This is a genomic window from Candidatus Dadabacteria bacterium, assembly GCA_009837205.1.
Classification (GTDB): Bacteria; Desulfobacterota_D; UBA1144; order Nemesobacterales; family Nemesobacteraceae; genus Nemesobacter.
Map to the genome: position 1 here is coordinate 57,672 of VXTZ01000014.1, position 51,804 is coordinate 109,475.

49 protein-coding genes and 5 tRNA genes (1 of these 54 cut by a window edge) are annotated in these 51,804 nt (G+C 49.3%); 9 read left to right on the plus strand and 45 right to left on the minus strand.

Features of this window, described 5'->3' with window-relative positions:
- From F4Z13_02730 to F4Z13_02865, 28 genes are all read right to left on the minus strand, one after another.
- On the minus strand, window positions 1-188 hold the start of the coding sequence (locus F4Z13_02730; protein ID MXZ48161.1) for a 50S ribosomal protein L10. Its footprint begins 334 nt before the window's first position; only the first 188 of its 522 coding nucleotides appear in the window; it begins with the start codon at window positions 186-188; the stop codon falls past the left edge of the window.
- A gap of 36 nt (window positions 189-224) precedes the next feature.
- The gene (locus F4Z13_02735) at window positions 225-950 is read right to left on the minus strand and encodes a 50S ribosomal protein L1 (protein MXZ48162.1); all 726 of its coding nucleotides are present in this window, start codon (window positions 948-950) and stop codon (window positions 225-227) included.
- 16 nt (window positions 951-966) lie between these two features.
- Window positions 967-1,386: a 50S ribosomal protein L11 gene (gene rplK / locus F4Z13_02740; GenBank protein ID MXZ48163.1), complete on the minus strand. Its 420-nt coding sequence runs from the start codon at window positions 1,384-1,386 to the stop codon at window positions 967-969.
- Window positions 1,387-1,947, minus strand: coding sequence for a transcription termination/antitermination factor NusG (gene nusG, locus F4Z13_02745; protein MXZ48164.1), 561 nt, complete (start codon window positions 1,945-1,947; stop codon window positions 1,387-1,389).
- A gap of 25 nt (window positions 1,948-1,972) precedes the next feature.
- Window positions 1,973-2,176 (minus strand): preprotein translocase subunit SecE, encoded by a 204-nt coding sequence (secE, locus tag F4Z13_02750; GenBank protein MXZ48165.1) that lies wholly within the window; start codon window positions 2,174-2,176, stop codon window positions 1,973-1,975.
- A gap of 15 nt (window positions 2,177-2,191) precedes the next feature.
- A tRNA-Trp gene (locus F4Z13_02755) sits at window positions 2,192-2,264 on the minus strand.
- A gap of 17 nt (window positions 2,265-2,281) precedes the next feature.
- Window positions 2,282-3,466 (minus strand): elongation factor Tu, encoded by a 1,185-nt coding sequence (tuf, locus tag F4Z13_02760; protein MXZ48166.1) that lies wholly within the window; start codon window positions 3,464-3,466, stop codon window positions 2,282-2,284.
- A gap of 51 nt (window positions 3,467-3,517) precedes the next feature.
- A tRNA-Thr gene (locus tag F4Z13_02765) sits at window positions 3,518-3,590 on the minus strand.
- Between the two features lie 13 nt (window positions 3,591-3,603).
- Window positions 3,604-3,677, minus strand: a tRNA-Gly gene (locus F4Z13_02770).
- 10 nt (window positions 3,678-3,687) lie between these two features.
- Window positions 3,688-3,770 (minus strand) — tRNA-Tyr (locus F4Z13_02775).
- Between the two features lie 20 nt (window positions 3,771-3,790).
- Window positions 3,791-3,862 (minus strand) — tRNA-Thr (locus F4Z13_02780).
- A 177-nt stretch (window positions 3,863-4,039) separates the two neighbouring features.
- Window positions 4,040-4,480, minus strand: coding sequence for a 3-hydroxyacyl-ACP dehydratase FabZ (gene fabZ, locus F4Z13_02785; GenBank protein ID MXZ48167.1), 441 nt, complete (start codon window positions 4,478-4,480; stop codon window positions 4,040-4,042).
- Entirely contained in the window at window positions 4,480-4,989 is a 510-nt protein-coding gene (locus F4Z13_02790) for an OmpH family outer membrane protein (GenBank protein ID MXZ48168.1), read from the minus strand. The genes fabZ and F4Z13_02790 overlap by 1 nt, the downstream gene beginning before the upstream one ends.
- A gap of 36 nt (window positions 4,990-5,025) precedes the next feature.
- Entirely contained in the window at window positions 5,026-7,350 is a 2,325-nt protein-coding gene (bamA, locus tag F4Z13_02795) for an outer membrane protein assembly factor BamA (protein ID MXZ48169.1), read from the minus strand.
- A complete protein-coding gene (locus F4Z13_02800) occupies window positions 7,340-8,023 on the minus strand; it encodes an ABC transporter ATP-binding protein (GenBank protein MXZ48170.1) in 684 nt (227 codons plus the stop codon). The genes bamA and F4Z13_02800 overlap by 11 nt, the downstream gene beginning before the upstream one ends.
- Window positions 8,016-9,311 (minus strand): FtsX-like permease family protein, encoded by a 1,296-nt coding sequence (locus F4Z13_02805; GenBank protein ID MXZ48171.1) that lies wholly within the window; start codon window positions 9,309-9,311, stop codon window positions 8,016-8,018. Before F4Z13_02805 ends, F4Z13_02800 begins: the two co-directional genes overlap by 8 nt.
- 1 nt (window position 9,312) lies before the next feature.
- On the minus strand, window positions 9,313-10,773 hold the full coding sequence (gene lysS, locus F4Z13_02810) for a lysine--tRNA ligase (protein ID MXZ48172.1): 1,461 nt from the start codon (window positions 10,771-10,773) through the stop codon (window positions 9,313-9,315).
- Window positions 10,774-10,816: 43 nt separating this feature from the next.
- A complete protein-coding gene (locus F4Z13_02815) occupies window positions 10,817-12,097 on the minus strand; it encodes a dihydroorotase (GenBank protein MXZ48173.1) in 1,281 nt (426 codons plus the stop codon).
- Complete coding sequence (locus F4Z13_02820; protein MXZ48174.1) at window positions 12,098-13,024, minus strand: aspartate carbamoyltransferase catalytic subunit; 927 nt, start codon at window positions 13,022-13,024, stop codon at window positions 12,098-12,100.
- Window positions 13,014-13,556 (minus strand): bifunctional pyr operon transcriptional regulator/uracil phosphoribosyltransferase PyrR, encoded by a 543-nt coding sequence (gene pyrR / locus F4Z13_02825; GenBank protein MXZ48175.1) that lies wholly within the window; start codon window positions 13,554-13,556, stop codon window positions 13,014-13,016. The genes F4Z13_02820 and pyrR overlap by 11 nt, the downstream gene beginning before the upstream one ends.
- A gap of 143 nt (window positions 13,557-13,699) precedes the next feature.
- Complete coding sequence (locus F4Z13_02830) at window positions 13,700-16,864, minus strand: helicase (protein ID MXZ48176.1); 3,165 nt, start codon at window positions 16,862-16,864, stop codon at window positions 13,700-13,702.
- Entirely contained in the window at window positions 16,861-18,657 is a 1,797-nt protein-coding gene (locus F4Z13_02835) for a hypothetical protein (protein MXZ48177.1), read from the minus strand. The genes F4Z13_02830 and F4Z13_02835 overlap by 4 nt, the downstream gene beginning before the upstream one ends.
- Entirely contained in the window at window positions 18,644-19,852 is a 1,209-nt protein-coding gene (locus F4Z13_02840; protein MXZ48178.1) for a hypothetical protein, read from the minus strand. Before F4Z13_02840 ends, F4Z13_02835 begins: the two co-directional genes overlap by 14 nt.
- Before the next feature lie 95 nt (window positions 19,853-19,947).
- Window positions 19,948-20,802 (minus strand): signal peptidase I, encoded by an 855-nt coding sequence (gene lepB / locus F4Z13_02845; GenBank protein MXZ48179.1) that lies wholly within the window; start codon window positions 20,800-20,802, stop codon window positions 19,948-19,950.
- A gap of 129 nt (window positions 20,803-20,931) precedes the next feature.
- The gene (locus tag F4Z13_02850; GenBank protein MXZ48180.1) at window positions 20,932-23,112 is read right to left on the minus strand and encodes a bifunctional (p)ppGpp synthetase/guanosine-3',5'-bis(diphosphate) 3'-pyrophosphohydrolase; all 2,181 of its coding nucleotides are present in this window, start codon (window positions 23,110-23,112) and stop codon (window positions 20,932-20,934) included.
- Between the two features lie 15 nt (window positions 23,113-23,127).
- Window positions 23,128-23,787: a guanylate kinase gene (locus tag F4Z13_02855; protein MXZ48181.1), complete on the minus strand. Its 660-nt coding sequence runs from the start codon at window positions 23,785-23,787 to the stop codon at window positions 23,128-23,130.
- A gap of 83 nt (window positions 23,788-23,870) precedes the next feature.
- A complete protein-coding gene (gene katG / locus F4Z13_02860; protein MXZ48182.1) occupies window positions 23,871-26,075 on the minus strand; it encodes a catalase/peroxidase HPI in 2,205 nt (734 codons plus the stop codon).
- A 155-nt stretch (window positions 26,076-26,230) separates the two neighbouring features.
- Window positions 26,231-26,902: an HAD family phosphatase gene (locus tag F4Z13_02865; GenBank protein ID MXZ48183.1), complete on the minus strand. Its 672-nt coding sequence runs from the start codon at window positions 26,900-26,902 to the stop codon at window positions 26,231-26,233.
- 95 nt (window positions 26,903-26,997) lie between these two features.
- On the opposite strand from F4Z13_02865, the gene F4Z13_02870 reads away from it, so the two are divergent.
- The 4 genes from F4Z13_02870 (at window position 26,998) to F4Z13_02885 (ending at window position 29,881) form a co-directional block, all read left to right on the plus strand.
- Window positions 26,998-27,333 (plus strand): 4-carboxymuconolactone decarboxylase, encoded by a 336-nt coding sequence (locus F4Z13_02870; protein MXZ48184.1) that lies wholly within the window; start codon window positions 26,998-27,000, stop codon window positions 27,331-27,333.
- Between the two features lie 63 nt (window positions 27,334-27,396).
- Window positions 27,397-28,398: a radical SAM/Cys-rich domain protein gene (locus F4Z13_02875; GenBank protein MXZ48185.1), complete on the plus strand. Its 1,002-nt coding sequence runs from the start codon at window positions 27,397-27,399 to the stop codon at window positions 28,396-28,398.
- Window positions 28,350-29,129 carry a glycosyltransferase gene (locus F4Z13_02880; protein MXZ48186.1) on the plus strand — a complete coding sequence of 260 codons (780 nt, stop codon included), beginning with the start codon at window positions 28,350-28,352 and terminating at the stop codon, window positions 29,127-29,129. Before F4Z13_02875 ends, F4Z13_02880 begins: the two co-directional genes overlap by 49 nt.
- Window positions 29,126-29,881, plus strand: coding sequence for a cytochrome c biogenesis protein CcdA (locus F4Z13_02885; GenBank protein MXZ48187.1), 756 nt, complete (start codon window positions 29,126-29,128; stop codon window positions 29,879-29,881). The genes F4Z13_02880 and F4Z13_02885 overlap by 4 nt, the downstream gene beginning before the upstream one ends.
- 124 nt (window positions 29,882-30,005) lie before the next feature.
- Here F4Z13_02885 and F4Z13_02890 read toward each other — a convergent pair whose 3' ends face one another.
- On the minus strand, window positions 30,006-30,836 hold the full coding sequence (locus F4Z13_02890; GenBank protein MXZ48188.1) for a class I SAM-dependent methyltransferase: 831 nt from the start codon (window positions 30,834-30,836) through the stop codon (window positions 30,006-30,008).
- A 387-nt stretch (window positions 30,837-31,223) separates the two neighbouring features.
- Here F4Z13_02890 and F4Z13_02895 point away from each other — a divergent pair, with 387 nt between their 5' ends.
- The 3 genes from F4Z13_02895 (at window position 31,224) to F4Z13_02905 (ending at window position 33,571) form a co-directional block, all read left to right on the plus strand.
- On the plus strand, window positions 31,224-31,439 hold the full coding sequence (locus F4Z13_02895; protein ID MXZ48189.1) for a zinc ribbon domain-containing protein: 216 nt from the start codon (window positions 31,224-31,226) through the stop codon (window positions 31,437-31,439).
- Window positions 31,440-31,544: 105 nt separating this feature from the next.
- Complete coding sequence (locus tag F4Z13_02900; GenBank protein ID MXZ48190.1) at window positions 31,545-32,813, plus strand: malate dehydrogenase; 1,269 nt, start codon at window positions 31,545-31,547, stop codon at window positions 32,811-32,813.
- 116 nt (window positions 32,814-32,929) lie between these two features.
- Entirely contained in the window at window positions 32,930-33,571 is a 642-nt protein-coding gene (locus F4Z13_02905; GenBank protein MXZ48191.1) for an HAD family phosphatase, read from the plus strand.
- On the opposite strand, the gene F4Z13_02910 is transcribed toward F4Z13_02905, so the two are convergent.
- Window positions 33,568-34,560, minus strand: coding sequence for an aldo/keto reductase (locus F4Z13_02910; protein ID MXZ48192.1), 993 nt, complete (start codon window positions 34,558-34,560; stop codon window positions 33,568-33,570). The genes F4Z13_02905 and F4Z13_02910 overlap by 4 nt on opposite strands.
- Window positions 34,560-36,794 (minus strand): bifunctional alpha,alpha-trehalose-phosphate synthase (UDP-forming)/trehalose-phosphatase, encoded by a 2,235-nt coding sequence (locus tag F4Z13_02915; protein MXZ48193.1) that lies wholly within the window; start codon window positions 36,792-36,794, stop codon window positions 34,560-34,562. Before F4Z13_02915 ends, F4Z13_02910 begins: the two co-directional genes overlap by 1 nt.
- Window positions 36,795-36,876: 82 nt before the next feature.
- Between F4Z13_02915 and F4Z13_02920 the strand changes: the two genes are divergently transcribed.
- Both F4Z13_02920 and F4Z13_02925 read left to right on the plus strand, forming a co-directional pair.
- A complete protein-coding gene (locus tag F4Z13_02920) occupies window positions 36,877-37,440 on the plus strand; it encodes a TlpA family protein disulfide reductase (protein MXZ48194.1) in 564 nt (187 codons plus the stop codon).
- A complete protein-coding gene (locus F4Z13_02925) occupies window positions 37,437-37,835 on the plus strand; it encodes a cytochrome c-type biogenesis protein CcmH (GenBank protein ID MXZ48195.1) in 399 nt (132 codons plus the stop codon). The genes F4Z13_02920 and F4Z13_02925 overlap by 4 nt, the downstream gene beginning before the upstream one ends.
- 12 nt (window positions 37,836-37,847) lie before the next feature.
- Here the strand turns inward: F4Z13_02925 and miaA are convergent, their stop codons facing one another.
- The 14 genes from miaA to F4Z13_02995 all read right to left on the minus strand — a co-directional run bounded on the left by miaA (window position 37,848) and on the right by F4Z13_02995 (window position 51,499).
- The gene (miaA, locus tag F4Z13_02930) at window positions 37,848-38,780 is read right to left on the minus strand and encodes a tRNA (adenosine(37)-N6)-dimethylallyltransferase MiaA (GenBank protein ID MXZ48196.1); all 933 of its coding nucleotides are present in this window, start codon (window positions 38,778-38,780) and stop codon (window positions 37,848-37,850) included.
- A gap of 9 nt (window positions 38,781-38,789) precedes the next feature.
- Window positions 38,790-40,877, minus strand: a complete 2,088-nt coding sequence (gene pnp / locus F4Z13_02935; GenBank protein ID MXZ48197.1) for a polyribonucleotide nucleotidyltransferase — start codon at window positions 40,875-40,877, stop codon at window positions 38,790-38,792.
- A gap of 46 nt (window positions 40,878-40,923) precedes the next feature.
- Window positions 40,924-41,193, minus strand: a complete 270-nt coding sequence (rpsO, locus tag F4Z13_02940) for a 30S ribosomal protein S15 (GenBank protein ID MXZ48198.1) — start codon at window positions 41,191-41,193, stop codon at window positions 40,924-40,926.
- A gap of 29 nt (window positions 41,194-41,222) precedes the next feature.
- Window positions 41,223-42,203 (minus strand): tRNA pseudouridine(55) synthase TruB, encoded by a 981-nt coding sequence (gene truB, locus F4Z13_02945; protein ID MXZ48199.1) that lies wholly within the window; start codon window positions 42,201-42,203, stop codon window positions 41,223-41,225.
- Window positions 42,134-43,096, minus strand: a complete 963-nt coding sequence (locus tag F4Z13_02950) for a bifunctional oligoribonuclease/PAP phosphatase NrnA (protein ID MXZ48200.1) — start codon at window positions 43,094-43,096, stop codon at window positions 42,134-42,136. The genes truB and F4Z13_02950 overlap by 70 nt, the downstream gene beginning before the upstream one ends.
- Window positions 43,083-43,442 (minus strand): 30S ribosome-binding factor RbfA, encoded by a 360-nt coding sequence (rbfA, locus tag F4Z13_02955; protein ID MXZ48201.1) that lies wholly within the window; start codon window positions 43,440-43,442, stop codon window positions 43,083-43,085. Before rbfA ends, F4Z13_02950 begins: the two co-directional genes overlap by 14 nt.
- A 10-nt stretch (window positions 43,443-43,452) precedes the next feature.
- Window positions 43,453-43,743, minus strand: a complete 291-nt coding sequence (locus F4Z13_02960; protein MXZ48202.1) for a DUF503 domain-containing protein — start codon at window positions 43,741-43,743, stop codon at window positions 43,453-43,455.
- Window positions 43,744-43,781: 38 nt separating this feature from the next.
- Window positions 43,782-44,060 (minus strand): hypothetical protein, encoded by a 279-nt coding sequence (locus F4Z13_02965; GenBank protein MXZ48203.1) that lies wholly within the window; start codon window positions 44,058-44,060, stop codon window positions 43,782-43,784.
- 37 nt (window positions 44,061-44,097) lie between these two features.
- On the minus strand, window positions 44,098-46,656 hold the full coding sequence (gene infB, locus F4Z13_02970) for a translation initiation factor IF-2 (GenBank protein ID MXZ48204.1): 2,559 nt from the start codon (window positions 46,654-46,656) through the stop codon (window positions 44,098-44,100).
- 48 nt (window positions 46,657-46,704) lie between these two features.
- The gene (gene nusA, locus F4Z13_02975; GenBank protein ID MXZ48205.1) at window positions 46,705-48,060 is read right to left on the minus strand and encodes a transcription termination/antitermination protein NusA; all 1,356 of its coding nucleotides are present in this window, start codon (window positions 48,058-48,060) and stop codon (window positions 46,705-46,707) included.
- Window positions 48,057-48,545: a ribosome maturation factor RimP gene (locus tag F4Z13_02980; GenBank protein ID MXZ48206.1), complete on the minus strand. Its 489-nt coding sequence runs from the start codon at window positions 48,543-48,545 to the stop codon at window positions 48,057-48,059. Before F4Z13_02980 ends, nusA begins: the two co-directional genes overlap by 4 nt.
- A 118-nt stretch (window positions 48,546-48,663) precedes the next feature.
- Window positions 48,664-50,682: an excinuclease ABC subunit UvrB gene (gene uvrB / locus F4Z13_02985; protein ID MXZ48207.1), complete on the minus strand. Its 2,019-nt coding sequence runs from the start codon at window positions 50,680-50,682 to the stop codon at window positions 48,664-48,666.
- 59 nt (window positions 50,683-50,741) lie between these two features.
- Window positions 50,742-51,218: a hypothetical protein gene (locus F4Z13_02990; GenBank protein MXZ48208.1), complete on the minus strand. Its 477-nt coding sequence runs from the start codon at window positions 51,216-51,218 to the stop codon at window positions 50,742-50,744.
- A complete protein-coding gene (locus tag F4Z13_02995) occupies window positions 51,218-51,499 on the minus strand; it encodes a hypothetical protein (GenBank protein MXZ48209.1) in 282 nt (93 codons plus the stop codon). The genes F4Z13_02990 and F4Z13_02995 overlap by 1 nt, the downstream gene beginning before the upstream one ends.
- Between the last annotated feature and the right edge of the window lie 305 nt (window positions 51,500-51,804).

Consider the following 51,804-nt stretch of genomic DNA (forward strand, 5'->3'; position numbering starts at 1 on the left):
GAAGCTTTCTCCAGAAGGGTGTTCTTTACAACCCTGAACTCCGTATTGGTCTGCCTGAGTTTTTTCCTCAGGACATCCATCTCCTTCACCTTAAGTCCTTGGTATTCAACAACAAACACCGAGGAAACGGAATGGAATCTGGATGCCAAGTCGTCAATTACTTTCTGCTTTTCGGCTTTACTGAGCATAGTCTCTCTCTTCTCGTATCTAGTTTCGCGTTACGCTTACGCCGCAATTCCCATACTTTTAAGTTCATTCCTAATATCCGGCACACTAACTCCGATACCGGGACCCATGGTCGCCGACACCGAAACTCTCTTCAGAAAAATACCCTTAGAAGCAACAGGTTTCTCTTTGATCAGAAAACCCATAAAGGCGAGGAAGTTTTCTTTCAGGTTCTCTTTTCCGAAAGAGACTTTTCCAACAGGAGCGTGTATAACCCCGCTTTTGTCATTTCTGATTTCAACACGACCGGCCTTTGATTCCTTGACCATGTTAGCGACGTCCGAAGTTACAGTACCTACCTTAGGACTCGGCATCAGTCCTCTTGGCCCCAGCACTTTTCCCAGTCTTCCAACCTTTGACATCACGTCAGGAGTGGCTATAGCCACGTCAAAATCAAGCCAGTTCTCCTTAGAAATTTTTTCCACGATATCGTCAAGACCCACATAATCGGCCCCGGCATCTTTTGCCTCGACTGCCTTATCATCCGTTGCAAACACGAGGACCGTCATTTTTTTCCCAAGACCGTGAGGCAACACGAGTGCGGAACGAATCTGCTGGTTCGCATGTCTGGGGTCTATGCCAAGATTTACGGCTATATCCACCGTTTCGTCAAATTTCGCATAGTGGGCCTGAGCCACAAGCTCCATGGCCTCATCAACCGTATACTCTTTGCGGGAATCTACTTTGGTGCTTACGTCAATATATTTTTTTCCTCTGGTGGTCATGAAGTCTCTCCAAACTCTATCCTTCTATATCAATTCCCATGCTTCTCGCGGTACCACGCACAACCATCAAAGCCGCATCAATTTCATCAGTATTGAGATCCTCGAGCTTTCTTTGCGCTATCTCCCTTGCCTGTTCCTCCGTAATCTTGCCGGCTTTGGTCCTCGGAGTGGATCCTGAACCTTTTTCAAGGCCCGCAGCTTTTTTCAGCAGGTAAGAAGTAGGGGGAGTTTTTATCTGAAGATCAAAAGACCTGTCCGCGTAAACGGTCACCGTAACTGGAAGAAGCCCTTCGGAAGAAGACGTCTGGGCATTAAAGGCTTTGCAGAATTCCATTATGTTCACGCCTCTTTGTCCGAGCGCGGGACCTACCGGAGGCGAAGGGGATGCCTTTCCCGCCTCAATCAGCAACTTTATGTAACCGCTTATTTTCTTCATCTAGATTTTCTCCACCTGATTAAAATCGAGCTCTATGGGTGTGGTCCTGCCAAAAATGCTGACCAGTACCTGCACCCTGGCTTTTTCGGGTTTTACATCTTCTATAATTCCGGAAAAATTAGCAAAAGGACCTTCTATAACTCTTATGGGTTCTCCTTTTTCAAAAGCGACGCTCGGCTTGGGCTTGAGCGTGCCCTCTTTTGCCCTTGTTTTTATCTCGTTAACTTTTTCTTCGTCAACTTCGGGGATGGAATCAATATTTATCTTTCCATCAACCGGGCGACCTCCCACGAAACTTATCACTTTCGGTATCTCCCGTACGAAATCCAGGGTTTCCTTGTTAAGTTCCATTTTAAGCATTATATATCCGGGAAAGAATTTCCTAATAGATGTTCTCTTCCTCCCGCCTTTCTGTGTTTCAACTACTGTCTCAGTAGGAATAAAAACCTCGTCAATGGCAAGGTTTTCATTGTTCATGCTCTCCATCCCGTTTTCTATCTGGGTTTTAACCCGTTCCTCAAAACCGGTATTTACATGCACTATATACCACTTGCTCGGCATTCGAAAACTGCTCCCGATTCGCTCTTTAACTCAGTATAAGACCAAACAGAAAAGAGAACACGTAATCGGCCAGCATAAAAAAGAGTGCAAAAAACGCGGTAATAATAACAACCACTAAGGTTGATTTAACCGTATCTTTACGCTCGGGCCAGGTTATTCTTTTCAGTTCTGTAGCAACACCGCTGAGATACCTGGTCGTATCAACTTTGATCCTGTCAAATTTTTCCATGACTTGGTTTTCCTGCAGGGCAGGAGGGTCTCGAACCCCCAACCTGCGGTTTTGGAGACCGCTGCTCTACCAATTGAGCTACTGCCCTGTAGAGTCTATTACTCATCACTCAATGATTTCTGTTACTACGCCTGCCCCAACTGTTCTTCCACCCTCTCTTATCGCAAAACGCAACTGCTCCTCCATCGCCACCGGTGCTATCAACTCCACTTCCATGCCCACATTGTCCCCAGGCATCACCATCTCCACCCCCTCTGGCAATATCACTGCCCCCGTCACGTCCGTTGTCCTTAAATAAAACTGCGGCCTGTACCCAGGGAAAAACGGCGTGTGCCTTCCTCCCTCCTCTTTCTTTAACACATACACCTCCGCCTTGAACTTCCTGTGAGGCTTTATGCTCCCCGGAGCACTCAACACCTGCCCCCTCTCCACTTCTTCCTTCCCCGTCCCCCTGAGCAGCACTCCCACGTTGTCCCCTGCCTGCGCATCGTCAAGTATCTTGCGGAACATCTCCAAACTCGTAGCCACTGTCTTCGTCGTCTCTTTAAACCCTACTATCTCTATCTCGTTCCCCGCTACTATCCTCCCCCTCTCCACTCTCCCAGTTACCACCGTGCCCCTTCCAGATATCGTGAACACATCCTCTATCGCCATCAAAAACGGCTTGTCCATGTCCCTCTCGGGCTCCGGTACATAACTGTCTATCTGGTTCATTAACTCCACTACCTGCTCTGCCGCACCCTCATCCCCCTCTATCGCCTTAAGAGCGCTTACCTTAACCACCGGTATGTCATCCCCAGGAAACCCGTACTCGCTCAGAAGCTCCCTTATCTCTAACTCCACAAGCTCAAGCAGCTCCTCGTCATCAAGCATGTCCACCTTGTTAAGCGCCACCACTATGTACGGCACTCCCACCTGCCTTGCAAGCAGTATGTGCTCCCTTGTCTGTGGCATCGGCCCGTCAGGTGCACTCACCACCAACACAGCGCCGTCCATCTGCGCAGCCCCCGTTATCATGTTCTTCACGTAGTCAGCGTGCCCGGGACAGTCAACGTGCGCGTAGTGCCTGATGTCTGTTTCATACTCAACGTGCGCTATGTTTATCGTTATCCCCCTCTCCCTCTCTTCCGGCGCCTTGTCTATGTTGTCAAACTCCACGTACTCCGCCTGCCCTCGCTTTGACAGTATGCTCGTTATCGCCGCCGTTAAAGTAGTCTTGCCATGATCCACATGGCCTATCGTACCTATGTTTAAATGCGGCTTCCCCCTCTCAAACTTCGCCTTAGACATCTCTCGTTGACCTCCGACTTTTTCTAATATTTTTCAAACCGCTAAGCATCAAGCCCACGAGCGGACTTGAACCGCCGACCTCGTCCTTACCAAGGACGTGCTCTACCGACTGAGCTACGTGGGCGTCCCTAAAAACGAGCGGGAGACGGGGCTCGAACCCGCGACCCTCAGCTTGGAAGGCTGATGCTCTAGCCAACTGAGCTACTCCCGCACGAAATTTCTGGGGAGGGCAGGATTCGAACCTACGTAGGCTTTCGCCGGCAGATTTACAGTCTGCTGCTTTTGTCCACTCAGCCACCTCCCCGGTATATTCATCGAACAGAGAGCTGGCGAAGGGATTCGAACCCCCGACCGGCTGATTACAAATCAGCTGCTCTACCCCTGAGCTACGCCAGCTTTTTATTTTTATGAATTCTGGATTCACTTGCCTGACCAACTTGGAATTGGGTAAAACAACCCCTTTTACAGTAAACAATGTATAATATTGCTATAAACGGAAATGTCAATAATCAACAAGTGAAAAGATAATTAAAAAGTAACGGGAATCCCCGGGCTGAAAAACCCGACCGGAAATCATACCAGGTAAGCGGAAATTTCCGCCTCCGCCACTTTTTTCCCGTCCACGGAAGCTTTTGCGGAAAAGAATATTATTCTAGATCTTCTTCTAACGAGTTCCACCTCGAGAACCACCTTGTCACCCGGAACCACCGGCGCTCTGAACCGGCAACGATCAAGGCTCATAAGATAGGCGTTTTCGAAACCTTCTTTTTTCAGTTCATCCCTAAAAGAATAGTTGAAGAGCACTCCTCCGGCCTGGGCCAGCGCTTCGGTAACTATCACTCCTGGAACTATAGGGTTGCCGGGGAAGTGTCCTCTGAAGAAGAATTCTTCGGGAGAAAAGAGCTTCTCGGCGGCAATCTTTCTGCCCTTTTCAATTTCCAGCACAGAGTCAACGAACAGAAAAGGCTCTCTGTGAGGAATAAGCTCCTTTATTTCATCTACACCCAACTTCATTATCTGGAAGCGTCGTAAACCGATATGACTTTGTTGGTTATATCTGTAGCTGAGCTGCCGTAGAGAATGCCCGCCTCGGTTTTTTCGACGATAAGGCCGAATTTTTCCTGCTGGCCTATTTTGTTAACTATGGCTTCTATATCCTTAAGGACATTCTGGGTCAACTCGAGATCCTTCCTCTGAAGTTCAATCCTTATGTCCTCTCTTGTCCTATCCAGATCCTTCTGCTTTTTCTCTATGGTCTCGGCAAGGTTTCTTCTTTTACTTTCGCTCATCACCGCTCCGTTTTGTATGACGTCCTGTCTCATGTCTTCAAGAGCTTTCCTTTTCTGCTCTATTACGGCCCTCTTGGCTTCAACCTCTTTCTGGAAAGAAGTATTGGCGGCCTTTCCGGCCTTTGAATCCCTGATAACCTGCTTGATGTCTATGTAAGCTATTTTCTGCTGAGCATAAGCAGAAAACGTGAATAACATGAAAAACCCAGCGGCAAGCAACAAACATTTTCTCATTTAACCTAATGCCTCCTTAAGAAATAAATTGCCTGATCAGAACAAATTTCCAATGGTAAACTGTACTTCATACTTTTCTTCATCTCGAAGCCTTTCGCCTATCGGGAACCCGATATCAAGCTTCATTGGTCCCAGGGGAGATATCCACCTGATACCAAAACCGGCATCCTTTCTAAGATTCGAAGGATTAAGGCTGAACTCATCTTGGTCAAAAGCATTACCTATATCAAAGAAAGCTACGGCCTTAAGCCCGACAGTTTTGCTTAACGGAACAACAAAGTCAAGTGATGCCAGAACCTGCTGAACGCCACCAATTATTACATAGCCCCCCGTGTCCGTAGGCCTCCTGGGACCCACCCTTCTGTAACGGAAGCCTCTGAGTGTGTTCGGACCGCCTAGAAAGAACCTCTCCTCCACGACGAGATCATCGCCGGCATCTATGAGATGCAGGAGCCCATAATTCGCCTTTGCGGCGAAATATGTACCTTTCCAGAACGGAATCCAAGATTTGGCCGTGGCATTGTACTTTATAAAATCGGTGTTGCCCGCAAAAAGTCCGGCATACTCAACCGCCGTACTCAGAAGAAAACCCTTCGTGGGATCGAGATAATTGTTTCTTGTATCCCAAGATAGCCCTACCCCGGTCGAAACTATAGTTCTCTCCGTTTCGGACAGGACGAACAGTGCATCTCCCCGGACATTGTGCACGTCCTGTTGCGAGAATTCCTGGAAGACCCGGACTTGGAAATTTCTCTTTATCCTTCTTCCCACCCCCAGAGAAATACCCTTGGCCGCCCTCTCAAAATCCCTGTAATCCCTGTCATGAGCATACAAGCTGATATCCAGGAGCCAGTTGGTACCAAAGAAATACGGATCCCGGTAGTTAAGACTCAATGCCTTGGTTACGCCTCCGACCTGGGCATCCAGAGAAAGTGTCTTGCCGTATCCGAAAAGGTTGGATTCCTGTATCTGTCCGGAGAAAAGAAAATTCTCAACGGAACTCACCCCGCCGCCGAAGCTGAAAAATCCGGTAGGACGTTCTTCAACCTTCACGTCGACATCCATAAGATCATCCGTTCCCTCAACCCTGTGAGTCAGCACCTCAACGTTATCCTCAAAGTAACCTAGACGAGCGGTCTCGTAGCGGGCGGCCCTCAGCTTGGAAACGCTGTAGAGGCTTTGTTCTTGAAGTGAAAGTTCCCTTCTTATAACATTGTCTCTAGTCCTGGTGTTGTCCAGAATATTTATGTTTCTTATGTACACTTCCTCGCCTTTCTCAATCGAGTAATCGATGCTGACAAGGTTGTTGCCCTTATCAAGCCGCACATCAGGGGTTGCGTTAGCAAAAGCATATCCCTTGTCCCCGTAGAAATCGGTTATTTTCCCGATGTCGGACTGAAGAACGAAACTGCTGAAAACAGAGTCTGGCAAGAGTTCGAGCTTCGGGCGGATCTCATCCTGATCTCCGGCCAGTTCCCCGGAGAAAGTTATCGTGGACACCTTGTACTGAAGCCCTTCTTCTATTGAGAAACTCACCACATAGCCGTCTTTTTCCTCATCGTAGCGAATTCCAGGTTCAGAAACCCTTACGTCAAGATATCCGTTATCAATGTAAGTAGCTTTTATCCTGTCGGAATCCCTCTCTATCTCTTCAATTTTGAAAAGCCCCCTCTTCGTTATAAAAGAGAGAATATATTTGGGCTTTGAATACATGTTTTTTCTGATCTTCTTAGTCTCGATTTCGCTGTTTCCGGCAAGCTCGACTTCTTTTATGTACTTTCTTTCTCCCTCGTCAATCCGGTAAACGACATCAACGACTCCATCTCCCCTCGGTTCGATCTCATATTCGACCTCAGTTCCAACCAAACCCTTCTCGGAAGCAAGGGCAAGTATTATCTCCCTGCCTTCCGTTATCTTCCTCAGGCTTACGATGCGTCCTTCTCTAAATGCCACAGCTTCCTTTATGTCATCTTCCTTTAGCTTGTCGTTTCCGGAAAGCTTAAGGTCCGCGAGTACCGGGTTCTCCTCAACGACAAACTCAACCCTGAGACCATCTTCAACTGGCTTAACGTCAACAAGGACCTGCTGGAAGAAATCAAGCTTGAATATTCTCTTCAGATCCTCTTTTACGATCTGCGGGGAATATTCATCGCCCTGCTTGGTCTCTATATTGAGATCTATAAGGGAGGTTTCGGTTCTGCGGTTGCCTGAAATTACCACCTCGGCAACTGTGCCCTTGAAGGACTGATACTTTTCAAGTTCTTCTTCGGCAGGGAGGTTCTGCGCCATGGAACCCGCAGTTGGAAACGTCGCCATGAAAAGAAAGACAGCCAAGAAAAATACAAGACTTTTAGTTCGCATCGGCAACCATCCCGTCCGATATTTTAACAGTTTTTTTCATTCTCTTCGCAAATTCGTCGTTATGCGTAACCATTACAACCGTAACCCCGTAATCCTCGTTAAGCCTGCAGAACAGATCAAGAACCGAGAATCCCGTTTTTTTGTCAAGATTCCCCGTGGGCTCGTCGGCAAGTATCACCTTCGGCCCTCTGACAATCGATCTGGCGATCGCCACTCTCTGCTGCTCTCCCCCGGAAAGCTCTCCCGGAAGATGGTTGAGACGCTCGGAAAGTCCCACCTTCTCAAGCACATCGCAAGCCTTTTGTCTCGCCACAGCAAGGCTCTGTCTTGCTATAAGACACGGCATCATGACGTTTTCAAGCGCCGTGAATTCCATAAGAAGGTAATGAAATTGAAAAATAAATCCAATTTCCGAGTTTCTGAAAACCGAGAGCTCTTCTTCATCTTGGCTGAAAAGATCCTTCCCCCTGTAGAAAACCGAACCTTCTGTCGGGGGCTCAAGAGTGCCAAGTATGTGAAGAAGGGTGCTTTTCCCCGAACCCGACACTCCCACGACTCCGAGGGTTTCTCCGGCAGAAATATCTATATTCACTCCGCCGAGAGCGCACACGCTGCTGCCCAATTTATTGAAAACCTTTCCAAGCCCCCTGACCTTGTACAGCATTTCACTCATATCTCAATGACTCCACGGGGTTTTCTCTCGAAGCCCTGTAAGACGGGTACAGAGTCGCAAGAAAACATATAAGCAGGCTTGATGCCGCTACAACGAGAAAATAAACCGGCTCTATCCTAACAGGGAATTCGGAAATAGGGTAGACGTTGTCATCAAACGGAATCGCTTCCTTTATAAAATTGCTGGTCTCAAGGAAGCGGCAGATCAGGTATCCAAAGAGCGTGCCGAGAAGTGTTCCGACGGTTCCTATTATCATTCCGTCGTAGACAAATATCCTTCTGATGCCGCTTTTGCGAGCTCCCATGGATATGAGCACGGCTATGTCCCTTTTTTTCTCCATAACGAGCATCGTAAGCGTGCTGACTATATTCAAGGCGGCAACAAGAACTATAAACCCAAGGAATATTCCTATCGCCATTCTCTCAAGCCGAAGCGCCCTGAAAAGGCTTCTGTTCGAGTCCTCCCAGTTCTTCGCGTAGAAAGGAAAGCCGAGAGTTTCAGCTATCTTATTCCCCGTTTCGCGCGCCTGGTATATGTCATCCACCCTGACTTCTATGCCTGTTATCTTGCTTCGGGTTTCAAAGAAATTCATGGCATCCCCAAGCGACACGTAGGCGGTAGACGAATCGTATTCAATCATGCCGTAATCAAAAACTCCTATTACACCGAATTTTCTTATCTTGGCAGTCGGGCCGAAAGGACCGATCTTTCCGTAAGGAGAGACAAGATTGACGGTATCCCCGGTTGTCGCGCCAATCAGGTTGGAAAGCTCCCTGCCTATGATGATCGGAGGGTGCCCGGAAGCAGTCTTATGTAAAAGCCCCGAAACAATCCGGGCGCCTTCTTCAAAGAGGAGCTCACGGTCCTTGCCCGTCTCCGGCAAGCTGCCCTTCCCCACCGCTTCAGCCACGGCAGCGACCGAGGCTGAATTGTTCGGGTCTATCCCCCTTATCACGGAACCTGAGACAGCGTATTCAGTGACAAGCATGCCGTGATTGTAAATAAAGGGGCTTGTCGAGGTTACACCGGGAAAGTCCTCAAGCTTCTTCTCCACCTCCGCAAAATCCTCGAATTCTCCTTCGTAGCTCATTACGACTACGTGGGAACTCGCGCCTATTATCTTGTCCCTGAGTTCATCCTCAAACCCCTTCATGACCGAAAGCACCACGTCAAGCGAGGCTACTCCCAGAAAAACACCCAGAATGGAGATAAGACCGATCAGAGAGAGGAAACCACGCCCAGTTCCCGATTTCAGGTACCTAAGGGAGATTAACGATTCGTAACTCATGCTAAGGTCTGAGGTGAGGGAAGAAAATAACTTCTCTTATGGAAGAGGAATTGGTAAGCAGCATCACAAGACGGTCGATCCCTATACCGGCTCCGGCCGTCGGGGGCATTCCGTACTCAAGGGCCGACACGTAATCATTATCCATTTCGTGATATTCATCCTCGCCCTTTTTCTTCATCTCGACCTGGTCCGTGAACCGTTTTTTCTGATCAATCGGGTCGTTAAGTTCAGAAAAAGCGTTGGCTATCTCCCTTCCGTAGATGTAAAGCTCGAATCTGTCAACCACTTCAGGATCATCATCGTTTTTTCTGGCAAGCGGCGAGACATCAAGCGGGAAACCGTAAACAAAAGTCGGATTAAGGAGAGTATCCTCGAAAAGCGCCTCGAAAATCTCCGTGAGAGCCTTCCCCTTAATCCCGTTATGGTTTATTCCCATGGAATCCGCTTTTGCAAAAAGAAACTGGTCATCTTCAGTTATTTCGGAACCGAATTTCTCCCGCAGGGCCTCATAAATGTTAATTCTTTTCCAAGGTCTCTTGCAGTCTATCTTCTTATCTTCGTACTCAACCAGCATGTCTCCTACCGTATTTTCCACCACGTAGCAGACAAGCTCCTCTATGAGATTCATAAGGTCCTCGTAAGTCGCGTAAGCCTGATAGAACTCAATCATGGTGAATTCCGGGTTGTGCTTGGTGGACACTCCCTCATTTCTGAACGTTCTTCCAAGTTCATAAACTCTCTCAAGTCCCCCAACGACAAGTCGTTTCAGGTAAAGCTCAGGCGCTATTCTCAGATAAAGGTCCATATCAAGGGCGTTATGATGAGTAATAAAGGGTTTTGCGGTTGCGCCTCCGGCAATCGGGTGAAGCACCGGGGTCTCCACTTCAAGGAAATCTTTTTCGTCAAGAAATCTTCTTATCAGGTTTATCACCTTTGACCTTGTCTTGAAAATCTCCTTGGTTCTCTGGTTAGCAATCAGATCCAGGTAGCGCTGGCGGTATCTTATCTCCACATCCTGAAGACCGTGCCATTTTTCAGGAAGCGGCCTCAGGGCCTTTGTGAGGAAAAAAAGCTCCCGGACCCTCACCGTAAGCTCTCCGGTCCTGGTTTTAAAAAGCTCTCCGCGGACACCGGCAAAATCTCCCACGTCAAGTAGCTTGCGAAACAGCGTAAAGGTTTTCTCGTCAATGGAGTTTTTCTGTATAAATCCCTGAATCCGCCCCGTGCGGTCCGACAGATGAAAAAAAGCACTTTTTCCGAAGTCCCTCTTTGAAACGATTCTTCCGGCCAAGCTGAAGAGCCCTTCCATCTGTTCAAGTTCTTCAGGAGACTTCGAAGCATGCAGGGAGAGCAGTTCTCCGGCGGTATGCTCCGGCGTAAAACTGTTTGCATAAGGGTCAATGCCCATTGCCCTTAGCTCTTCTAGTTTTGATTTTCTTAGTTCAAACTGCTTGTCTTCCATTGCGTTGGAATCTCTTTTCCGTTGGCTATCGCAAGAATAAAACCTAGCCGCGACTGAAAACGACCTTTCCCGAAACTATAGTATTGCTCACCACTCCTTTGAGTTCCCACCCGGAAAACGGAGTGTTTCTACTCTTTGAGAAAAACTCCTCAGGGTTTACCGTGCAGCTCATACCGGGATCGAACACCACAAGATCGGCGATTGAGCCAAGAACAAGCGTCCCTCTTTCTATGCCTACTATTTCTGAAGGAGCAACAGTAAGCTTTTTTATCATCTCCTCAAGAGTAATGATTCCTTTTTCCACCAGTTCAAGCGAAAGTGAGAGAGCAGTCTCAAGACCAACTATGCCGAAAGGTGCTAAGTCAAATTCAACGTTTTTCTCATCCTGACTGTGAGGGGCATGATCCGTGGCTATCACATCAATTGTTCCATCGGCAATGCCTTCCAGTATAGCATCCACGTCTTCCTGGGTCCTAAGCGGCGGATTCATCTTGGCATCGGTGTTGTAACCATATACCAACTTGTCCGTAAGAGTGAAATGGTGAGGAGTCGCCTCCGCCGTAACCTTCGCGCCTCTTTTTTTCGCTTCCCGCACAAGCCTTACCGAACCCCTGGTAGAAACATGGCAGATGTGAAGAGGAGTGCCAGTGAGTTCGCAGAGAATTATGTCCCTGACTACCCCAACCTCCTCAGAAGCGGCGGGAATTCCCCGAAGGCCAAGTTCGGTTGAAACGAAACCCTCGTTCATAACGCCACCCGCGGAAAGCCCGGTGTCTTCGGCATGCGTGATAACCGGAATCCCAAAGGGCTTTACATACTCCATGGCTTTTCGCATAAGTCCCGAGTCCGTGACCGGCATCCCGTCATCGGAAATGCCCACGCACCCGGCTTCGCACATCTCGCCTATGTCGGCAAGTTCCTTTCCTTTCTCCCCCTTGGTTATCGCTCCTATGGGAAACACATTGACTATGCCTTCAGTTCTGGCTTTCAAGAGTATGTACTCTGTCACCGAGGCATTGTCGTTTATGGGATTTGTGTTGGGCATACACACTATGGAGGTAAAGCCACCCGCGGCGGCGGCAAGACAACCCGTCTTTATCGTCTCCTTGTGTTCGTAGCCCGGTTCTCTTAGATGTACGTGAATATCCACGAACCCGGGGGCCACGATCTGCCCGCTGGCGTCTATTACTGTGTCTGACTTGCGCGGGGTGTCTATACGCTCTGATATTTCCCTCACCCTGTCTCCCTGGACATATATGTCCGAGACCATGTCGAGAGACTGTGAAGGGTCAATAACGCGACCGTTCTTAATGAGCACTCCCATCTATAAGCTCTCTCCCAAGGCAACAAGATATATCATGGCCATTCTCACGGCAATTCCGTTTGCCACCTGCTCAAGTATAACGGCCCCCGGGTCATCAGCTATCTCCGAAGTAAGCTCAACCCCCCGATTAATCGGACCCGGATGCATCACTATCACGTCTCGTTTCGCAAGCCTGAGTTTCTCTCTGGTAAGTCCGTAAAGCCCCGAGTATTCCCTCAACGAAGGGAAGTATTCAAGGGTCTTCCGCTCGCTCTGAACCCTCAGCATTATCACCACATCCACATTCTCAAGAGCATGTTCAAGCGAATAAAAGATCTCCGCCCCCATATCTCTGAAATATTCGGGAACTATAGTTGCCGGCCCGACTATCCTCACTCTCGCTCCGAGTTTGCGGAGACCGAATATATTGGATCTGGCCACCCTGCTGTTGAGAATATCCCCAACGATAAGCACATCAAGGTCTTCGATTCTTCCTTTTTTCTCCCTTATGGTGAAAATATCAATAAGAGCCTGACTTGGATGCTCGTGGGAGCCGTCTCCGGCGTTTATTACCGAGGCGTTTATCTCGCGGGCCAGGACAAAGGGCGCACCGGACATTCCATGCCTTATAACCATTATGCTCGCGCCCATGGCCTCGAAATTTCTGGCAGTGTCCAAAAGGCTCTCCCCTTTTACAACGCTGCTTTGCGAAGCGGAAAAATTGAGAACATCAGCACTGAGTCTTTTCTCAGCGATTTCAAATGACGATCGGGTCCTAGTACTGGGTTCGAAAAAGAGATTCACTACGGTTCTTCCCTTAAGAGTCGGAACCTTCTTTACGTCCCTGGTGGAAATCTCCTTCATCGACTCCGCGGTGTCGAGAATAATCTTAATTTCCTCGGCCGAGAGTTCTCCAAGACCCAGTATGTGCTTTTTCTCAAACGCCATTTTTTCTGATTATCTCGATTTCCTCCCTGCCGTCCACTTCTTCCAGGTAAACGTTGACCATCTCGTCGTCCAGCGTTTCGATGCTGATTCCCGCATAGTCGGGCTGCACGGGGAGTTCCCTTCCTCCCCTGTCCACGAGCACCGCCAGCTTGACCGAGGCCGGCCTTCCATAATCCATGATTGAATTTATTGCGGCCCGCACAGTACGGCCAGTGTAGAGGACATCGTCAACAAGTATTATGTTTTTCCCCTGTACGTCGTTGGGGATACTGGTTTTGCGCAGTCGCGGCCAGTTTTTTCTATTCTCGAAATCATCCCTGTAGAGAGTAATATCAATCGTTCCAAAGGTAATATCCTTTCCAGTCCGCTCGCTTATACGCTCAACGAGCCTCTTGCCCAGATATTCCCCTCTTGTCTTTATCCCTATGACAATAAGGCTGCTTAGTCTCTCGGGCGGTATGTCGTCTATGATCCCGGAGAAAAAACTTTCGGCCCTGTCCTCAATCGGTTGTATTTTTTTCTTAGTCTCCATAATCCGCAAAGAGGATACACCTTAGAGCAGTTATTGAAAGTAATCGCCCTTTGTCAGGCAAATCGGCAGTTTGTCTAGCATTGTATATTATTTTTGACAGTATAAGCAATCTTCGCAACAGTCTGGCCTCATGACGAAATTCGTTACGGTTCCAATGATATCCGCCATGTATTCAACTTCCGGTGCTTGTTACTACCACCGGCTCGGTCAGTCAAGTATTCAAGCAGGTCCTCTTGGCGCGGCTGACCGAAAACAAGTCTGTAAACGGCAAGCATCCGCTTCAACTGACGAAAATGAAATTCTTCCTTGCTGTACGGAAGAATCGGTACGTGCCGTTCAACGCTCGCGCCGCCTTCGAGTTCGTAAATCCAGTACGGAACCAGATCGCTCGCACCGGGCTGGCGATCACTCCTTGCCAGCTCAAACATGAAACCCCAAGGATCGCCACACTGCTTCCAACCGTTTCTCAAAGCCTCTAATCCATATTCCTTGGCTATATTCTTTCTGACCGCATGCCCCTTGTAACGCTGGATTCTTCCTTCTCTCTGCTCAAGATCAACGGGATTTCTCGGCAGATTCCAGTGAACCACCGAATGACACCACGTGTGAAAATCAAGGCCTTCCTGCCCGATGGACGTCGAAGCGAGAATAAACGGTCTGAAAGGCGAGTTAAAAGCGTCCCGCACGGTGTCTGCCCTGACGGCGGCACCTTGGTCGTCTTTGAGCTCGCCGAACCGCAGAGCGAACCGGCAGCGCGTGTTATGGCTTTTAAGATCAATTTTCCCCGCCCGCGGGCGGACAAGCACTTCGTCAAGCTGCAACTGTGAAGTGCGGAGGGAGAGAGAGGAACCGAGCGAATCGCCTATTTTCCTACCCCGGTCGGCTTCCGACTCGTCAATAACGCCGAGCGACTCGACGAGGCAGTGGCACTGTTCATCGAGTAACGACTGGATATTTCCTTCTAGGCAGTGGCGTAGAGCGAGTATCCAGTAGGACTCATCCCGGTTGCTTCCTCTGAGAAGCGCAATGCTTTCTGGAAGATTAAATAGGGTTCTGAAACCCTCAGAAATCCGAACCGCTCCGTGAAGAAGGTCTCGTGAATCCCAGTCAAGTCCAGAAGACTGCCTTTTAAGCGCACGCAAAGCGCAAACTCCAGGTGCCCCCAAGGCCATACGACTTACGACCTGAAGAAGGTCTTTCGGCGGCCGTCCAAGCGGCGGGTGGATGTCTCGGTCCATGGCCTGTCGAAAAAGTCTCAGGTGTTCTTCAAACAGCTCTCCCCTCTCCCTCGGGCCATCGGTGGCTATTGATACCCAGCTGTCGTATCCTTCGTCAAGCCAGCGTTTCATGCCGGGGAACATCTGGCCGTCAAGAAGTGCAGGAAGAGCCCAATACCATCGTCTGTCCTCCGGCCCGCTATCGGCAACGCCATCGAGCAATGAATTAAGGAAGGGCTTGAGAAATTCGGCGGCGACATCAACCAGAACCCCAACTGGAATAAGGACATTATTTCGGTAAGACATGGCGATCTTCAAGGGGTCTACCAGCTTTGCGAGAGCCGGACTCGGATAGAGTAGAACCAGAACAGTCATTCCGCTAAGACGGCCCTGTGTGCGGGAATATCGAAGGAGGGGTCGCAACTCGTCATAAAGTGCACTGTAACTGAACTGTCCGGAAAAACGGGAAAGCATTATCCGCTCAGCCTCATATGAACACAAAGAGGCAATAGCGTCGGGAACCACATTCCAAGCTGAGAAAACCAGACATTTCGTCGCCTCGCAGATACCGGCGAAAGGACCATCCGGGGAGCTGTATGGCATGGAGGGCGGAAGCCAGAGAATTTTCCATAGTCCCCGGTTTATTGTGAGATCAAACAGGTACCTCATTCTCGGGTTAGACGGAGATATCTCCCGGTACGACTGGATGTCGTTCCTGCGCAAAAGATGATCTTTTCCCGCCCGCAAGGCCGAGACAAGTTCTTTAGGTGCGTCTTCGCACTGGGCTTCAAGTTTACGGCGAAACTCGTACCTTCTAAGAAAATTGACAAGGTAGGGACTTGATTTCCAGTACTCGACTATATCCCGCGCCCCGATGCTCGACGCTATCTTGTCGGCCAGAACCGCCCCGTGAAGGTCCCGTGGCTCAAGTGTGGACTCTTCGTGCAATTCAGAAAACATGGCGTCCCGCGAAGCCGCCATCCCGACTCTCTCAGTTCTGCACATCACCTTCCTGAGTTGCAACTGGAGGACATCTCGGGCATCTGACGCAACCTTGTCATCTCCCCCTGATACGAGACCGTAAAGAGACTGCCTGAAGGCCTGGATATCTCTCTCCAAGCCTTCTACGTCTGGGACAGAATCGAAAAGAAACTCAAGCGTCTTAAGGAAATCTCCGTAATGATCATCCTCACGCTCATAGTCAAGAGACAACATCTTGTACGGTGTGGCCGAGAGAAGAAGCGTCTTTACCTCCGGGTACTGAAACAGCTTGTGAGCCAGTCGGGCTTCAAGATTCCGAGAATCCAGCAAGTTCCTGAACCGCTGGAACTCGTCGAGTATTATAAGATCCGGCTCAAGCATATCGATGCTCATCTCGGCAAGGCGAAGCCGCAATTCCGAAACAACCGCAAGCCTCTCGGGATCACCCCAGAGAATTCGTCTCTTTGATTTTTCACAGAAAACTTTGATCCTCTCATGGAATTCCTGATCCTCTTGTATGTTCTTTACAAATGCATCGCAGATATCCTTATCGAGGCTCTCGGGTTTCCAATAGCGGGTCCACCATCTCCATCTGTCATCACTCACCCGGCACTGAAGCAACCGCCTGAAGCCCGCAGGACTTACGCCTAGCTTATTCTTAAGCATAAAGTGTATAAGCGCTCGTTCTTCATCCTTTCCTTCACTTGATTTGAGATCGAAGCTTGTTCCCGGCGTTAGGCTCACGTAATTCAAGGGATTACGCCGAATACCCGAGATATGCATCGGAAGAAGGGAAAGACGGGTAGGCCTTGCGAATTCCTGCACGTCAGAAACGTTAAGTCGGTTAATGTTCTGAGATGCGATGCTAATGTTTGAGCATACGTAAACGATATCGATCCGTTCCACTTTGCCGAGCAGGTGCTCGATCGCAAGTGCTATGACTCCCCGCACAACTAGGGTTTTTCCGAGGCCGACCTCGTCGGCAACGAGAAAACGGTCCGTAGGTTCAGAATCTGTGTAGAGACGGCGAAACACGTACTCGGCGGTGCGTCGCTGAAAGTCCTTGAGCCTGCTGAGGACACGTTTCGCATCGTGCGACTTCGGCGTCACTTCCTGTCCTCCTCCATAGCGGTCTCAAACACACTCCATAATTTCAGAAACTCCTCGGGAACGGCGGTGTCAACTGTCTGCCCGTGCGCCAAACGGCTAACGATCGCCCCAATGTCCTTGAGCTTCTCTGGATTGCGACTGAAAGCCCTCACAAGCTCCTCCAAGACCGCAGCATCGTCCGAGAAATTCCCAGTAGTAGAATCGGTTTTCTTTTTTATCCTCAAAATATCCCTCCTGCCTACGAAACCGCCCGCATATTCATCGAGCAGGAGAAGAACATAACGAAGAAAATTTTCCTCGCTGTTCAAAATAAGCCTAAAAATGGCATCATCCCGGTTCTTGGGAAGACCTTGCACCTGAAGGTTAAGCACCATCCGAAATGATATTGTCTCGGCAAGAAGTTCAAAGGCTATAAGTCCCGTAACAGATTCAGTGACAAATTCTCCTAATTCAACTTCAAGAAGATCACCCAGCTCATAAGCATCAACCGCCCGCGCCTTGGATACGGTAATCGGCCAAGCTTTCAGGCCGGATATTCCGGAAAGCTCGACCGGCCAGGCAGGAAGAAGCGTAAGCCGCCAAACATCTTTCTCCGCCTCGCAGATGACTTTCAACCCCGCTTCCCCAAGCGATTTTCTCGCCTTCTCAAGGGCCTTTCGGGCTAAATCTTCCGCATCTTCCGTGGCTTCTGAATCCCAAGACGGAACATATTCCGAGAGGATCGGGCCAAGGCCGTTTTCACCGAGAAGCGAGTCGATGCCGCCAATGCGGCTTCTTTTTCCCGAAAGTTCAACCAGTATTTCCGCATTGGTTGATTGCACAAGGGCCGCCCCGGTAGCATTTGCCGAACCAACATAGAGAATTGTGTTCCAACCTTTTTCAAGCACGTACGCCTTCGCATGCAGACCGAAGGTATCGCCTTCCAAAGGCTCTTCGCCCTCCTCCGTTTCAGCAGCATCGTCAAACATAAACCACTTCTCGGACAGCTTCAGCGTGTCGGGCTTTAGCCGCTCTACTTCTTCGGGCCTTGAAATGACGGCCACAAGGTCTTCTGTCCGCCTCCCCAGCCAAGAAAGAGCGTCGTCGGTCACAAACGGGGAGATGACGGCCATCCGTTTTGACTGCGGCGGTTCCCACTTCCTTCTTGAGGTTCCCGTGACATGAAAAGATGCTTTATCGAATCCGTCGGGTAGTTCCCATTTCGTTTTCCATACTTCCTCGGCAATCATGGCAGCCTGATTTCTCCTCAGCTCCGATACCGGTTCCGCGGCGAATTCCGGCAGGGACCGAAGAAATTCTCCCAAGGGGCGGTTGGCTGCTATGAATCGTTTGCTAGGAAATCCCTCGAGTGTGAGGGCAATATCCCAAGAGCGGTCATGCGTGATGTTCCTAGAGAGGACGATAAGCCTGATCAAGGGAGGCCCGTCCGCTCCGGGTTTGACGAAACGAAGTACCCATATCTTAGGGTGAAACACTCCTCCCTGCGGTGCCTTTACTTGTGCAATCACGGGCTCCAAAAGACCGTAGAGTAAGTTCTCCCGTGAGGGAACCTTTATGTGGCCGCAGTCGACGTAGATGCTTAGGCGATCGGAAAATCGGCGAAGAGATTCGAGAATCCCTATCGGGTCGGCTTGGTCCGTGGATTGTCTCCGTGCCAAGGCGATGTGGACCGAGAGTAGGAGCAGAGTTTCGGGATCCAGAGAGTAGGTAGTTGCTATTGCCTGATCAAAAACGTATCCCGGCGGAGGGGTGACAGCACCGGTATAGAGGCTTCTTGCGTCAGGAGACAGCATCGTTTCCTCCGCTCAGACCCGCACGCAAGTCGGAAAGCAGGATTTTAACGTTGCCCCATCTGTAGTCCATCCTCTTTACACCCGCATAGCCACCCCAACGCTCAAGCGCCTTGGTACTAAAGAATCGGGAGCGAGCACCTTTGAGATGCCTCTCCCGGTTGCGGACAAGTACCCTGCTTTCAAGATCGTCGGTGACTTTTCCACCGGTCTTAAGAGCGCAACGGTGCCAAGCCGAGACAAAAACCTTCGCCTGCCGGGTAATCGTGTATCCCGAACCTTCAATCACTTCCCAGAGTTCCCCGAGGTGAAGATCAGTGTGTTGGCAATTTTCAAGAAGAGTCTTCCACTTGCTAAGATTCTCTCGGTGCTTGTCTTTAAGTTCCTTTTGCTTGGAAAGTTCAGCGAGCATCAGGTTGTAGAGAAAAGCGGCACCTTGCATGATGACTGAGAAAAACTCTGCGTAGTCAAGAAGTAGAACATGGTCGGAAGAGAATCTGCCTCTCTCGGGATGATTCCACGGAAACTCACAGTCGACGGGTTCGCAGTTGCGCGCCAGGAGGGCAAGCAGGCTTTCTCCGTGAGATTCCATGATCCGATCAAGCAGAAAACTTGACTCTTCTGGCCCGAGGTTGAAACTCAGGTTGTCGATTCCATTGGGGAAGCCCTCGGGAGGGTCGGGCAGCCGTGGATGCCATACAGAAAAACCGTTATTTCCTTCCCCTTCACCGGAAGAAGCGTCCAAGTGCTCGTAGAGCTTGTCTACGTGACTGTGGTATTCATCCTGGGAACAGTCGACCCGTCGGATTCCCCACATCCTGAGGCCGTTCCAGTAGACCGAACTCGGCAGCCGCTTCACCGATTTTCCTGCTACTTTCCCAAAAACACCCGAGCGATCTAAGCTTTCGAGCAGGGGAGCTATCAGGTCTGTTTCCATCCGGCGGGCTCTCTCAGCAAAAGCGGGCGGAAGCACCCTTTTTCTCTCGAGTTCTGTGTAGACCCAAGGAACAAAAAGCATGTACCGGAGACGGGTCTGGATCGTGCTCGTGCCGGGAAACAGCTTGTCAGCGAACGAATCTCTTATTGCGCCAAGGCCCAGTTCCTCACGGCTGTCCTTTTCATGGAAAAGCGATAGAATGCGAAGTGCTCTCTCCCGGGCGGCGGCATCATGGTCTATCCATGTCAGAGTGGATGGCATTTTCTTTCGGCAACTTCTCCATGCGCTTCTTTTAACTTCTTCACACTGAATAAAATGCAGTTTTGCGGCATTTACCTAATAAACCATCGACAAACTCACTCGATTCCCGAAAAAATTCTATTCCACCTTACCTTATCCGCAAAACCCGGGTTAGAGAGATTCCACGACCAGTGAATCATAAATGCCTTGCCGTAAACATTTTCCACCGGCACGAATCCCCAGAATCTGCTATCGTAACTGTTGTCCCTGTTATCGCCCATGACGAAAATCCTGCCCTTGGGAACAACAAGGGGAAAGCTCATTTTTCCGCTCGTCGTGGAGCTGTTCCCCTTTTTATATATAACGCTGAAATTTTTCCCGGAGAGCGACTGCTCGTACCTGTCGGCAACAGAAAAGAATTTCTGGTCCGGATACTCGTAGTTCCCGGTGTAGGTCTGCTCCACAGCTCTGCCGTTTATAAGGACATCCCTTCCGCTTATGTCTATTTCATCCCCGGCAATGCCCACGGCTCTTTTTACGTAGAAAGCCCCTTTACCGGGCATGGGGAAATCTGTCGTATTATCCCCGCTGAGTTTGAAGACTATGATGTCGCCGCGGTCAATTTCGGAGAAAGGAAAAAACATCTTGTTGGTAAAAGGAATTCTTGTTCCGTAGACAAACTTGTTTATCAGTATATGATCACCCACAAGAAGCGTCGGAAGCATTGAACCCGAAGGAATCTTGAAGGGCTGAAACACGAAGGCTCTTATCGCCAGAGCGAGAGCCACCGCTATCACTATAGCTTCTGCGTTCTGTCGCAGAGCGGATTTGCCGTAGGACCTGAGGTTGTCTTCAAAAAAAATCCGAAGGGCTTTCCTTGACGCCCTTATCTCGTGAAGGGAACCCCTTTCTATCGCCTCTTCACAGGCAAGTATTCTCGCTTCGGCGTGATCGGCTTCCCTGGAGGCCATGAATCTCCCCTTTTTCCGGATGATGCCTCTTACCGTGCGCACAAGCTTCCTTGAACTTCTTATGGCAAGCTTTTTTCTGATCCAGGTTATGATCATGGCAAAAATGTCCGAACGTACGCGAATGCCGTTTTAGTTCAGGTCATTCGGCTGGTGGTGTGGGGTTTCCGTTAATCTCTCAACCGAGATCACTCCCCCAAGATTCTTAAGCGATTCAATAAGTTTTTCAAGTTGCTTGATATTCTCCACCGCTACCTCGAACCTCACATCTCCCTGTCCAACCCCATCTTCGCTTGCATCGGCACTGACAATGTCGACATTGAGTCCCGAAACCGTGCTTGTCAGTTCAGAGAGGATACCTTTTCTGTTCTCGCACCTAACCGAAAGACCAATTGGTATCCGCCCCGAATACTCGTCGTTCCAGGCAACCTCTATTCTCCTTTCAGGGTCTACCTCAAGCAACTTGGGGCAATTGTAGACATGCACGGTTATCCCTCTGCCTCTGGTTATGAAGCCTATGATCTTCTCCCCGGGAACCGGGTTGCAGCACTTGCCGAACTTTATGAGTATGTTGTCATATCTCTTGACGAGCACGGCGTCTTTGTACTCGTCCTTGGATATCCTGTTCACTATGTTTTTTATTCTTTCGCTTTTCTCGGTGCCTTCAGCGAATTTCCTGGGATGCATTTCCTTAAGAAGATCGTTTACCGCGGCATTGCCGAATCCGACCGCCCTGTAAAAGTCCTTTACTCCCGAGAACTGAAGCTTCGCCAGAGATTTCTCAAACTTTTTCTTCTCTCGCAAGTGGCGCAGGTTAAATCCTTTCGTCGCAAGTTTCCTGTGAGTTATTGCCTCTCCAATCTGCTCGGCCTTGCGGTTTTCCTCCTGTCTCAGCCAGCTTCTTATTCTGTTTTTAGCCTTTGAGGTAACGACAAAATCAAGCCACTGCCTGTTAGGAGCCCTGTTCCTGGAAGTCACAACTTCCACCATGTCTCCAGTTTTAAGCTCGTAGTTAAGAGGAACAAGTTTATGGTTAACAAAAGCCTGGGAGCAGTGGTTGCCTATGTCGGTGTGAATCGAATATGCAAAGTCAACCGGAGTTGCACCCACGGGAAACTCAAGGAGGTCCGCGTTGGGAGTGTAGACATACACGACATCCAGTATGAGCTCCCCCTTTATGGCTTCTATGTACTCAGTTGAGTCTTTTATGTCCTTTAACTCGACGAGATGACGGAGGTTTGAGTAGATCTGGTCGTTTCCGTTCTCAATAGAATTTCCCTCCTTGTACCTCCAGTGAGCGGCAACGCCGTATTCCGCGATTCGGTGCATCCGCTCAGTTCGTATCTGGATCTCCATCTGTTCTCCGAACGGCCCTATTACGGCCGTGTGAATGGACTGGTAGTTGTTGGCCTTAGGAAGGGCTATATAGTCTTTTATTTTTCCCGGAATTGGTTTCCAAAGGGAATGCACCGCTCCCAAGACCTGATAGCATTCGTTTTCACTCGCAGTAACGATCCGGAAACCCAGTATGTCATAAATATTGCGCAGGCTTATATTGCCCTTTTTCATCTTGCTGTAGATGCCGTATAAATGCTTGAATCTCCATGAGACATCCCCTTGAATTCCGAATTCCTTCATCTTGCCGTTAATAAGCGAGACGATCTCAGTGGTGTACTTTTCCCAATCTTTTTTCTTTGCAGACACGGTTTGGCTGATACGCTCGTATTCACCCGGCTCGGAGAACTTAAACGCCAGGTCCTCCAGCTCAACCGATATCCAGTTCATTCCGAGGCGGTGAGCAAGCGGCGCGTAAATTTCCATGGTTTCAATAGCAATCTTTTTCCGTCTGTCCTCAGGCAGATACTGGAGCGTTCTCATGTTGTGCAGCCTGTCGGCGAGTTTTATCAGCACAACCCTTATGTCCTCAGCCGTGGCGAGTATCAGCTTGCGGAAGCTTTCGGCCTGTTTTTCCACATCGGAAACATGGGGAAGACGGCTTATTTTCGTGGTAGCGTCGACGAGAAAAGCTATCTCGCTTCCGAAATTCCGTTCGATTTCCTCGCGAGTCGCAAGAGTGTCCTCTATCGTGTCGTGAAGAAGCCCGGTAACTATGGAGGGGACGTCAAGTTTTAAGTTCGCGAGTATGGAAGAAACCTCAAGAGGATGACTCAGGTACGGTTCTCCGGAAACTCTTTTCTGACCGGAGTGAACCTTGGCCGAATACACATAGGCTTTTTTTATGCAGTCAAGATCTTCGTTCTCGATATCCGAGTAGGAAGCAACCTTGTCAATGATGTCGTTTAGCCTGATCACAGCAGTGCGAACACCTCACTTAAGACCGAATCTCCTAAGAAAAACGGGGCCGTACACATTTTCCGTCTTCGAGTCCCGAGTAGCGGCGAGCATCCGCCGGCGGGAATCTTCGCTATCCCCTCGTCTTTGCGAAAGAATGACGGCCTCAATTCTCCTAGCCGCAATATCCGCCTCATCATTAATTATAATATAATCATAGCACTTCGAGCAGGCCACCTCCTCCTTGACAATTCCGAGACGAGTGGAGATGTCCCCCTCTTCCTCTGATTTTCTGTCTCTTAGTCTTTGCTCGAGAACCTCTAGAGACGGCGGGACAACAAATATGAAGACTGTATCGTCAAACACGCCCCTCAGCCTTTTTGCCCCCTGAACATCTATATCCAGAATGACGTCAACACCCGTTTTTATCCATTTTTCTATTTCAGCCTTCGGCGTGCCGTAGAAATTTCCGTGCACCTCAGCCCACTCGGCAAAGAAGCCCTGCTTGATCATGCTCTGGAATTCTTCTCCGGAAACAAACTCGTAGTGCTCTCCGCGGACTTCTCCCGCACGCATTGATCTTGTTGTGTAGGAAATAGAGAAACGGAGGTCCTCCAAGTTTGACAGAACACGGGTGACAATCGTTGTTTTTCCGCTTCCCGACGGACCGGATATCACAAACAACTTCCCACTCATGATATCAGATTATAAATGGAAAAACCCCGATATTAAAACGGCACCTGTTGCCCCGCAATTTGTGATTCTTCGCTGATCCAGAATCAGGAGATATCAAAGCGATCAAGGTTCATAACCTTGGTCCAGGCAGCAGCAAAATCCCGCACAAAAGCTTCCTCCGAGTCATCGCACGCATGGACTTCCCCAAGCGCCCGCAACTGCGAGTTGGACCCGAATACGAGATCAACTTCGGTAGCGGTCCATCTGATCTCGCCAGTCGCTCTGTCACGGCCTTCATAGACCCCTTCAGAATCAGCGGAGTGTCCCCATTCAGTCGACATGTCAAGCAGGTTAACAAAGAAATCATTGCTGAGCGTCCCGACCCTGTCCGTAAACAGTCCATGCTGCGAACCTCCGGCGTTTGCGCCGAGTGCCCGCATGCCGCCTAGCAGCACGGTCATCTCTGGCGCGGTAAGCGTCAGCAGGTGCGCCTTGTCAATCAGAAGCTCCGCCGGCGACTGCTGCCAATCGGCCGCGATATAATTGCGGAAGCCGTCCGCCTTCGGTTCAAGCACGTCAAAGGCGGCCGCGTCCGTCTGCTCTTCAGTGGCATCCGTGCGGCCAGGCGTAAAGGGAAGATTCACCGGATACCCCGCGGCCTCCGCTGCCTTTTCAACTGCAGCACAGCCGCCGAGCACTATGAGATCCGCAAGCGAAACGCATTTTCCGTTTGTCTGCGCATTGTTAAAACGCTCCCTGACGGCCAGCAGTAAAGACAACACCTTGCCCAGCTCTTCTGGGTCGTTGGCATCCCAGTCCTTCTGGGGAGAAAGTCTGATACGCGCGCCGTTGGCGCCTCCCCTGCGGTCGGTGCCCCTGAAGGTGGAAGCTGAAGCCCATGCCACCCGAACCAGTTCCTGGATCGAAAATCCTTGGTCAAGTATCTCTTTTTTCAGAAGCGCGATGTCCTCTGCTTCAACAAGTTCATGATCAACAGCCGGCACCGGATCCTGCCAGATCTGAGGTTCGTCCGGAACCAGCGGTCCGAGGCAGCAGGGGTAAGGACCCATGTCGCGATGGGTAAGCTTGTACCACGCCTTTGCAAACGCCTCTGCCAATTCATCCGGGTTTTCGTGAAAGCGGCGTGAGATCGGTTCATACACGGGATCCATGCGCAACGAGAGATCAGTGGTCGCCATTATCGTTGGAATCCGTTTTCCGGACCCGTCTGATTCGGGGGCAAGACCCTTGTCATCCACATCCTTTGCCGTCCACTGCCAAGCGCCCGCAGGACTCTTGGTAAGCTCCCACTCGTAACCGAAAAGCATGTCGAAAAAGCCATTGTCCCACGTCGTCGGATTGGGCGTCCATGCGCCCTCAAGACCGCTTGTTATAGCGTCAGCGCCGCGTCCGCTCGCATGCTTGCTCGTCCATCCGAGACCCTGCTCCTCAATGCCAGCGGCCTCCGGCTCGGGACCAACGCAGGCCGCGTCTCCAGCACCATGACACTTGCCGAATGTGTGTCCCCCTGCAATCAGGGCGACAGTTTCTTCATCGTCCATAGCCATACGCCCGAAGGTTTCGCGGATATCGTGCGCCGCGGCAAGCGGGTCGGGTTTGGCGTTGGGTCCTTCGGGATTAACGTAGATAAGTCCCATCTGCACGGCGCCCAAAGGATTGTCAAGCTCGCGATCGCCGCTGTAACGTTCATCGCCCAGCCATTCGGTCTCAGGGCCCCAGTAGATGTCCTCTTCCGGTTCCCATACGTCCTCGCGCCCGCCGGCAAAACCGAACGTCTCAAACCCCATGGACTCAAGAGCGCAGTTGCCAGCGAGAATCATGAGGTCCGCCCAGGAGATTTTGCGGCCGTATTTCTTCTTTATCGGCCATAGAAGCCTGCGGGCCTTGTCGAGATTCCCATTGTCGGGCCAACTGTTAAGAGGCGCAAACCGTTGCGTACCGGATCGTGCTCCACCGCGTCCGTCGTGGATTCGGTAGGTTCCCGCACTGTGCCACGCCATACGAATAAAAAACGGCCCGTAATGACCGTAATCCGCGGGCCACCAATCCTGGCTGTCCGTCATAAGCGCGTAGAGATCCTGTCTCACCGCTTCAAGATCAAGGGTCTGGAACTCGGCCGCGTAATCAAACTTCTCGCCCATAGGGTCCACAAGAGAAGAGTTCTGGTGAAGGATCTTCAGATTGAGCTGATTCGGCCACCAGTTCTGGTTAGCTATGCTGCCGGTCAACTTTGAACGGGTTGTGCCGTGGGTTACCGGGCACTTTACGGTGTCTTGGTTTTTATCCATATTTTCTCTCCAAAATTAACACGTCGGGATGTATATGAACGCATGGAGACGCAGTGAACTCAATACCGGGTGTGCCCCACGCACTCGGGCAGAAAATATACCACTACCGTCATACAGGCTCAAGTTGGTGTATCGATATTAAAACAGATTCCTGTTTAGAACATCTCGGGGAAATCGTCAATGATCTCGGAAAAGCTTTCCGTAACCCGGTCGGCAAGCCCAAGCTCGTCACCGGAACACGAGTTAGAAATACCGACGCATCTCATCCCTGCCCTTTTGGCCGCCAAAACACCGTGGGGGGAATCTTCAAACACAACACACTGGGCGGCCGTTATGGTGCCGTCGTAATCTCTTCTGAACCTCTCAAGGCATTTAAGGTAGACCTCGGGGGATGGTTTCGGGTTTTCCGTATCATCAGCCCCTATTACAAAGCCGAAGAACTCGGAAAGCCCTTTGTGCCTCAGTATGAGGTTAATCTCTCCGGTTAACGCACCGGAACCTATCGCCACATGAAATCTGCCCCGAATGGTCTCAAGAAACTCAACGATCCCCGGAAAAATTCTTATGTCCTCCCCTATCATTTCTTCAAAACAGATGCCTTTTTCTTTGACAAGCCGTGCAATCTCCCGTTCCGTGTACTGTTGTCCGTTATCCTCAAGGAACCTCTTGAAAAAGCTCTTGTCGTCGCAGGCAAGGTACCGTAAGTAATAGTCGGTGGGCGAGAGCTTTAGTCCCAGAGTTTCTACAATTCTCTGAAAAGCTCTGAGGTGCAGAGGCTCGCTGTCGACTATCACGCCGTCAAAATCGAATATGACCGCTTTTATCATTCCGTTTCCCCGATTTGTGAGATATGGTATTTTACTGCCGGGAGAAGCCTATACAAAGAGTCTGCGAATAACACACAGACGGGAGAAAAAGAAAAATGGATTACTATAACCCCGAGGATCTCAAGAGATTTCCCGAGATCGGGGAGTTCAGTGAAGACCTCATGGACAAGTTTTTCGAGTACTACAACTCCGCAACCGCCGAGGAAGGGGCGCTTACGAAAAGGGAAAAAGCGCTCATAGCCCTGGCCGTGGCTCATACCGAAAAATGTCCCTACTGCATAGACGCATACACTACGCAGTGCCTTGAGACTGGAGCGGACCCGGAGCAGATGACTGAAGCCGTACATGTCGCCGCATCAATGTCGGCCGGCATAAAGCTCATCCACGCAATCCAGATGCATAACACGCTGAAAAAAAACCGTGCCCTCTAGAAACAAAAACAGGAAGAAAACCTGCCACGGAACAAGTTAACGGAAGCTCTCGAAGGATACGTCATGATCCAAGAAAAAACGAAGACAGAGAATCATAATTTTTCCCGCAAACTGATCGACCAAGGTCTCGATATCAACCCTATTACGGTTGAAACCCTGCAAGTGAACATAACAAAACTTTGCAACCAGGCCTGCACTCACTGTCACGTGGATGCCTCGCCCTGGAGAAGTGAGCAGATGAGCATTGAGGGCGTAGAAAGATGTCTTGAAATACTTAGTGAAAACGACAGCATCAAAAACCTTGACCTGACTGGAGGAGCTCCAGAGTTAAACCCCCATTTTGACTACTTCGTAAGGGAGGCCAGAAGTCTTGGCAAACACGTAATGGTAAGACACAACCTGACGGTTACTCTCGACGGGAACCCCCGAACGGGAGAGGAAAAAATGTACATACCAAGGTTTTTCGCCGAAAACCGCGTTGAAGTTATATCCTCGCTTCCATATTACAGCAGCTACTTCACGGACAAGCAGAGGGGGAAAGGGGTTTTCGAAAAAAGCATAGAATCCCTAAGAATGCTTAACAGCGAAGGTTACGGGGGCGGAGAACTAAAACTTAACCTGGTATATAACCCCGTTGGGACTTTTCTTCCACCGGACCAGGTGAGCCTTGAAGCGGACTTTAAGGCAAAACTCAAAAAGAACTACGGGATACGGTTCGATAACCTATACACACTGACCAATATGCCGATTAACAGGTTTGAGAAGGAACTGAGAAAACAGAACGCCTACGAGGAATACATCGAAAAGCTTGTAAACGCCTTCAATCCCGAAACCGTAAACGGCATAATGTGCCGGAACCTGATCAGCGTAAGCCACGACGGAAAAATCTACGACTGCGACTTTAACCAGATGCTTGAGATGCAGTGCCGAAACGGGAACGGGGGGCTGACCATATTCAACTTCGACCTTCGTCAAGTGATCGACAGAAAGATAAGATTCGGTGTTCACTGTTTCGGATGCACCGCAGGGGCCGGAAGCAGCTGCGGCGGCCAGACGGCATCCTGATTCCGAGGCTTTGCGGAATGTCGCAAAAAAACGATAACGCCCTGATCGTTTTTCTTAAGTATCCGGAAACAGAAAAAGTAAAGACGCGCCTGGGAAAAGACATAGGGAAGCAGAGGGCCATGGAACTCTATCGTGAAACGGCAAGTTTCGTCGCCGACTCCTTCTCGGGTTCAAAGAACTGGACGACTTTCTTCTTCTATACTCCAAGAGAAAGAAAAAAAGAGGTTTTTGAGTGGCTGGGAGACAAAGAAGCTTTTTTTTTCGCACAGGGGACAGGTTCTCTCGGACAGAGAATGTCCCGTGCGTTTGAAAAATGTTTTTCACTGGGATTCAGAAATGTCGTCATCATAGGCACAGACTGCGTGATGATGACCGAAGAAGACCTGCAAACAGCGTTCTCGTTGCTCTCGGGAGAGCTATTTGAAGCGGTCCTGGGTCCGGCAACCGACGGGGGATACTATCTCCTCGGGCTATGCAGGAAAACGGACGCGGTTTTTCAGGATATCCAATGGAGCACTTCCCGCGTATTTAAGGAGACCGAAAGACGCATGAGGGAAAGCGGGCTTCGCCACGCGGTCATGAGAGAACTTTCGGATATTGACGAGGAAAAAGATATAAGCATAAAGGATATAATGACAAGGGATATGAAACTCGCGCGCAGACTGGAGCAAATTCTTTTGAAAGATCAAAAAAACCGTACTGAGAAAAACGAGGAGAGAAAACCGGTATGAATCCCGAAATTCTGGATGTGGGAATAATTGCTTCTTTTTTCGCCGGGGTGATCGCGTTTCTTTCTCCTTGCATTCTTCCGCTTATGCCGGGTTACCTATCGATAGTAACGCATCTTTCATACGAAGATCTCTCAGACACTCGAAACCTGCCCAAATTCTCAAGGGTGATCGTACCAAGTCTTGTCTTCATCCTGGGATTCTCAACTGTCTTTATCTCCTTGGGCGCATTCTCCTCCCAGCTTGGGGGGATGATCTCTGGCAACAAGACTTTTTTGCTCAGAATAGCCGGAATATTCATAATCCTTTTCGGAATATTCGTAATGGAGATCGTAAAGGTCCCATTTCTTGAGAAAGAACATAAAATCTCCCTTCCGCGGGAAAGGGGGAATCTTCTCGGAACTTATATTCTCGGCTTGGCGTTCGGCTTTGGCTGGACGCCTTGCGTAGGACCTATTCTCGGATCCATACTCCTTTACGCAAGCACAGTGGAAGGAACGCTAAACGCGGTTGGGCTGCTCGCGGTTTACTCACTCGGGATCGGCATACCGTTCATGCTGGTCGGTCTTGCGTTTAACAGCGCCATGGGATCTTTTAGCAGCGTCAGAAGGTATTATCCGTATTATAAGTACGCGATAGGCTCGGGACTTGTAATCATAGGAATAATGATGTTTTCAAACGAGATTCACTACTTAAATATCTACGGTCAGAAAATATTTGACGCAATTGGAATAGATTTCTGGAAAAGGTTTTAGGGGCCTTGCGGCAACATATAGAAATAGAGCTTCTGTACGCGCATTGTCTTAGGAGCAGCATGTCTCTGACCCGTGTTGCGGAGAGAACAGAAACAACCAAAATCTAGATCGGATACATCTCGGATTACGCATCTCCGTAGCTCAGGATTCCGTAGCTGTACACGCCGGCAAAAGCGGCAACGGAATCCACGGCTTCCGGGGCGACTCGTTTCCCGACTTCAAGCAGTTCCCCCGATTCCTCTACCTTCATGCCGTGGCGCTTCTCAAAAACGCTTAGGTCATCAAACCCGGTTACCCAAGTCACGTTGAAAGTTTCTTGAAACATATCAGTTGCCCTAATAACCTCGGGGTTTTCATAGGTCCTGTTAATGACGCTCAACGGATAGTAGTCAAAAGCGATTTTGAACGAAGCAATTCTGGCACACAAACTGTCAAAGAAACTGTGGATCAGTTCAAGGGGAAGATACATGCTGTTTCCTTCCCAAAGAAAAAGTATCGGTGAGTTGATGTCAAAACCCGCCTTGATGAGTTCTTCCGGCAGGTCAACGTCAAGATAGTTGCATGGTATGCTCGGGCATGGCGTAACGCCGTGACTTTCAAGAACCTTGTGCTTGAATTCCAGAAGGGCCGGCTGATCAACGTCACAGAAACGCACTCCTTCGGTCTGAAAGACCAGGGAACGCATGTCAAACCCACAGCCGAGTATGACAATCTGTTTTATTCCAGATTGAATCTCGCGTCTTGTGATTTCATCCAGTATGCAGAAGCGGTAACGGAGAATTTCAACCGATTCCGGAAGAATTTTTGTTACCCTGTCGATCTTTTCCCTTATTTCGTCCGTAACAAACCAGTGGGCGTAAGGATCGTTGAAAACGCGGTGTTCACGGTTTTTTTCCATTTCCCTGTAACAGGCTACGGCAAACGCGGTTGTTCCAACTTCATTTATGTCCGGCATGGCAGATCCATATAAAATTACGCGGGATGCGCATTCAGCAGAAACGGCATGCGGGATGCGACTTTCCTGTTATTAAAATATGTCCTATTACGGAGTTGGCAAGAAAAGATTTTTTCTGAACTTTGCGACAAAACACCCAAAGCAACCATGAAGCGAGACCAAGCGATACAGAATTCCTGCAGTCAATTCTTAGGGTGGACATTTTTTTACTGGGCATGTTGCTTGGAGAAACCCACAAGCTGTTGCCACCTCATGATAGAAAAAACAGTATTAAGAAACTCAGAAAAAGCTTTTGAAAAATAAAATTGTCATATAGATTTATCTTTTGATGAAAGTCAGGAAGTCCAGTATTTTCTTATATTTGTTACTGCTAAGCTGGAGGTAAAAATGCCTTTATACGAATATGAATGCTCTGATTGTGGAGAAGTATTCGAAATTCTGGTACTTGACTCAGACGAAACCATAAAGTGTGTGATCTGCGATTCGGAGAACATCGGAAAACAGTTCTCGACTTTCGGACTTGGCAGTAGCAACGGGAGCCTTGAAATTTCCGAGAGCGAGGATTCAGGAAGCTGCTCGCAATCGTCCTGCGGTTGCTGCTGATTTCCCGGTGCAATTGCACAAAATTTATCTCTGTATATAATTAACGTTTCATTTTAAAACACCCGATGGAGGATCGGTCAAGAAATGTGCGAAGGCGATAAAAAAATGAAGGAAGCCGCTCTTGAATATCATAGAAGCGGTAGAAAAGGAAAACTTGAAGTCCTACCAACAAAGCCCTGTGACACGGCTTGGGAGCTCTCTCTTGCGTACTCCCCCGGAGTCGCTGAGCCCTGCAGGGAAATAGACAAGGACGAAGATCTGTCTTATGAATATACCAACAGAGGAAATCTGGTTGCGGTAGCTTCAAACGGCACCGCAATACTGGGACTCGGAAACTTGGGAGCCCTCGCGGGAAAACCCGTGATGGAAGGGAAAGGGGTGCTTTTCAAGAAGTTCGCGGACGTGGACGCTTACGACATTGAAATAGATACCGATGACCCTGACGAATTCATAAAGACCGTAAAATACCTCGAGCCCACTTTCGGCGGCATTAACCTTGAAGATATAAAAGCCCCTGAGTGCTTCTACATAGAAGATAAACTGAAAGAAGAGATGGACATACCAGTCTTTCACGACGATCAGCACGGAACCGCGATAATATCGGGCGCCGGACTTCTTAACGCCTGTGAGATTACCGGGAAAAAGATGAGCGAGCTCAAAATGGCGTTTAACGGAGCCGGAGCGTCCGCAATCGCATGCGCAGAGTTCTTCATAGCCCTCGGAGCAAAAAGGGAAAACATAATAATGTGCGACAGCAGGGGCGTAATTTACGAGGGAAGAAACGCTGGGCTTAATCCCCAGAAAGAAAGATTTCTTGTCGAGACGGACAAAAGAACCATAGGGGACGCACTGGTCGGGGCCGATGTGTTTGTCGGACTCTCAAATGGCGGAGCCATCAATCAGCAAGACGTCAAGAACATGGCGAAAAATCCTATAATATTCGCCATGGCGAATCCCGACCCCGAAATACTCCCTGTAGACGCAAAGGCAGCCAGAAGCGACGTAATAACCGCCACGGGCCGATCCGATTTCGCAAATCAGGTGAATAACGTTTTGGGATTTCCCTTTATTTTCAGAGGAGCGCTTGACGTAAGAGCGACAAAAATAAACGACGAAATGAAAGTTGCAGCGGCATACTCCCTCGCAGCGCTCGCAAAGGAACCCGTACCGGATAAAGTAGCCAGGGCCTACGGAGACCAGAAATTTGAGTTCGGTCCGGACTACATAGTCCCGAAGCCATTTGATCCCAGGGTTCTGGTATGGGAGTCAGCCGCGGTCGCACAGGCTGCAATGGAAACCGGCGTTTCCAGAATCCAGATCGATCTTGATGCTTACAAGAAGTCTCTGGAAGACAAGATAAAAGACCTGCTCTAGGAAAAAACCAGCGTTTTGCGAGATTGCCTCAATCCTCCGGTTAACCGCCTTCCGCAATGCGGAAGGCAGTTCTCTAACACCTATCCGGTCCATTGATAAAAGCGGTCATATTTGATATGGATGGAGTCATAATAGACAGCGAACCCCTCTGGGAGAAAAGCGAGTCTATTATGCTCAAGCAAAAGGGGTTTGCGGGCAACGAAAGTTACAGAAAAGAATACAGAAAGAAGATAATGGGTCTTAACCAGAAAGACTCCGTAAAACTTCTAAAAGAAACTTTTGGCCTTGATGAATCCCTGGAGGAAATTCTCCACACCCGTCTTAATATCCTTCTCGAACTTTACGAAAAGGAACTCAAACTCGTCGAGGGAATTCCCGAAATCCTTGAAACTCTACGCGCGGAGAGACATGTAAAAACGGCCCTCACTTCGGGCTCCCCGATGAAAGTAATAGAGTTTGTTCTTAAAAAATTCTCTCTTTCGGACACTTTCAGAATAAAAGTTTCGGGAGACTGCGTGGAAAGAGGAAAACCTCACCCCGACATATACCTTGAAACCGCAAGGCGTCTCGGGGTCAGCCCCGAAGAATGCGTTGCGATTGAAGATTCCATAAACGGCATAGTATCAGCAAAAGAGGCCGGCATGCGCTGTATCGCAGTACCCGACCCGAGAATAGCCCCAGAAGATTACCCTCAGGCTGACATCTTCAGAAAAAGTGTTTCGGAAATCCGCCTTGAAGACATAAAGAGCTTTGCTTAAAAAGGTCTTGGACCGGGAGCCATGAATTCTGGACCTATGGGGTTCGGGACGAAAGTATCAAGTATTGCGTCTATTTCATTCATAGAATCATCGTCTATAGTCCACCCTACGGTGCCCGCGAGATCATCGAGCTGCCCCGGGCGTCGAGCTCCCCAGAGAGTGATATCGTTTTTGCATTTATCGAGAACCCACCTTACGGAAAGTTCAAGCACGTTCTTTGCGAAACGCTCAGAGGCAAGCTCCCCCAGACTTTCAACCGCACTGAGGTAATTATCGTAGACGGGCCTTCGAAACTTGGGATCAAAATTTCTTATGTCGTCTCCTAGAAACTCGGAGTCGATTTTTAGCTTCCCACCCAGAAGTCCTCTGCACAAAGCCCCGTAGAGAAGCATGGTAACCCCGTGCTCCTCACACCAGGGAAGTACGTCTTCCTCGATCCCTCTCTCGAAAAGATTGTAAGGAGGCTGACTCGAGTTAAGCGGGCAGACGGAACGGAAAATCTCCATCTGCTCAACCGAATAGTTGCTTACTCCGACAGCTCTTACCTTCCCGCTTTCAATGAGTTCCGCCATGGCTTGCGCGGTTTCCTCAATAGGGACAAGGGGATCGGGCCAGTGAATCTGGTAAAGATCTATCCGGTCGGTGCGCAGTCTTCTAAGGGAATCGTCAATCTCCTTGTATATCCTCTCCGGGAGGGAATTTCTGAATATTCCTCCCCTCTCCCACTCAAGCCCTACTTTCGTCGCGATTATCAGTTCATCTCTCATCCCGCTCTGAGAAACCGCTTCTCCCACGATTTCTTCGGAAAGGCCGAAACCGTAAATAGGAGCGGTATCAATGAGATTTACCCCGTTATCAAACGCCTCGTATATAGTCCTCACGCATTCTTTCCTGTCGCTTCCTCCCCAGAGCCATCCTCCCATTGCCCAAGTCCCAAGACCTATTCTCGACGAATTGATTTCCGTACCGGCAATTTTTACAAATTCCATTATCTCTTCCTCCCCTTCTTCATGGTTTTGGAAGATGAATCTTCCATTTCGCGGGTTACATCCGCCAGCGAAAAAAGAAGGTCCCTTGCCTCGGTGGTCGAGCGGACCCTGTACTTGGCTTTTGACGGTCCGAAACCAACCTTTATGGAATAAGCATCTTCGGGAAGTTCTTCAAAAATGTCCTCATCCGTCCAGTCGTCTCCTATTGATATGATAAGGTCCCATTTTTTTGCTTTGAGCCACTGGGTAGCCGCCTTGCCTTTGTTTATGAAAGAACCCTTGATTTCCACAACCTTGTTTCCCTCAAGCACGCCGATCTCAAGGTTCGCCGTTATGTGCGAGAGCATATCCTTAAGTTCCCCTACTCTCACGATTGAGAGTGCCGGATCAACCTTCCTGTAGTGCCACGCCAGGGAAAAATTCTTTTCCTCGATAAGCGACCCAGGGGTCCTATCGACGAAAACTTCCAGTATAGGTCTTATTTCTTCCTTCCATCCCTCCGGAGCCATATCGGACATCTTCCACTTTCCGCGTCTTATCCAAAGACCGTGTTCGGCCGCAAGACCGTTTGTCACATTGCCAAGCCAGTCGGTAAGAGTGTTTCTGTCTCTGCCACTTATAATGACAAGCTCATTTTTCTCCCTCAAGGAAAGTTCCTTAAGCGCGGAGTAGATCTCCGGGTCAGGTTTCGCATCCTGCGGATTATTCTTGAAAGAGACAAGAGAACCGTCGTAATCAAGCAGCAAAAGACACTTCTTGCTCGCCCTGTATTTTTCAATCAGTTCGCCTGTCATTTCCGGACTGAGTCTTCGGGCAAACATCTTAAGCTGTCTCCCTTTCGTTTCATCAAGCCTCTCCATGAAGTCCGCCGTCCATGTCCTGATATCGTATCTTCTGAGACGGCTCTGCATCGTCTTCATCCGCCTTTTCTGCTCCGTCTTGGTCATGGCAAGAGCGGTTTCCAGAGCCCGTGAAGTAGATTCGAGATCATTGGGGTTTATGATTATGGCTTCGCTCAGTTCCTGTGCGGTTCCCGCCATCTCGCCGAGTATGAGTACGCCCGCCTTGTTCTGTCTTGCGGCCACATACTCCTTGGCAATCAGGTTCATGCCGTCGCGAAGGGGAGTAATGAAAAGGATGTCCGCAGCTAGGTAAAGAGAAATCAAATCCTCGAAACCGAAAGATCTGTACATGTAGTGAATCGGGTTCCAGCCGATAGTATCGTAGCGGCCGTTTATCGCGCCGACCAGATTGTCAACTTCGTTTTTCAGTATCTTGTAGTGAACAACTTCCGTTCTCGAAGGCACCGCGACAAGCAAAAGAACCACCTTGCCCCTTATCTTCGGGTTTCTCTCAAGGAAAAGATCAAACGCCCTGAGTCTCTCCGGAATTCCCTTTGAGTAATCAAGACGGTCTATAGAGAGAATGACCTTCCGGTCATTTCCCAAGAGGTCTCTGAACTCGTCCTTTCTTTTCTGAATGCTTCGTTTCTTTGGTGCGGAGGAGAATTTCTCGTAATCGATCCCCATAGGAAAAGTATCGGTTCTTATCTCTCTTTCCCCGATTATAAACCGCCCTAGGGAATGCTCGTGTCCAAGTATCCTTCTTACGCTTTCGGCAAAATGCCTTACGTAGTCAAAAGTGTGAAAACCTATGAGATCAGCGCCGGTAAGCCCCTGTATTATTTCCCTGCACCACGGAATAAGCCTGAAAATCTCAGAAGACGGAAAAGGTATGTGCAGGAAAAAACCGATGCTTGATTTGGGCAACTGCTTTTTTACAAGGTCTGGGACAAGCATCAGATGGTAATCATGAACCCAGATGTAGTCCCCTCCGCGGGCCACGTCGAGAATGGCAGCGGCGAACTTGGTGTTCACGCTGATGTATGATTCCCAGAACTCTTTTTTATAGGTTCCGTACTGGACGAAATAATGGAAGATAGGCCATATTACTTCGTTGCAAAACCCTTGGTAGTAGTCTTTTACCTCTTCGGCGCTGAGGCTCACAGGATAGAAATTTTCTTCTCCGAGCCGCCGCTCCATTTCCGAAACCTGCTCTCTGGACAGACTCCCGTAATCTATCCCCGGCCATCCTATCCAGCATTTTTCGTAATCTGTATCAAGAGAACTGAGGCCCGTAGCCACACCTCCGACGCTCGGTTCAAAAGAAAGCTTCCCGTTTTCCTCCCGCACGGTCGTTGGCAATCTGTTGGATACAATTATCAGCTTTTTCATGAAAACCTATTATAATAAACGGGTCAGTCGCAGGAATAATAACCAAAAGAAAACTTAACGCTAGAAAGAACAGGATCTCTGTATGAAGATATCAAACGCGGTACCGAAGATTCTTACCGTCCTTATTATAGCCCTGCTTGCGTACACCCTTTGGAGCGGGCTTTCGGGAAAGGGAGGTGTTCAAACCCCCTCACAGCTTGTGGGAAGACCCGCACCCGAGTTCGTGTTGAGATCGTTTAGCGGTGAGAAGGTAAGGCTTTCTGATTTTCGGGGAAAGACATTGCTTGTGAATTTCTGGGCATCCTGGTGTCATCCATGCAGAGAGGAGGCCCCAGCTCTAGAGAGAACTTACATGTCTCTTTCGGGCAATCAGGTTGAGTTCATAGGAATAAACATAATGGACGACAGAAAAAGCGCCGAGGAATACATAAAATCGTTCGGGGGAAGCTTCGTCAACATTTATGACCCGGAAAACAGGATACATCTGGATTACGGAGTGGGAGGAGTTCCGGAGACTTTCTTCGTAAACCCCGAGGGAATCATAACCGGCAAGCACAGAGGGCCACTTACCGAAAAAATGATTATGAGCTATATAGAGAACGCGACTATTTACAACGAGCAGAGCCGGAGAACTGAAAACCCGTGAACTGTTTTTTTCGCAAGATCCTAAGCGCGGGACTTTTTTTATCTCTAGCCTTTTTTATCGCCTTCCAGGTGGATGCAGACACACTTGAAGACCAGATAGCCGAAATATCGGGAGAACTTATGTGCCCAGTGTGCGAGGGGCAGAGCGTTGCGGAATCAAACGCCCAGCTTGCCAGAGACATGAGGGCTGTCATAAAAACAAAGCTGCTTGAAGGCAAGTCAAAGGAAGAAATAATAGACTATTTTGTCTCAAGCTACGGAGAAACTATTCTCGCATCCCCTCCACCCAAAGGATTCAGCGTCATATTATGGCTTCTGCCCGTGCTTTCCGTACTTATCGGCGCGGCAATAATCCTGAGAACGATTTACTCATACAAAGTCGAGGAAAAAAAATAGCCAGAGAGAGAATCAGTCGAAAAACTCTCTACATGCCTCAAGTATCGGGCCATTCCCTCTTTCGGAGTCAAACCACTTTATGTCTTCATCCGCGCGAAGCCAAGTGGACTGCCTTTTGGAAAACCTTTTCGTATCCGTCTTTATTTTTTCAACCGCCGTCTTGAAATCAAGCCGATCGTCCAGAAATTCGTTTATCCGCTTGTAACCTATAGACTTCATAGGCTTTAAGTCGGATCCGTATCCCTTGGCCCTTATAGCTTCTACTTCTTCAACCCAGCCGCAGTCGATCATTACGTCGACCCTTTTGTCTATGGTGTGGCGCAGCCGCTCCCGGTTCCCGAGGAGACCTATCTTAAGGGCGTTAAACCTTTCTTCTGGAAAGCCGTGCCGACGGTGATGATCCGACATGCGCTCACCCGTCGTGTGGTAAACCTCAAGCGCCCGCTCAATTCTCACGTAATCGTTCGGATTTATCCGTCCGGCGGATACCGGGTCTACCGTCTCAAGTTTTTTGTGAAGCGACGCTATTCCCTTCGCGTCCCTCTCGCGTGCGAGGCTCTTTCTGAACTTCCGATCAACCTCAACACCTTCGAGAAGTCCGTAAAGAAGAGCCTTGACGTAAAGAAAAGTTCCCCCAACCACGACTATTTTCCCGCCATCCTCAACGAGCCTCCCGATGCGATCAAGGGCAAGCCTCATGTACGTGCCGGCGTTAAAATCCTCATCGGGCTCCACAACATCTATTAAGAAATGGGGGATCTCCCGTCTTTGCTCTTCGGTGGGTTTGGCGCTGCCTATATCGAAATGCCTGTAGACCTGAACGGAATCGGCGCTTACTATGCAAGCGCCGGTTCTGCGGGCTATTTCCAGCGCCATTTCAGTCTTTCCCGAAGCCGTCGGCCCTAAGACAACAACCAGCTTTGGTTTTTCCCGGGAAAGACTCAACTGTAAGGGTTAGTCGGAAATCCTGTAGTCTTCTATGTTCTGGTCAAGCGCGGCTTTTCTGCTGAGCCTCACCCTGCCGTCACGCTCAACCGCAAGGCACTTTACGAGAACCTCGTCTTTTTCGTTCAGGATATCGGTTACCTTTTCGACCCTGCGGTTTTCAAGTTCGGAGATGTGCAGAAGCCCGTCTTTTCCTGGACCAAGCTCGACTATCGCTCCGAAATCCAGAATGCGCTTAACCACGCCGACGTATAACTTGCCGGCGACTATATCCTCAACGATTCTTTTTATGATTCCCTCGGCCTTCTTGCAGGCTTCGTAGTCCGGGGAGAAAATCTTGACCAGACCATCATCCTGTATATCTATCTGCGCTCCCGTGTCCTCGACTATCTGCTTTATAGTCTTGCCGCCGGAGCCTATAACAACCTTGACCTTATCCGGCTTTACCTGGATCGTAAGAATTCTCGGAGCGTATTCGGAAAGCTCTTCTTTGGGTCCGCTGATTACCTCTTCCATCTTCCCGAGAATATGCATTCTGCCATCTTTTGCCTGAGCAAGTGCAGTTGTGAGAACATCTTCGTTTATGCCGGTTATCTTAATATCCATCTGCAAGGCGGTAATACCGCCTTGGGTGCCGGCCACCTTAAAATCCATGTCCCCAAGGTGGTCCTCATCACCAAGAATATCAGAGAGAACGACGAAATTGTCCCCTTCCTTTATAAGTCCCATAGCTATGCCGGCCACGGGGGCACTTATAGGCACGCCCGCGTCCATAAGAGACATCGAGGAACCGCACACAGTCGCCATCGACGAAGAACCGTTTGATTCAAGTATTTCGGAAACGATCCTGATAGTGTAGGGAAAATCCTCTTTATCCGGCAAAACGGGTTTTATCGCCCTTGCGGCAAGTGCACCGTGCCCTATTTCTCTTCTGCCGGGACCCAGCCGGAAGCTCGTCTCTCCGACGGAGTAGGGAGGAAAGTTGTAATGCAGCATGAAACTTCTTGTCTGGTCACCTTCAAGCGCGTCTATTCTCTGCTCGTCGTATGAACTTCCCAAGGTCGTGACGACTATGGCCTGGGTTTCCCCGCGGGTAAAGAGCGCCGAACCATGGGTTCTTTCAAGAAGACCCACTTCACCCCATATGGGCCTTACCGTCGTGTAGTCCCTTCCGTCGGGTCTTTTACCCTCCACTATCTTGCTTCTCACGGAATCTTTGATCAACTCCTCAAACGACTTGTCAATCTTGGATTTGTCTTCCGGGCGTTCCTCAATCAGTTTTTTTACCGTTTCTTCATAAGCTTGGTTTATAAGTTTCTTTCTACCGTCCTTTGAATCAGCTACGATCCCCTGCTCAAGAGAAGGGAGCGCAGATGAACGAACCTCGCTTTCAAGCGCATCATCCATTTCGACAGCGGGAACCTCTCTTTTTTCCTTCCCGATTCCTCCAACGAAACGGTTCTGGAAAGAAACGATTTCCTTAATCCCGTCATGGGCAACCATAAGAGCTTCGACCACCTCGGCCTCGCTTACTTCCTTCGCGCCACCCTCTACCATTACAATAGCATCTTCTGTGCCCGCGACAGTTATCTCCATAGTGCTGGTCTCAAGCTGCTCGGGAGAGGGGTTTATAACAAGCTCGCCGTCTACTTTTCCGACGGTAAGAGCCGCTATGGGTCCGGCAAACGGTATATCTGAGACCATGAGCGCCGTTGAAGACGCTATTACCGACAGAACGTCCGTAGCGTTTTTACCGTCAGCGGAAATAACCGTAACTATAACCTGGGTGGAATAAGAAAAGCCCTTGGGTATAAGCGGCCTTACAGGCCTGTCAATAAGCCTTGACGTAAGGATTTCCTTTTCACTGGGACGCCCTTCCCTCTTAAAATAACCTCCGGGAATTTTCCCGGCTGCGAATGATTTTTCCTGATAGTTAACCGTAAGCGGCAAAAAATCATCTTCTATTTTTTCTTCCGAAGCAACAACCGTGGCAAGCACCGTAGTTCCTCCGCAGGAAGCGAGCACCGCCCCGCTTGCCTGCTTGGCAAGCCTTCCTGTTTCAAGGCGCAACTTAGCTCCGAACAGCTCCGCTTCCATCTCTCTTAATTGTTCAGTCAATTCATTTCCTCCAAATATTACTTCCTTATCTTCTTAGTCCAAGGGTCTCAATCAGCTTTCCGTACTCCTGCGGTCTCACCCTCTTCACGTAATTGAGCAGTTTTCTTCTCTTGGCAACCATTGAAACCAGTCCTTTTCTTGAATGGTTATCCTTGGGCGCTCTTTTCACGTGCTCGGACAGTTCCTGTATCTTTCCGTTCAGAATCCCTATCTGAACCTCGGCCGAACCAACGTCATTCTCATGTTTTTGAAACTCTTTTATGATTCGTGCCTTTTCTTCTTTCTGCAAAGACATAAATTACTTCCTCCTAGACCCTTGCCTGATCAGTTAAACACTCTTAAATGCCGGAACACTATATCCTTATCTCCCATATACTCAAACTCATCCGAGTCAGTCTTCGCCTCGCAGATGGAAAGAATCTTTTTCCGGCAAAATATGGTGATTATATCCCTATTTTTGAATTCGGGCAATTCCACGCCCGAAAGAACCCCACGGCAAAGAGGAATTCCGTTGCGCACGCTCTCGCACAGATCCTCTTCCAAATGAACCCTAGGATAGCTCCTGAGAACATCCTCTAGGGGAAGAACATTGTAATTCCCGGATTCCACATCCTCAATACTGCTGGCCTCGCCGAGCGTGAATGGACCGCTTCTGAGTCTTCTCAGTTCGGAAAGATGGGCTCCGCAGCCCAGTTTCCTCCCGGCATCCGAGGCAATCACCCTTACGTAGGTTCCGCGAGAACACTTCACGTAAAAAGTCGCTTTGGGGTAAGAAAAATGAAGAAGTCTTATTTCCTCTATGGTGACTCTTTTCGGTTTCCTTTCAACTTCCTTCCCGGCTCTTGCAAGGGCGTAGAGCTTCGTACCTGAAACCTTGGCGGCGGAATACATTGGGGGGACCTGCATTATCTCCCCCGCAAATCCTTCAATGACCTCTTCAATCTCATCCTTGCCCAGATGCTCCGCATCCACTCGGCCGGTAACAGTACCGGTCTCGTCCATGGTATCGGTCGATACGCCCAGGGTCATCTCGGCCTCGTATTCCTTTATATCATCTCCGAGGTAAGGAATGGCTTTTGTCGCCTGATTAAAACACAGAGTCAATACTCCCGTCGCGAACGGATCCAGAGTGCCCGTATGACCCGCCTTTTTTGCTCCCAAGGCTTTTTTCACCCTGTTAAGCACCTGAGCGGAGGTATAACCCTTGGGCTTGTCGAGAATCATAACTCCATTCATCACATTGCTTCCTGAATCGAACTGCGAAGCCTGCGTTTGACGGTAGCGAGCGGCGCGGAAATCACACATCCGGCCGCCTTGCGGTGTCCTCCCCCGCCGTACCGTCTGGCGATCTGCGCCACGTCCACATACTCCTTGGATCTGAGACTCACTTTCCAGCCGATGGCGGATTCCTGCCTCAGAAAAACCGCGACCTCAATCCCTTCAATTGCCCTCGCCATGCTTACAAGACCCTCTGTATGCTCCTTTTCGGTGCCGGTCTGCTGGAACATCTCGCTCGATACGTGAAGAAAAGCGATTTTCCCGTTTACCTCAAGGGTGTTCATTGCCAAGGTCCTAAGCATGACCTTTCTAAGAGGTTCGTTATCATAAATGAATCTTGAGATTTTTTCGGGATCGGCTCCGCAGTCGACCAGATCAGCGGCGATCGTGAACGTCTCAGAACGGGTGTTTGAATACCGGAACGAACCCGTATCCCCGACTATGGTGGAGAAAAGGCACTCAGCAACGTTCGGGCTTATGGGAATCCCGAGCCGTTTTATCATCCTGTAGAGAATAACTCCAGTAGAAGATGCGTTTTCATCAACAAGGCAGTACTCGGAACCCGTGCTGTTGGTTACGTGGTGGTCCACAAACGCAAACGTGAAACCGTTTTTCAGGATAAAGTTCTCAAACTCTTTCCCGGGTCGAGAAACATCGGCACAGTCAAGGAGCATAACCACGTCCACTGGGTTGGTGACGCTTTCAAGAGAATCGATAATGCCGGAGCACTCGGGAAGAAATCGCAGGTACTCAGGAACCCCGTCCGCGTTATACATGATCACATCTTTTCCAAGCTCGCGAAGGACCAGCGCCATGGCTATGGTTGAACCCAGAGCGTCGCAATCCGGATTCTCGTGGGAAACGACAAGAAAGCTTTGGTTCGCCCTTATGAGATCAAGGATATTATCAAGCTTGTTCATCCGACAAGTCCTTTATCAGTTCGTCAATTCTCCCCCCTTTCTCCACTAAATCGTCGTACTCGAATTCTATATTCGGAATTTTTTTTATCCTCAATCTCTTGGAAAGAGTGCTTTTTATGTAGCCTGTAGCGTTCTTTAATCCCTCAAGCATCTCCTGGGTATCGGAGCGTTCATCAAAAGAGGTAAAAAAGACCTTCGCGTAGCCCATGTCGTCTGTAACCCTCACGGCCGTTATGCTTGCCGACGACACCCTGGGGTCCTTGATCTTGCCGCGTACCAGCATTTCGGATATCTCCTTTATGAGAAGATCGGATATCCTCGCGGATCTTTTGTAGCTGTGAGACATCTTCGTTCACTTAGAAATGGATGATCTCCACCTCTTTTTCACCCATGCGGAAATTCCCAGTGCTCTCGATATAGGAAGTCACCTTGTCCAGAACTGAATTTACCAAGGAAACATCGTTGGAGACATATCCAAATCCTATTGTAGCTTTGTCCTTTAGGTCCAAAGAATCGACTTCAGCCATTGAGAGGCTCGGGAATCTTGATCTTGCTCTTTCGACAAGACTTTTGATCAGGCGTCTTTTATCCTTCAAAGACCTGTTGCCTGACATGTAGAGTTCAAGTCTGGCTATGCCCACAACCATTTAAAAGGGAATTATGTGTTATCGCTGACAAGCTGAATTCATTCTTTCTGACACCAACAGGAAGCCGTGGTTTTACTCGCTTTGCAATAGGCCCAGGTTCCTTCTCCGCAACGTTTACGACAAGAACTGCTGCCATCTCCACTTTTCGCTTTGCATCGACCACGACCTTCACCTTTTGATAATTCTTCCGACTGAACTTCCGTTTCTGGAACTTCAACGCTTGTCGTTTCTTTACTAACAGCATTTGCAGACATGCCAACCGCAAACGCTGAACCGCTGACGGTCAAGGTAAAAATGAGGAGCAAAGCCTTAAACATGATAAACTCTCTTATGTCTTGATTTAAAACCTAGATATCAAAGCTCCTGCTTTATCTCCTCAAGCTTGTAGAGTTCGAAGACATCTCCCTGCTTCACGTCGTTGAAATTCTCTATCGTTATACCGCATTCGTAGCCCGATTGGACCTCTTTCACGTCCTCTTTAAAGCGTCTAAGAGAACTTACCTTGCCGTCAAAGACAACCGTGCCGTCCCGAACCACTCTGATACTGTTGTCCCTGCTTACCCTACCGTCAGAAACCATGCATCCCGCGATAGTCCCCACTCTTGACACGTGGAAAAGCTCCTTTACATCCATGTGGGCCACCACGACTTCCTTGCGAATGGGCTCGAGAAGTCCCTCCATCGCGCTTTTTACGCGGCTTACCACGTCGTAAATTATTGAATGAAGTTCAAGAGAAACACCTTCCTTCTCAGAAATCCTAAGCGCGTTCGCATCCGGGCGGACGTTAAACCCTATCACCACCGCGTTTGAGGCGCTTGCAAGAACCACATCCGTCTCGTTTATGCCTCCGGCTCCGGAGTGAACGATCTTTACCCTGCACTTCTCGGTAGAGAGTTTTTCCAAAGACTCCCTGAGAGCCTCAACCGATCCCTGGGTATCTGCCTTTATGATGAGCGAAAGTTCTTTCGCTTCCTCGTTTTCAATAGAGCTGAAAAGGTCTTCGAGCGAAAGTTTCGGAGTGGTGATCACCTTGCGGGACCTGATCTTATCCAGACGGTGAGAAGTTACCTCCTTAGCTGTCTTTTCATCTTTGACTACATGGAATTTTTCCCCGGCTTCGGCAACTCCCGAGAGACCCATGATCTTAACGGGCATTGAAGGACCGACGCTTTTTACCGCTTTGCCCTTGTCATCAGTAAGGGCCCTTATTTTTCCGCTGTGAACCCCTGATACAACGCAATCTCCGACCCGAAGAGTCCCCTCCTTGACTATGACAGTGGAGACCGCTCCCCTTCCCTTGTCAAGCTCCGCTTCTACCACCACGCCGTTTGCTTTTTTATCGGGCGACGCCTTGAGTTCAAGTATATCGGCCTGGAGCAGCACAAGTTCAAGGAGTTCACTTAGACCCTTTTTCTTTTTCGCTGAAACCTCGGCAAAAAGAGTATCTCCTCCCCACTGTTCCGATATGAGATCTATCTCTGAGAGCTCTCTCCTGATTTTTTCGACATCGGCACCTTCCTTGTCGACTTTGTTTATGGCTACTATAATCGGAACTCCGGCCGCTTTCGCGTGGTTAACCGCTTCGACCGTCTGGGGCATTACTCCGTCATCCGCCGCCACTACCAAGATCACTATGTCCGTTATACTCGCACCGCGGGCCCTCATTGAAGTAAACGCCTCGTGCCCAGGCGTATCCACGAAAACTATGGTTGAATCCTTTATGTTCACTGCGTAGGCACCTATGTGCTGCGTTATTCCACCGGCCTCTCCCGCGACAACATTGGTTTCCCTTATAGAGTCAAGGAGTGTGGTCTTGCCGTGATCAACATGTCCCATGACCGTAACGACCGGCGGGCACGGCATTTTCTCCGCATCTTGCGACTCATCCTGGTCAAAAAGCAGGTCCTCTTCGACAAACCTCTCAACGGTCACATTAAAACCGAACTCATCGGCAAGAAGCTCGGCGGTATCGCTGTCAATTGACTGGTTGATCGTAGCGCCCGTACCCATGGTCATGAGTTTCTTAACGACTTCCGCCGCTTTTACGCTCATCATCTTCGCAAGGTCGGAAACCACTATCGTTTCACCAACCTTAATGTTTCTTTTCGATGTGTGGGTGGGGGAAATCGGAAGAATTCTCCCGTCCTGTCCATCTGCCGGGTAGACCCCCCTGTTTTTCCCGGGTCCGTCGAAATTCTGCCTTAGTTTGGGCTTTTTGTTCTGTATTACATATTCTTTTCTGCTGGGAACCTTGGTCCGGAATGCTCTTTTGAGCTGCTCCAAGGTCTCTTCATCATGTATTTCCTCTTTTAGGGGCTTGCCCTTTTTAGTTTTTTTCTTCTGCTTTCGTTCGCCTTGATCATCCGCTTCCTCAACGGCCTTTTCAGGTTCCGGGTATGGCTCGGTCTTGAGCTCAGCATCATCTGTCTGAGGAACCTCGGCTTCGGGCAACTGCTCGACTTCGCGCGCCTCCTCAGGTATCGCTTCGCTCTCGGCGCTTGGAACCTGAAGCGGTTCAGTTTCCACGGATTCAGACGGAAGAGGAATTTCTGGCTCCGGCTTGATTTCCGCAGGTTCCCCGGCAGCCGGAACGGCTTCTGCTTCCACAGGCTCTGGCTCCGGTTTTACAACCTTCTTTCTTCTTCTTACAACCCTAGAACCCTTTCTTCTTTCGACGAAGTCGCCCGTTTCAGACTTGAAAACCTTTACGGTTTCCTTCTGCTCTTCCGCCGTTTCTAAAGAATTCTCCTCCGGGACGCTAATAAGCGCCTTTTTTATTCTCTCGGCATCTGTTTCCGAGACTACGTTTTGGTGACTTGTAACTTTCATTCCAAGCTTTACGCTCTGCTCTACTACCTCTTTGCTGGTTATTCCCAACTCTTTGGCTATCTGATGTATTCTGACTTTAGGCATATTCCAAAAAAAACCCGCTCTCCCATAGATGCGGGTCGGTGGTTTTTGCTACCCGTCTTTTCGCGAATCCTGTACCTCTGTGCCGGTCGGCGATGATATCTTAACCTCTTCTGCATCTGAAACCTCTTCGGTTTCGCTCTCAACAGGCATCTCCTCAAGTTTCTCCATAAGCGCCACGCGGGCTGCTTTCTGAAGCGTGGAAACCTCGTCCTCGTTGAGACTTCCAACCTTCATGAGCACATCCGGCTCGCAAAAAGCTATGTGTTCAAGAGAGTAAAATCCGTCATTATAAAGCAGACTTGCTGTAACCTCACTTACAGACGGTAAGCTTGTAAGAAGGGAGAGCACTTCCTGCTGTTCCTGCTTGACTCTGGACTCAGTTTTTATATCTATCTTCCACTCGGTAAGCTGCGAGGCCAGCCTTACGTTCTGCCCCTTCCTCCCGATAGCAAGAGAAAGCTGGTCATCATCAACTATGACTTCCATAGAGCGGCTGTTCTCGTCAATTACAACCTTGTTGACAACAGCCGGAGAGAGAGCGTTGCAGACGTAGCGGGCGGGATCTTCTGACCAGGGAACTATATCTACCTTCTCGCCCCTGAGTTCCTGAATGATGCTCTGAACCCTCGAGCCCCTCATTCCCACGCAGGCACCAACCGCGTCCACATCCGAATCGTTTGACGCCACGGCTATTTTCGTTCTTCCCCCGGGGTCTCTTGAGATAGCTTTTATCTCCACTATATTCTCGGCGATTTCAGGGACTTCCGATTCAAAAAGCCTCATTACGAAACTCACGTGAGCTCTTGAAAGGATAAGCCTAGGTTCGCCTCTAGGCGACTCCCTTATATCCAGAAGCACCGCTCGTATTCTTTCTTTCATCTTGTAGTACTCTCTCGGTACCTGCTGTTCCGGGGGCAGGACAGCCTCAACCCTTCCGAGATCAACTATTATGTGCCTTCTGTCAACCCTTCTCACTATGCCGCCTATTATAGTTCCTTTCCTGCCGATAAATTCTTCGTATATAACCTTGCCTTCGGCCTCCTTGAGTTTCTGAAGGACCTTCTGCTTGGCGTTGTGAATGGCAATTCTAGTGTATTCGGGGCTTATCTTAACGCCTATCATGTCTCCAAGTTCAGTTTCGGGATCGAGTTCGGACGCTTCCGCGAGGGAAATCTCAATTTCGGAGTCGGTTACGGTTTCCACAACCTCCTTGTACTCGAAAAGCTCTACCTCTCCCTCATCGGGATTATAGTAAACGTCGAGTTCCTTGTCCTGATTCTTTGACTTGAGAAGCTTCTCGGCAGCGGACAGAACCGCTTCCTCAACCGCGCTTATTATGCGTTCCCTGTCAATGCCCTTGTCTTTCCCTACGGAATCTATAACTCTCGTCAGTTCCGTAATCATTTTCTCGCTCCTTTCCCAAAATCAATTTCCAAGTTCGCCCTGCTGACGGAGCCGAAAGGCACGCTGTAGGAACGGCCATCAACTTCCACCAGAATCATTTCCCCTTCCATTCCGAGAAGCGTTCCGGAAAAAACCCTTCTGTCACCGACCGGATCCGTGGTCTTTATCTTCACTTTCCTTCCCTTGAACCTCTCGTAGTCGCTTTGCCTGTTAAGGGGCCTCCTGAGGCCGGGAGAAGATACCTCAAGCGTGTAAGAATGCTGCGGCATTATGTCGTAGGCATCCAGAACCACACCGAGCTCCCTGCTCACGTTGGCGCAGTCATCAACAGTGACCCCGCCCTCCTTGTCAAGGTATATTCTCAAGACCCTGCCACCTCTTTCCCTCAGATACTTTATATCCACAAGCTCGCAGGAATTCTCCTCGACAATCGGATGGAGAACCTCCAGAACCGTTTTTTCAAGCTTACCGTTAGCCTTTTCCACAAAAATTCTCCGTGTCTTTCATACCCTTCAACAAAAAAGAGCGGGTAAAGACCCACTCTTTCCAAAGCGGTTTAAATTCTACATAAAACAAAAAAATCGGCAAGGAAATCCCCGATTATCACGCGACCCCTTTGGCGTATTTAAGCTCCAGTTCCTGTAGTTTTTTTATCCTGTTTCTGAATTCGGCCGCCTTCTCGAATTCAAGCTTCTTCGCGGCGGACTTCATCTCCCTCGAAAGCTTGGCTATGGCTCCCGGGATCTTGTTCGGGGGGATATCGAGGAGATCTTCCTCCTCCGTACCGGAAATCTCGAGGTAGTCAGACTCGTATATGGAACCCAGTACGTCGGTTATGTTCTTTTCGATGCTTCTCGGAACTATATTGTTTTCAGCGTTGTACTCCATCTGGATATTTCTTCTTCTGCGGGTTTCCGCCATGGCGGCGCGCATAGACCCCGTCATGGTGTCTGCGTAGAGAATCACCCTGCCAGAAACATTTCTCGCTGCCCGGCCGAAAACCTGAACAAGCGACGTTTCTGAACGAAGATATCCTTCTTTGTCGGCATCGAGCACTGCAACAAGGGAAACCTCGGGTATGTCGAGTCCTTCCCGAAGAAGGTTTATTCCGATCAGAACGTCAAATCTTGCGGCTCTTAAGTCCCTTACGATTTTTATTCTCTCGAGTGTGTCAATCTCCGAATGCAGGTATTCAACCCGCAGGCCGAGCTCCCGATAATAGTCCGTAAGGTCTTCTGCCATCTTCTTTGTAAGCGTCGTAACGAGGGCCCTCTGCCCTCCGGCAGCCACTTTTCTTAGTTCATCAAACAGATCGTCCACCTGGTTCTGGGCGGTGCGGGTTTCAATTAAGGGATCGGCAAGGCCCGTCGGCCGTATGATCTGCTCAACGACGTTATCGCGGGCCGCTGCGAGTTCGTAGGGCCCTGGGGTAGCCGAAACGTATATCACCTGTCCGATCTTGGTCTCGAACTCCTCAAAATTAAGTGGGCGGTTATCAAACGCCGAAGGAAGCCGGAACCCATTTTCAACCAGAGAGAGCTTCCTGCTTCTGTCACCGAGGTACATGCCCCGAAGCTGGGGAATCATCTGGTGACTTTCATCAATCACGCATAGAAAATCTTCGGGGAAATAATCAAGAAGCGTGTAGGGAGGCTCTCCGGGGCACCGTCCGGAAATGTATCTTGAATAATTCTCGATGCCGGGACAAAAACCCATCGTATCCAGCAACTCAAGATCAAACCTGGTCCTTTCCTCAAGCCGGCCGGCCTCAAGTTCCATGCCCCTCTCCTTGAGTTCAGCAAGCCTGGCCTCAAGCTCCCTGTCTATGTTCTCGACCGCCTGCTCAAGAACACTCTTGGGGGCCACGTAATGAGAACCCGGGAAAATGGAGACTTCCCGGACCTCCCCGGCGGCCTTGCCGCTTAGAGGGTCTATAGCGCGTATCGTCTCTATTGAGTCTCCGAAAAACTCGACTCTGAGCGCGGTCGATTCCTCATGCGAGGGAAACACGTCCACCACGTCCCCCCTAACCCTGTAGGTGCCCCTGTCAAGTTCGTCGATCTTCCTTTCGTAACGCACCTCCTCAAGCCTGAGGGCAAAATCATTTCTTGAAAGCTCCATCCCCACTTCGATCTCGGTAAGCATGCCGTAATAAACCTTGGGAGCCCCGATTCCGTAGATAGCCGAAACGCTTGAGACGATTATCACATCCCTTCGTCTGAAAAGGGCCTTGGTGGCGGCGTGGCGCATGCGGTCTATGTATTCGTTTATCGATGCGTCTTTCTCTATGTACGTATCGGTCTCGGGGATATAGGCTTCGGGCTGATAGTAGTCGTAGTAGCTCACGAAATAGTGAACTTCGTTTTCGGGGAAAAAATCGCGCAGTTCGGCGTATATCTGCGCAGCCAGTGTCTTGTTGTGAACAAGTATCAGCGTGGGACGTCCGGCGTCACGGATAACCTGGGCTACGGTAAAGGTCTTGCCGCTTCCGGTAACTCCAAGGAGAACCTGATCCTTGCATCCTAGCTTCAGCCCTTTACCCAATGCGGAGATGGCCCGGGGCTGATCTCCCTTGGGTTCAAAGGGGCTTTTGAGGTTAAACAGAGATTTCCCGGAATCCATTTCGGAGACTATTTTAACTACTTGTCTGGGTATCCAGAATTTCTCACAAAACACCTTAATTAAATCAGAGTTGGATATACGAGTTTTTCATTCTGCTCCTTAGTATCATCATCCCAAACTAAACGAATTATATGTTTACTCTTGGTCTGAAAATCAACAGCAGCTAACAACTCAACAGACTGGTATTTTTCTAGGGATTCTAAAGGAAGTTTTTCATCTATTTCCGATTTAATAAGTACATTATTACCTTCTGGAAATTCTAGCCTTACGTTTCTAGCAGAGGCATTGCCTTTGTTCCATATCTTGAGTCTGTACTCGTATTTCCCCAGCTTTATAAACGAAGCCCCTAAATCAGCCTGCCTATCACTTAGGGCTTCAACTTCTTCTTTTCTGAGAAGCAGTTTGTTAAGCTTTTCTTGAGTCTCCACGAGGGATTCTTGCTTTTTATTAAACCTGAGAGTCTGCCAAGTGGCGTAGCTGGAAAGCAAAAGAGCAAATACAGCAATAATGTCACTAGGGTCTACTTTTATAGTCATTACTTAATCCTAATATTTTTACTGCCCCTGAATGCTTTCTTAAGAGAAGCTCTGAACTCCTTTTTGATATCGGCTTTAACTTCTTCAGTCATCTCAGAAAGATGCTTATTTATATTTTCGCCATTTTCCCTAATAAGTTCGTTCTTGGTTAACTCTCTGCCGCACGATGCACATTTAACTATTTCGATAGCTTCGTCGACTGCCTGCTCATATTGATAACTAGAGCCGCCACAAGTCGGGCAAAGCATTTTTACACTTCTTTGATATTTTTCATTTTTCATGATGTGCCTCCATTCTCTGCTTTATGGTGTCAGAAACCTTCCACAAATTTAATGTTGACATTGTTTTCTCCAACTTGAGGTTTACCTACGAGTTGTTTTCCCTAGTGATTCAATTTCCTGTTAACGTTCTTGTACGAGCAGGTTACGTTCCGACTCTCTCCTATAACTGTTTAGGAATTTTATAAACACACGAAAATCATGTTTTATATTAAAATCAAGACTTTTAATTTCTCCACAAAGTAGTCGCCCCCCCTAGAACTGTGTCTTAGACACGTCTGACGGTGCCGACGGAGTGAGTGGTGTTG

Excerpts from the sequence above, each read along its gene's own strand:
- fabZ (MXZ48167.1), bottom strand. The coding sequence starts at position 4,480 with ATGAAGTTGGGTGTAGATGAAATAAAGGAGCTTATTCCTCACAGAGAG.
- rpsO (MXZ48198.1), bottom strand. The coding sequence starts at position 41,193 with ATGTCTTTGCAGAAAGAAGAAAAGGCACGAATCATAAAAGAGTTTCAA.
- uvrB (MXZ48207.1), bottom strand. The coding sequence starts at position 50,682 with ATGGATTCCGGGAAATCTCTGTTTAACCTCAAAAGCCCCTTTGAACCC.
- F4Z13_02900 (MXZ48190.1), top strand. The coding sequence starts at position 31,545 with ATGAAGGAAGCCGCTCTTGAATATCATAGAAGCGGTAGAAAAGGAAAA.
- pnp (MXZ48197.1), bottom strand. The coding sequence starts at position 40,877 with ATGGAAGCGGAGCTGTTCGGAGCTAAGTTGCGCCTTGAAACAGGAAGG.
- F4Z13_02735 (MXZ48162.1), bottom strand. The coding sequence starts at position 950 with ATGACCACCAGAGGAAAAAAATATATTGACGTAAGCACCAAAGTAGAT.
- F4Z13_02815 (MXZ48173.1), bottom strand. The coding sequence starts at position 12,097 with ATGGGAGTGCTCATTAAGAACGGTCGCGTTATTGACCCTTCACAGTCT.
- tuf (MXZ48166.1), bottom strand. The coding sequence starts at position 3,466 with ATGTCTAAGGCGAAGTTTGAGAGGGGGAAGCCGCATTTAAACATAGGT.
- infB (MXZ48204.1), bottom strand. The coding sequence starts at position 46,656 with ATGCCTAAAGTCAGAATACATCAGATAGCCAAAGAGTTGGGAATAACC.
- F4Z13_02805 (MXZ48171.1), bottom strand. The coding sequence starts at position 9,311 with ATGAGTTACGAATCGTTAATCTCCCTTAGGTACCTGAAATCGGGAACT.
- F4Z13_02855 (MXZ48181.1), bottom strand. The coding sequence starts at position 23,787 with ATGAGTGGGAAGTTGTTTGTGATATCCGGTCCGTCGGGAAGCGGAAAA.
- F4Z13_02915 (MXZ48193.1), bottom strand. The coding sequence starts at position 36,794 with ATGAAAAAGCTGATAATTGTATCCAACAGATTGCCAACGACCGTGCGG.
- F4Z13_02910 (MXZ48192.1), bottom strand. The coding sequence starts at position 34,560 with ATGGAATTTGTAAAAATTGCCGGTACGGAAATCAATTCGTCGAGAATA.
- rplK (MXZ48163.1), bottom strand. The coding sequence starts at position 1,386 with ATGAAGAAAATAAGCGGTTACATAAAGTTGCTGATTGAGGCGGGAAAG.
- F4Z13_02895 (MXZ48189.1), top strand. The coding sequence starts at position 31,224 with ATGCCTTTATACGAATATGAATGCTCTGATTGTGGAGAAGTATTCGAA.
- F4Z13_02905 (MXZ48191.1), top strand. The coding sequence starts at position 32,930 with ATGGATGGAGTCATAATAGACAGCGAACCCCTCTGGGAGAAAAGCGAG.
- nusG (MXZ48164.1), bottom strand. The coding sequence starts at position 1,947 with ATGCCGAGCAAGTGGTATATAGTGCATGTAAATACCGGTTTTGAGGAA.
- F4Z13_02875 (MXZ48185.1), top strand. The coding sequence starts at position 27,397 with ATGATCCAAGAAAAAACGAAGACAGAGAATCATAATTTTTCCCGCAAA.
- F4Z13_02870 (MXZ48184.1), top strand. The coding sequence starts at position 26,998 with ATGGATTACTATAACCCCGAGGATCTCAAGAGATTTCCCGAGATCGGG.
- F4Z13_02840 (MXZ48178.1), bottom strand. The coding sequence starts at position 19,852 with ATGCCATCCACTCTGACATGGATAGACCATGATGCCGCCGCCCGGGAG.
- F4Z13_02890 (MXZ48188.1), bottom strand. The coding sequence starts at position 30,836 with ATGCCGGACATAAATGAAGTTGGAACAACCGCGTTTGCCGTAGCCTGT.
- secE (MXZ48165.1), bottom strand. The coding sequence starts at position 2,176 with ATGGAAAAATTTGACAGGATCAAAGTTGATACGACCAGGTATCTCAGC.
- bamA (MXZ48169.1), bottom strand. The coding sequence starts at position 7,350 with ATGCGAACTAAAAGTCTTGTATTTTTCTTGGCTGTCTTTCTTTTCATG.
- nusA (MXZ48205.1), bottom strand. The coding sequence starts at position 48,060 with ATGATTACGGAACTGACGAGAGTTATAGATTCCGTAGGGAAAGACAAG.
- rbfA (MXZ48201.1), bottom strand. The coding sequence starts at position 43,442 with ATGTCTCACAGCTACAAAAGATCCGCGAGGATATCCGATCTTCTCATA.
- F4Z13_02920 (MXZ48194.1), top strand. The coding sequence starts at position 36,877 with ATGAAGATATCAAACGCGGTACCGAAGATTCTTACCGTCCTTATTATA.
- F4Z13_02995 (MXZ48209.1), bottom strand. The coding sequence starts at position 51,499 with ATGAAAAATGAAAAATATCAAAGAAGTGTAAAAATGCTTTGCCCGACT.
- F4Z13_02835 (MXZ48177.1), bottom strand. The coding sequence starts at position 18,657 with ATGCTGTCTCCTGACGCAAGAAGCCTCTATACCGGTGCTGTCACCCCT.
- F4Z13_02865 (MXZ48183.1), bottom strand. The coding sequence starts at position 26,902 with ATGATAAAAGCGGTCATATTCGATTTTGACGGCGTGATAGTCGACAGC.
- F4Z13_02990 (MXZ48208.1), bottom strand. The coding sequence starts at position 51,218 with ATGACTATAAAAGTAGACCCTAGTGACATTATTGCTGTATTTGCTCTT.
- F4Z13_02880 (MXZ48186.1), top strand. The coding sequence starts at position 28,350 with ATGCACCGCAGGGGCCGGAAGCAGCTGCGGCGGCCAGACGGCATCCTG.
- F4Z13_02950 (MXZ48200.1), bottom strand. The coding sequence starts at position 43,096 with ATGAACAAGCTTGATAATATCCTTGATCTCATAAGGGCGAACCAAAGC.
- katG (MXZ48182.1), bottom strand. The coding sequence starts at position 26,075 with ATGGATAAAAACCAAGACACCGTAAAGTGCCCGGTAACCCACGGCACA.
- F4Z13_02885 (MXZ48187.1), top strand. The coding sequence starts at position 29,126 with ATGAATCCCGAAATTCTGGATGTGGGAATAATTGCTTCTTTTTTCGCC.
- pyrR (MXZ48175.1), bottom strand. The coding sequence starts at position 13,556 with ATGGAGACTAAGAAAAAAATACAACCGATTGAGGACAGGGCCGAAAGT.
- truB (MXZ48199.1), bottom strand. The coding sequence starts at position 42,203 with ATGTGTGATTTCCGCGCCGCTCGCTACCGTCAAACGCAGGCTTCGCAG.
- F4Z13_02790 (MXZ48168.1), bottom strand. The coding sequence starts at position 4,989 with ATGAGAAAATGTTTGTTGCTTGCCGCTGGGTTTTTCATGTTATTCACG.
- F4Z13_02965 (MXZ48203.1), bottom strand. The coding sequence starts at position 44,060 with ATGTTTAAGGCTTTGCTCCTCATTTTTACCTTGACCGTCAGCGGTTCA.
- F4Z13_02820 (MXZ48174.1), bottom strand. The coding sequence starts at position 13,024 with ATGGCGTTTGAGAAAAAGCACATACTGGGTCTTGGAGAACTCTCGGCC.
- lysS (MXZ48172.1), bottom strand. The coding sequence starts at position 10,773 with ATGGAAGACAAGCAGTTTGAACTAAGAAAATCAAAACTAGAAGAGCTA.
- F4Z13_02960 (MXZ48202.1), bottom strand. The coding sequence starts at position 43,743 with ATGGTTGTGGGCATAGCCAGACTTGAACTCTACATGTCAGGCAACAGG.
- F4Z13_02800 (MXZ48170.1), bottom strand. The coding sequence starts at position 8,023 with ATGAGTGAAATGCTGTACAAGGTCAGGGGGCTTGGAAAGGTTTTCAAT.
- lepB (MXZ48179.1), bottom strand. The coding sequence starts at position 20,802 with ATGGCCTCCAGGGAAGCCGATCACGCCGAAGCGAGAATACTTGCCTGT.